At 56.6% G+C, this 57,671-nt stretch carries 52 protein-coding genes and 3 pseudogenes (1 of these 55 running past the window's edge); 30 read left to right on the top strand and 25 right to left on the bottom strand.

Annotated elements, in window-relative coordinates:
* Positions 1-544, bottom strand: the 5' portion of a protein-coding gene (locus RV1423_RS24565; RefSeq protein ID WP_034302713.1) for an AraC family transcriptional regulator. 395 nt of this gene lie to the left of the window's left edge; only the first 544 of its 939 coding nucleotides appear in the window; it begins with the start codon at positions 542-544; the stop codon falls past the left edge of the window.
* 96 nt (positions 545-640) lie between these two features.
* Here RV1423_RS24565 and RV1423_RS24560 point away from each other — a divergent pair, with 96 nt between their 5' ends.
* Positions 641-1,390 carry an SDR family oxidoreductase gene (locus RV1423_RS24560; protein ID WP_034302710.1) on the top strand — a complete coding sequence of 250 codons (750 nt, stop codon included), beginning with the start codon at positions 641-643 and terminating at the stop codon, positions 1,388-1,390.
* Between the two features lie 128 nt (positions 1,391-1,518).
* On the opposite strand, the gene RV1423_RS24555 is transcribed toward RV1423_RS24560, so the two are convergent.
* Positions 1,519-1,887, bottom strand: coding sequence for a helix-turn-helix domain-containing protein (locus tag RV1423_RS24555; RefSeq protein WP_034302707.1), 369 nt, complete (start codon positions 1,885-1,887; stop codon positions 1,519-1,521).
* A 101-nt stretch (positions 1,888-1,988) separates the two neighbouring features.
* Between RV1423_RS24555 and RV1423_RS24550 the strand changes: the two genes are divergently transcribed.
* Entirely contained in the window at positions 1,989-2,708 is a 720-nt protein-coding gene (locus RV1423_RS24550; RefSeq protein WP_051516931.1) for an NmrA/HSCARG family protein, read from the top strand.
* Positions 2,709-2,752: 44 nt separating this feature from the next.
* Here the strand turns inward: RV1423_RS24550 and RV1423_RS24545 are convergent, their stop codons facing one another.
* From RV1423_RS24545 to RV1423_RS24535, 3 genes are all read right to left on the bottom strand, one after another.
* Positions 2,753-3,796 (bottom strand): IS481 family transposase, encoded by a 1,044-nt coding sequence (locus RV1423_RS24545; RefSeq protein ID WP_034302706.1) that lies wholly within the window; start codon positions 3,794-3,796, stop codon positions 2,753-2,755.
* Between the two features lie 485 nt (positions 3,797-4,281).
* Positions 4,282-5,040 carry a nucleotidyltransferase family protein gene (locus RV1423_RS24540; protein WP_231502500.1) on the bottom strand — a complete coding sequence of 253 codons (759 nt, stop codon included), beginning with the start codon at positions 5,038-5,040 and terminating at the stop codon, positions 4,282-4,284.
* Between the two features lie 120 nt (positions 5,041-5,160).
* Positions 5,161-5,961, bottom strand: coding sequence for a helix-turn-helix transcriptional regulator (locus tag RV1423_RS24535; RefSeq protein WP_034302760.1), 801 nt, complete (start codon positions 5,959-5,961; stop codon positions 5,161-5,163).
* Between the two features lie 111 nt (positions 5,962-6,072).
* Here RV1423_RS24535 and RV1423_RS24530 point away from each other — a divergent pair, with 111 nt between their 5' ends.
* The gene (locus tag RV1423_RS24530; RefSeq protein WP_034302758.1) at positions 6,073-6,897 is read left to right on the top strand and encodes a sulfite exporter TauE/SafE family protein; all 825 of its coding nucleotides are present in this window, start codon (positions 6,073-6,075) and stop codon (positions 6,895-6,897) included.
* 325 nt (positions 6,898-7,222) lie between these two features.
* On the opposite strand, the pseudogene RV1423_RS30985 reads toward RV1423_RS24530, so the two are convergent.
* The 5 genes and pseudogenes from RV1423_RS30985 to RV1423_RS24510 form a co-directional block, all read right to left on the bottom strand.
* Positions 7,223-7,834: pseudogene (locus RV1423_RS30985) on the bottom strand (MBL fold metallo-hydrolase); the annotation flags it as partial.
* A pseudogene (locus RV1423_RS30980) lies at positions 7,835-8,310 on the bottom strand (transposase); the annotation flags it as partial.
* A gap of 128 nt (positions 8,311-8,438) precedes the next feature.
* The gene (locus tag RV1423_RS24520; RefSeq protein ID WP_034302701.1) at positions 8,439-9,140 is read right to left on the bottom strand and encodes a class I SAM-dependent methyltransferase; all 702 of its coding nucleotides are present in this window, start codon (positions 9,138-9,140) and stop codon (positions 8,439-8,441) included.
* Complete coding sequence (locus RV1423_RS24515; protein ID WP_034302698.1) at positions 9,140-9,586, bottom strand: Rrf2 family transcriptional regulator; 447 nt, start codon at positions 9,584-9,586, stop codon at positions 9,140-9,142. The genes RV1423_RS24520 and RV1423_RS24515 overlap by 1 nt, the downstream gene beginning before the upstream one ends.
* A gap of 231 nt (positions 9,587-9,817) precedes the next feature.
* Positions 9,818-10,777, bottom strand: coding sequence for a LysR family transcriptional regulator (locus RV1423_RS24510; protein WP_231502499.1), 960 nt, complete (start codon positions 10,775-10,777; stop codon positions 9,818-9,820).
* Between the two features lie 449 nt (positions 10,778-11,226).
* Between RV1423_RS24510 and RV1423_RS24505 the strand changes: the two genes are divergently transcribed.
* From RV1423_RS24505 to RV1423_RS24465, 9 genes are all read left to right on the top strand, one after another.
* Positions 11,227-12,393: an ABC transporter substrate-binding protein gene (locus tag RV1423_RS24505; RefSeq protein ID WP_051516929.1), complete on the top strand. Its 1,167-nt coding sequence runs from the start codon at positions 11,227-11,229 to the stop codon at positions 12,391-12,393.
* Positions 12,394-12,504: 111 nt separating this feature from the next.
* Entirely contained in the window at positions 12,505-13,425 is a 921-nt protein-coding gene (locus RV1423_RS24500) for a branched-chain amino acid ABC transporter permease (protein WP_034302691.1), read from the top strand.
* Complete coding sequence (locus RV1423_RS24495) at positions 13,422-15,260, top strand: ATP-binding cassette domain-containing protein (RefSeq protein WP_051516928.1); 1,839 nt, start codon at positions 13,422-13,424, stop codon at positions 15,258-15,260. Before RV1423_RS24500 ends, RV1423_RS24495 begins: the two co-directional genes overlap by 4 nt.
* Positions 15,253-15,963 (top strand): ABC transporter ATP-binding protein, encoded by a 711-nt coding sequence (locus tag RV1423_RS24490; RefSeq protein WP_034302688.1) that lies wholly within the window; start codon positions 15,253-15,255, stop codon positions 15,961-15,963. Before RV1423_RS24495 ends, RV1423_RS24490 begins: the two co-directional genes overlap by 8 nt.
* 144 nt (positions 15,964-16,107) lie before the next feature.
* Entirely contained in the window at positions 16,108-17,109 is a 1,002-nt protein-coding gene (locus tag RV1423_RS24485; RefSeq protein ID WP_034302686.1) for an NAD(P)-dependent oxidoreductase, read from the top strand.
* Entirely contained in the window at positions 17,106-18,143 is a 1,038-nt protein-coding gene (locus RV1423_RS24480; protein ID WP_034302684.1) for a hydroxyacid dehydrogenase, read from the top strand. Before RV1423_RS24485 ends, RV1423_RS24480 begins: the two co-directional genes overlap by 4 nt.
* 10 nt (positions 18,144-18,153) lie before the next feature.
* Positions 18,154-21,201, top strand: a complete 3,048-nt coding sequence (locus RV1423_RS24475; protein ID WP_034302682.1) for an FAD-binding and (Fe-S)-binding domain-containing protein — start codon at positions 18,154-18,156, stop codon at positions 21,199-21,201.
* 17 nt (positions 21,202-21,218) lie between these two features.
* Complete coding sequence (locus tag RV1423_RS24470) at positions 21,219-22,001, top strand: fumarylacetoacetate hydrolase family protein (protein ID WP_034302680.1); 783 nt, start codon at positions 21,219-21,221, stop codon at positions 21,999-22,001.
* 133 nt (positions 22,002-22,134) lie between these two features.
* Positions 22,135-23,028 (top strand): SMP-30/gluconolactonase/LRE family protein, encoded by an 894-nt coding sequence (locus RV1423_RS24465; RefSeq protein WP_034302678.1) that lies wholly within the window; start codon positions 22,135-22,137, stop codon positions 23,026-23,028.
* A gap of 132 nt (positions 23,029-23,160) precedes the next feature.
* Here the strand turns inward: RV1423_RS24465 and RV1423_RS24460 are convergent, their stop codons facing one another.
* Positions 23,161-24,051, bottom strand: a complete 891-nt coding sequence (locus RV1423_RS24460; RefSeq protein WP_034302675.1) for a LysR family transcriptional regulator — start codon at positions 24,049-24,051, stop codon at positions 23,161-23,163.
* A 152-nt stretch (positions 24,052-24,203) separates the two neighbouring features.
* On the opposite strand from RV1423_RS24460, the gene RV1423_RS24455 reads away from it, so the two are divergent.
* Both RV1423_RS24455 and RV1423_RS24450 read left to right on the top strand, forming a co-directional pair.
* A complete protein-coding gene (locus tag RV1423_RS24455) occupies positions 24,204-24,833 on the top strand; it encodes an FMN-dependent NADH-azoreductase (protein ID WP_034302747.1) in 630 nt (209 codons plus the stop codon).
* Positions 24,834-24,848: 15 nt separating this feature from the next.
* Positions 24,849-25,442: an NADPH-dependent F420 reductase gene (locus tag RV1423_RS24450; protein WP_034302672.1), complete on the top strand. Its 594-nt coding sequence runs from the start codon at positions 24,849-24,851 to the stop codon at positions 25,440-25,442.
* Between the two features lie 102 nt (positions 25,443-25,544).
* Here RV1423_RS24450 and RV1423_RS24445 read toward each other — a convergent pair whose 3' ends face one another.
* Positions 25,545-25,997, bottom strand: coding sequence for a helix-turn-helix domain-containing protein (locus RV1423_RS24445; RefSeq protein WP_034302668.1), 453 nt, complete (start codon positions 25,995-25,997; stop codon positions 25,545-25,547).
* 134 nt (positions 25,998-26,131) lie between these two features.
* Here RV1423_RS24445 and RV1423_RS24440 point away from each other — a divergent pair, with 134 nt between their 5' ends.
* The 4 genes from RV1423_RS24440 to RV1423_RS24425 all read left to right on the top strand — a co-directional run bounded on the left by RV1423_RS24440 (position 26,132) and on the right by RV1423_RS24425 (position 28,878).
* The gene (locus RV1423_RS24440; protein ID WP_034302665.1) at positions 26,132-26,767 is read left to right on the top strand and encodes an NADPH-dependent F420 reductase; all 636 of its coding nucleotides are present in this window, start codon (positions 26,132-26,134) and stop codon (positions 26,765-26,767) included.
* A 48-nt stretch (positions 26,768-26,815) separates the two neighbouring features.
* The gene (locus RV1423_RS24435; RefSeq protein ID WP_034302662.1) at positions 26,816-27,754 is read left to right on the top strand and encodes an SDR family oxidoreductase; all 939 of its coding nucleotides are present in this window, start codon (positions 26,816-26,818) and stop codon (positions 27,752-27,754) included.
* Between the two features lie 72 nt (positions 27,755-27,826).
* Entirely contained in the window at positions 27,827-28,468 is a 642-nt protein-coding gene (locus RV1423_RS24430; protein WP_231502498.1) for an NADPH-dependent F420 reductase, read from the top strand.
* Positions 28,465-28,878: a nuclear transport factor 2 family protein gene (locus RV1423_RS24425; RefSeq protein WP_034302659.1), complete on the top strand. Its 414-nt coding sequence runs from the start codon at positions 28,465-28,467 to the stop codon at positions 28,876-28,878. Before RV1423_RS24430 ends, RV1423_RS24425 begins: the two co-directional genes overlap by 4 nt.
* Positions 28,879-29,021: 143 nt before the next feature.
* Here the strand turns inward: RV1423_RS24425 and RV1423_RS24420 are convergent, their stop codons facing one another.
* Positions 29,022-29,678 carry a DsbA family oxidoreductase gene (locus RV1423_RS24420; protein ID WP_034302655.1) on the bottom strand — a complete coding sequence of 219 codons (657 nt, stop codon included), beginning with the start codon at positions 29,676-29,678 and terminating at the stop codon, positions 29,022-29,024.
* Between the two features lie 143 nt (positions 29,679-29,821).
* Positions 29,822-30,037 carry a hypothetical protein gene (locus RV1423_RS24415; protein WP_155835263.1) on the bottom strand — a complete coding sequence of 72 codons (216 nt, stop codon included), beginning with the start codon at positions 30,035-30,037 and terminating at the stop codon, positions 29,822-29,824.
* Between the two features lie 54 nt (positions 30,038-30,091).
* Between RV1423_RS24415 and RV1423_RS24410 the strand changes: the two genes are divergently transcribed.
* Positions 30,092-30,331 carry a hypothetical protein gene (locus RV1423_RS24410; RefSeq protein WP_081768990.1) on the top strand — a complete coding sequence of 80 codons (240 nt, stop codon included), beginning with the start codon at positions 30,092-30,094 and terminating at the stop codon, positions 30,329-30,331.
* 300 nt (positions 30,332-30,631) lie between these two features.
* Here the strand turns inward: RV1423_RS24410 and RV1423_RS29370 are convergent, their stop codons facing one another.
* The gene (locus RV1423_RS29370) at positions 30,632-31,003 is read right to left on the bottom strand and encodes a hypothetical protein (protein ID WP_081768989.1); all 372 of its coding nucleotides are present in this window, start codon (positions 31,001-31,003) and stop codon (positions 30,632-30,634) included.
* Between the two features lie 556 nt (positions 31,004-31,559).
* Here RV1423_RS29370 and RV1423_RS29365 point away from each other — a divergent pair.
* The gene (locus RV1423_RS29365) at positions 31,560-32,216 is read left to right on the top strand and encodes a TIGR02466 family protein (protein ID WP_197034998.1); all 657 of its coding nucleotides are present in this window, start codon (positions 31,560-31,562) and stop codon (positions 32,214-32,216) included.
* Between the two features lie 50 nt (positions 32,217-32,266).
* Here RV1423_RS29365 and RV1423_RS30115 read toward each other — a convergent pair.
* From RV1423_RS30115 to RV1423_RS24380, 6 genes and pseudogenes are all read right to left on the bottom strand, one after another.
* Positions 32,267-32,552: pseudogene (locus tag RV1423_RS30115) on the bottom strand (IS30 family transposase); the annotation flags it as partial.
* 143 nt (positions 32,553-32,695) lie between these two features.
* The gene (locus tag RV1423_RS24405) at positions 32,696-33,439 is read right to left on the bottom strand and encodes an SDR family NAD(P)-dependent oxidoreductase (protein WP_034302652.1); all 744 of its coding nucleotides are present in this window, start codon (positions 33,437-33,439) and stop codon (positions 32,696-32,698) included.
* Positions 33,440-33,533: 94 nt separating this feature from the next.
* Positions 33,534-33,875 (bottom strand): hypothetical protein, encoded by a 342-nt coding sequence (locus RV1423_RS30110; protein ID WP_155835262.1) that lies wholly within the window; start codon positions 33,873-33,875, stop codon positions 33,534-33,536.
* Positions 33,876-34,001: 126 nt separating this feature from the next.
* Positions 34,002-36,926, bottom strand: a complete 2,925-nt coding sequence (locus tag RV1423_RS28735; protein ID WP_197034997.1) for a filamentous hemagglutinin N-terminal domain-containing protein — start codon at positions 36,924-36,926, stop codon at positions 34,002-34,004.
* A gap of 22 nt (positions 36,927-36,948) precedes the next feature.
* On the bottom strand, positions 36,949-38,646 hold the full coding sequence (locus tag RV1423_RS24390) for a ShlB/FhaC/HecB family hemolysin secretion/activation protein (protein WP_081768987.1): 1,698 nt from the start codon (positions 38,644-38,646) through the stop codon (positions 36,949-36,951).
* Between the two features lie 1,354 nt (positions 38,647-40,000).
* Positions 40,001-40,180, bottom strand: coding sequence for a hypothetical protein (locus tag RV1423_RS24380; RefSeq protein WP_034302643.1), 180 nt, complete (start codon positions 40,178-40,180; stop codon positions 40,001-40,003).
* A 76-nt stretch (positions 40,181-40,256) separates the two neighbouring features.
* Here RV1423_RS24380 and gcvA point away from each other — a divergent pair, with 76 nt between their 5' ends.
* From gcvA to RV1423_RS24365, 3 genes are all read left to right on the top strand, one after another.
* The gene (gene gcvA, locus RV1423_RS24375; protein ID WP_034302639.1) at positions 40,257-41,159 is read left to right on the top strand and encodes a transcriptional regulator GcvA; all 903 of its coding nucleotides are present in this window, start codon (positions 40,257-40,259) and stop codon (positions 41,157-41,159) included.
* Between the two features lie 87 nt (positions 41,160-41,246).
* Entirely contained in the window at positions 41,247-42,074 is an 828-nt protein-coding gene (locus tag RV1423_RS24370) for a DMT family transporter (RefSeq protein ID WP_034302636.1), read from the top strand.
* 63 nt (positions 42,075-42,137) lie between these two features.
* Positions 42,138-42,899 (top strand): SDR family oxidoreductase, encoded by a 762-nt coding sequence (locus RV1423_RS24365; RefSeq protein ID WP_034302633.1) that lies wholly within the window; start codon positions 42,138-42,140, stop codon positions 42,897-42,899.
* Positions 42,900-42,943: 44 nt separating this feature from the next.
* Here RV1423_RS24365 and RV1423_RS24360 read toward each other — a convergent pair whose 3' ends face one another.
* A complete protein-coding gene (locus tag RV1423_RS24360) occupies positions 42,944-43,837 on the bottom strand; it encodes a LysR substrate-binding domain-containing protein (RefSeq protein ID WP_034302630.1) in 894 nt (297 codons plus the stop codon).
* Between the two features lie 166 nt (positions 43,838-44,003).
* On the opposite strand from RV1423_RS24360, the gene RV1423_RS24355 reads away from it, so the two are divergent.
* The 3 genes from RV1423_RS24355 to RV1423_RS24345 are packed head-to-tail and all read left to right on the top strand — an operon-like array spanning position 44,004 to position 45,750.
* Entirely contained in the window at positions 44,004-44,549 is a 546-nt protein-coding gene (locus RV1423_RS24355; protein WP_034302628.1) for a hypothetical protein, read from the top strand.
* A 7-nt stretch (positions 44,550-44,556) separates the two neighbouring features.
* Positions 44,557-44,883, top strand: a complete 327-nt coding sequence (locus RV1423_RS24350; protein WP_034302626.1) for a hypothetical protein — start codon at positions 44,557-44,559, stop codon at positions 44,881-44,883.
* Between the two features lie 21 nt (positions 44,884-44,904).
* On the top strand, positions 44,905-45,750 hold the full coding sequence (locus RV1423_RS24345) for an MBL fold metallo-hydrolase (protein ID WP_034302624.1): 846 nt from the start codon (positions 44,905-44,907) through the stop codon (positions 45,748-45,750).
* Between the two features lie 236 nt (positions 45,751-45,986).
* Here the strand turns inward: RV1423_RS24345 and RV1423_RS24340 are convergent, their stop codons facing one another.
* Both RV1423_RS24340 and RV1423_RS24335 read right to left on the bottom strand, forming a co-directional pair.
* Positions 45,987-48,668, bottom strand: coding sequence for an autotransporter outer membrane beta-barrel domain-containing protein (locus RV1423_RS24340; protein WP_231502497.1), 2,682 nt, complete (start codon positions 48,666-48,668; stop codon positions 45,987-45,989).
* A gap of 725 nt (positions 48,669-49,393) precedes the next feature.
* Positions 49,394-51,580, bottom strand: coding sequence for an autotransporter domain-containing protein (locus RV1423_RS24335; protein WP_034302622.1), 2,187 nt, complete (start codon positions 51,578-51,580; stop codon positions 49,394-49,396).
* Positions 51,581-52,049: 469 nt separating this feature from the next.
* Between RV1423_RS24335 and RV1423_RS24330 the strand changes: the two genes are divergently transcribed.
* The 4 genes from RV1423_RS24330 to cysC are packed head-to-tail and all read left to right on the top strand — an operon-like array spanning position 52,050 to position 56,818.
* A complete protein-coding gene (locus RV1423_RS24330) occupies positions 52,050-54,158 on the top strand; it encodes a tetratricopeptide repeat-containing sulfotransferase family protein (RefSeq protein ID WP_034302620.1) in 2,109 nt (702 codons plus the stop codon).
* Positions 54,155-55,333: a glycosyl transferase family 8 gene (locus RV1423_RS24325; RefSeq protein ID WP_034302619.1), complete on the top strand. Its 1,179-nt coding sequence runs from the start codon at positions 54,155-54,157 to the stop codon at positions 55,331-55,333. The genes RV1423_RS24330 and RV1423_RS24325 overlap by 4 nt, the downstream gene beginning before the upstream one ends.
* Positions 55,330-56,163, top strand: coding sequence for an alpha/beta hydrolase (locus RV1423_RS24320; RefSeq protein ID WP_034302617.1), 834 nt, complete (start codon positions 55,330-55,332; stop codon positions 56,161-56,163). Before RV1423_RS24325 ends, RV1423_RS24320 begins: the two co-directional genes overlap by 4 nt.
* A 49-nt stretch (positions 56,164-56,212) precedes the next feature.
* Positions 56,213-56,818 (top strand): adenylyl-sulfate kinase, encoded by a 606-nt coding sequence (gene cysC / locus RV1423_RS24315; protein ID WP_034302732.1) that lies wholly within the window; start codon positions 56,213-56,215, stop codon positions 56,816-56,818.
* A gap of 188 nt (positions 56,819-57,006) precedes the next feature.
* Here cysC and RV1423_RS24310 read toward each other — a convergent pair.
* Positions 57,007-57,671 (bottom strand): transposase (locus RV1423_RS24310; protein ID WP_034302615.1); only part of this gene is annotated, 665 nt, incomplete at its 5' end.

The following is a 57,671-nucleotide window of genomic DNA, read 5'->3' as shown; positions in this document are numbered from 1 at the left end:
TGTTGGACGAACGCAATGCCTCAATCAGCAGAACTTCCAGCAGGCGTTCGAGCACCACTTCCCGGGCAGGCCGCTGCGAACGCGCTTCATCGATGACTAGCTGAACCAGCGCTGACAAGCGGAGATCGCCGCGAATGTGTACGAGCTTCGGCAGCAGTGTTAACAGCAAAGTGGAGTCCGGTGAAGTCAACTGACAAAAGCCCACCAGCGATCGCACATCCGCATCGGCTGATACCGAGCCATGGCGATGTTCGCCGTTTTCCAGCAGCGCGGGTTCGGACTGCCATTCATTTTCGAAAGGGACTTCGAAGCTGGTCGCCGAAAATGTTGACATGGAGGGGATCAGCAAGAAATCACCGGCTTCGGCGACCAACTGCGACTCATCGACCGTATAGCGGATTTTCCCTTCCAGCACGACGCAGCAGCACAACGGCGTTTCTTCGAATCTGCCGCGCACACCCCAGCGTCCTGCGCCGGTCACAATTTTCGAATACGACATCTTCGGCTGGAGAAGAGTGACAACGGATGTCAAGGGGTCAACCATGCCGGACTCTCGCAAACAAATTTAGGACTTTTGATTGTAGATGGTTTTGCCCATGCCAGCTATTGTTCTGCTTCCCCTGACGATAAAAGGACTCACATGAAAACCGTTTTAATTACTGGCTGTTCTTCCGGATTCGGTCTCGAAATCGCGAAATATTTCTTGAGCCACAATTGGAAAGTCATCGCCACCATGCGTACGCCGAGTGACGATGTTTTGCCGAAATCCGAACATTTGCGCATCTTGAAGCTGGACGTAACTGATGCAGAAAGCATCCGTCGTACGGTCGAAGAAGCCGGGACGGTCGACGTCCTGGTAAACAACGCTGGCGTCGGTATGCTGGGGCCGTTCGAAAGCACGTCGATGGATGCCGTACGCGATGTGTTTGAAACGAATACGTTCGGCACAATGGCCATGACGCAGGCATTTTTACCCCAGTTCCGGGCACGCAGAACAGGCACTGTCGTCAATGTGGCTTCGTCCGTGACACTCAAAGCCTTGCCGCTGCTTCCCGTCTATACGGCCAGCAAAGCAGCGATTGTCGCATTCACCCAATCCCTGGCGCTGGAGCTAAAGGAATTCAACATACGGGTGGGCGTGGTGCTACCTGGAATGGCGCCGGAAACCGCATTCGCCAGCAATTCATCTGCGAGAATTGCGCAAGCATTCCCTGAGGACTACTCGGCCACGATGAATGCTGTGATGTCGGGATTTCAAAATTACGTTGGTTTAGTGACGCATTCGATAGATGTTGCGGAAGCAGTCTGGCAGGTTGTGCAAAACGGTTCAACTGCATTCTGCGTTCCGGCCGGCGCGGATGCAGTCGAATGGTTTAACGAAGTTCGTTAGAGCTATGTGCCGGACGTTGATATGCGATACGTGCGCGTGTGCGTATCGCACACCGCGAGGTCCGCTCATGGCGCCGATAATGGACATCCCGTCAATATTGCTGCAGGAAGGAGTTTCCTTGATCATTTTTAATTATCTATCTGCTGCTTATTCGCATAAACAGCCTGATGCGACCGTATCTCCTCTCGATGATCATCTGCCCATTTGAGAATGGCGCGCAGGTGCGGCTCAAGAGACCGCCCCAAGGGGGCGATTTCATATAGAACTGCGACAGGAGCCGTACTCACAACACTGCGAGTAATGAAGCCGTTTGCCTCGAGGCGCCGTAGGCATTGCGTAAGCGCTTTCTGGGTGATGCCATCATTTGCCCTGCGCAGTGCGTTAAAGCGCAAGGGGCCGCTGCAGAGGCATCCCAGCACCAACAGCGACCATTTGGTGGTGATCTCTTCCAATATGAGACGGTTCAGTTCTAGAGTTTCCGGAGAAGCAGCAGTCATGGTGAGGGATCCTTTGGGCTACCTGGTAGCCTCCAGGTGCGTAATTGCGTTCCGGTATAAATTGTATACCATCATCGATTCTATTCATTATGGGGAATCGAATGAGCAAAGACGAGCAGTCAATGATCAGTAGAGCCGCACAAGATGCTAGCGCCAAAGGAACGGTGCTGGTGTTTGGGACCACCGGGCAGCAAGGCGGTGCCGTGGCGAGAGCGCTTAATAGTCGCGGATGGCCTGTGAGGGCTTTTGTGCGCAATCTAAATGGAGAGAAAGCGAAAGCGCTCGCTGCTAGCGGCATCGAGTTGGTTAAGGGCGATTTCTCCGACCTCTATTCAATGAAGCGAGCGATGGCAGGTGTCTACGGTGTGTTCAGCATACAACCGAGTTCAGGCCAAGGCTCTGTATATGGCGTGACGGATGACGATGAAGTGGGCTACGGCATAGCTATTGCTGATCTCGCAGTTCAAGCAGGTGTGCAGCACTTTATCTACACGTCGGCAAATGCCTCGGGAGACGGGAAGACCGGCATGGGGCACTTCGACAGTAAGTCGGAGATTGAAGCCTACATCAGGCGCAGCGGCCTGAAAGTGAGCATTGTCCGGCCAGCTGCGTTCATGGAGCTTCTCATGCTGCCAGGGATGGGATTAGATACAGGCATTTTTACGTTTTTCTTACGCCCGGGCCAGAGTGCGCAGGTGATTGCTGTTGACGATATAGGAAAGATAGTTGCCGCCATCTTCTCGGCGCCAGAGCAGTTCGTCGGAAAGACCCTCGAAATCGCCGGTGACAGCCTAACTTCATCTGTAGTAGTCGCGATCTGATCTGACAGTCACCCGGTTTGACGTATGCAGTTGTCAGGTCAAATTCAGTTGTTCAGTGTGGTGATTTTATCTCGCCAGGCCTCCTTTCCGTCAATTAGCGTTTGCATCGGTGTCCGGCCGCAACACATTTTTCCTTGATGTGTGCGGTCGTTGTTGTAATACGCCAGCCAATCATCCAGATCGCGTTGCAGCTCTTCAAGTGAGTGGTAAATCTTGCGCCGGAAGGTGACCTGATAAAACTCCTGCAGAATGGTTTTATGAAAGCGCTCACAGATTCCATTGGTCTGCGGATGCCGGACCTTTGTCTTGGTGTGCTCAATGTCATTGAGGGCCAAATAGAGCTGGTAATCATGTGCTTCCGGCCGGCCGCAATACTCGGTGCCGCGGTCGGTCAGGACACGGATCAGACCCATTTCTTGTTCAGCCAGGAACGGCAATACCCGGTCGTTCAGTAGATCGGCGGCGGTAATCGGTGTCTTCGTCGTATAGAGTTTGGCCGCTGCCCACTTCGAGTAAGTATCGACGAAGGTCTGCTGATAAATCCGGCCTACGCCCTTGATGGTGCCGACATAGAAGGTGTCCTGGCTGCCGAGATAACCTGGATGGGCCGTCTCGATTTCGCCGTGCGCCACATCGTCTTCCTGCTTCTTCTCGAGCGCAACGACTTGCGCTTCGGTCAACACTTCGCCAGTTTCGGCAACGTGCCGCTCCAGCGCCGAGAGACGCTTCTTGAATGACTCCAGGTTGCGTCGGATCCATACCGACCGTACCCCCGATGGAGAAACGAAGATGCCGCGCTTACGCAGTTCGTTGGAGACACGGACCTGACCGAAAGCCGGCTGTTCCAGGGCGAATTCGGCCACAGCCACTTCCGTGGCCTCTTCAACGCGATTTCTGAGATTGGGCTTGCAACGATTGGCATCGATCAGGGCATCGACGCCACCGGCTTCCAATGCCGTTTGATAGCGATAAAACGTATCGCGGGAAAATCCCATTACCTTGCAGGCACGAGACACATTTCCAAGTTCTGCAGCAAGATTGAGCAGCCCAACCTTGTGCTTGATCACATTCTGAGGAACACTACGCATGGGGTTACTCCTTGGCGCTTACGCGCTGGTTTAATAAAGATTCGCACCTCTATCAAACCGGGTAACCCCACCATTTGGCAAGGCCTTACTGTCCGATCAAGTCGGAACTACTACACTTCATCTGACCTTGAGAATAGCCTCAGCCGGGCTGCAGGTCACCCGATCACCTACCACCGCTTTCCCGACAGCCTTCTCGCTGAGAACAAGTTCTTGGGAAGACTCGCTGATCTATTCGATGACGGCCGACTGAGCGGGCACGCTGACATCGCCGCTCTGCGCCGTGAATTCGGACATCTCATGAGCTTCGATGAATGGCTTGGCGGGCCCGGACGCTCAAAGCTAGCATCGGCATTATCTGCCACCGACGGGCAAGTTGCTTTGCGCCAACTCCCTATCACCAATGACGGCAAAATGATCTGCTGCACGTAGGCGAATCTGCCGTGAGGTTTGGCCGTTCTTGGTCGGTTGCGGACTCGATTCTGGTCCTACAAATGAATTTGAAGATGAGGCCATTCTTCGATCCACCTCTTCGACCGAATCCGATCTTCGAAGATGATTTTCTTATCGATAAGAAATCGTGCTGTCGGACGAATGATTGCCTGATAGAGATCATCAAGGCCATAAGGTGCAGCAATCTCAATGATATGTCCATCAACCACTCTAATGCCCACTGCAGTCGCCGTCTCTGGCCAAAATCGCATGGCATCGGTAGCGGAGCTGTAAGGGGCATCGTCATTGCCAATATGCATTCGACCTTGATTCTTGACGGACCATTGAACTGAATCATCGGCCTTCGACAGCAGACTTTCCAACTCATGATCAATTGCTTTGTCTATACGTAAAGGATCAAACCATATGACATCTATATCACCATGATGCATACGGGATGATCGGCCATGAATAGAATCCCAAACCGCATTTCTTATGAATCCCGCTCCCACCCAACAATCAGGCAGATCTAGTACTGCGACCAATCGCAACAAACGTAGCCTAATGGCGTCATTCAAGATCAGGTTCTGAAGTTCACGTTGATATTTCATATCGTAGATGACAGCTCCTGGCCGAGACTGTGTGAAAACGTTGGAATTTTTAACCGGTTGAAAAATCGACCTCTCAAATCGGTCGCTATTCAATTTTTTCGATATCGAAAAGGATCTCCCTGCCCACGATTTTTTTGCAGATTTGCGTTTTACACAGCCTCGCCGGTTGCGGACGTCAGCTTCCGCCCCAAAGCCGCCAATCATCAAATTTTCCCGATGGTCCCCAATGCCGCGGTACCCGTTCTACAAAAATTCAAATTGCTCGCCCGGCACCCGCCATTGGCGCCAGTAGCGCAACGGTCAACAGTGTGGACACGAATTCAATCAATGAGGTGTCCGGGCTCGACTGGGAGCGGTCATCTGTGACCTGACGAACTCCGAGGGTGGACATGCCAGCCTCTTGCGGAACATGGTGGAAAACGCTCCTGGGCTTTCGTAGCCAAGTTCCAGCGCCACAGCGGTCACTGGCTTTCCCATAGCCAGCAGGGCCAAGGCTGAAATAAGGCATGCCTGCTGTCTCCATTCGCCGAAGGCCATGCCCGTCTCTGCGCGAAAGAATCGGCTGAAGGTCCTCTCGCTCTGGTGCAGCTTCTTGGCCCACTCGCTGGGTGGTGTATGGACAAAGGGGCGATGAAGAAACGCAATACACAGTGAAGCAAGCTGAGCGTCCCGCGGCAGCGGGGCAAAAAATGGCAGTACGCTGGCACGGGCAATTTCATGCAGCGCGAGGCTCATCAGCAAGCCATCGCGGCCGTCTAGGTCGTAGAGCGCAGGAGTGTCCACCGCTTCAAGCAGGAGCTGCCGCAACATTGGCGATACCATCAGCACTTCGCACTGAGCACCAGATCGGGGAGCGGCTGCAGGTTCGATGTACAGGCTGCAAGTGCTCACGCCTACCATGCGTACTCGATGCGGCTCTCCTGCGGGTATCCAAACGCCACTGTGCGGCGGAACGACCCATGCACCATCGTCCGTTTCCACTTCCATCAGGCCAGTTTTCCCATAGAGAAATTGAGCGCGACGGTGGCTATGCGTTTCTAACAGTGTGCCTTGCGCGTATTCCGTTTCGATAGCAAGGACGTCGCGAGGGAGCGCGTCAACGGCGTCGAGAGGCAAGTTTAGCAAAGCAGCACCCAAGAAATATTGGCCGAAGAACGAGTATTGTTGGCTAATCGTCGAAAGCAAGCCAAAAACGCAAAGAATAACATAAAGCATTCTTTGCAAATTGAGGCTTTTATGGAGTTTTACTTGTCGCTGGCAGCCTGCGGATGCATCGCAGGGGTAACCACAGTTCTATTTGGCTTCGGCGGTGGGTTCGTCGTCGTTCCGCTTCTCTATCAGTCCATCTCGCATCTGAGCGAGCCCGGTACGTTGGCTGCACAGTCCGCAATGCACGTTGCAGTGGCCACCTCCACCTGCGTCATGATTTTCGGCTCACTGGTTGCCACTCGAAGGCATCACCGAGCAGGGTCGTTGGACTGGTCTCACATACGCCCAATGCTACCTTTCATAGCATGCGGTGCGATGCTCGGAGCCCTGACGGCAACTGCGCTTCAAGGTGTTTGGTTGCGCTGGGCATTTGCGGCCTTTCTGGCGTTCACCATACTGGACTGCTTGTTGCGCCCTGGATTTCTTAACCAAACTGGGAGCGGTCAATACCGTCTGACATTGGGTGCGACAGCTTTGGCAGGTCTCATCGTGGGCTGGGTGGCCGCACTGTTGGGCGTGGGCGGAAGCGTAATGACAGTGCCACTGCTGCGGCGTCAAGGTATCAGCATGACCGGTGCCACTGCGATGGCTAACCCTCTATCATTGCCCGTGGCATTGGCAGGTTCGGCAACCTATGTCGGCATGGCGTTGGCAGGCATGCCTTCTCAGGGAGACTGGCACGTCGGATATGTGGACCTGCGTGCATGGGCAGTGCTCGTGCTCGGCTCCTGGGCGGGCATACACCTTGCTTCCCCCTGGATTGGCCGCATCCCCGACAGGGTTCATGCGACAGTGTACCTGGGATTGCTGACCGTCGTACTTGCTGCCATGGTCTGGCCAACTTCTTTCTAGTCCCCTGGACCTTTGCTGAGGACTCAGCGCATCAAATCAGTAGTGTCTTAATTCAGCATCCGGATTCCTATGCACTCAGTATCCGCCATGGAAGGTTGCCGAATGCCATGCCTGCTTCCAAACGGCGTCGAACTGGACCACCAGGTGGCGAACCGTGTTGCACACCCGCTTACAGCGGACGTTCAGATGTGTTGGCGATCGACGTTCATGCGTCTGTTTCACCTTGCAGTAAGCACGAAGCGACCGACGTTGCTGTTATCACAGCACCATTGAGTTCGCAGTTACTACAGCGTGATATCAAACATGATTGCTTCTGTCCATGGCCTCATGCTTCTGTCTCATAAAGTAGACCGTAGCTCCCACCCATTCGCTTTATTCGCGCAAAGCCCAGCTCTCCCAAATGCATGCCGGCGATCAAAAGTCCTTCCGAACTGACCAGGTCCAGAAGCCGTGAGCGTGTGGCGGCTGCCAGAGAAGGGTCTTGATCGAATGCGATCGATACGTCAGGCCGTTTAATCTGGATATGAGGAAAATGAACAATATCCCCCCAAACCAGCAGGCCCTGATCATGGGATTCGAGAAGATATCCAGAGTGCCCATCTGTGTGTCCCGGTAGCGGCATCGCGCTGATACCGGGAAGTACCTCCCCTGCATCGAAAGTACGAAGCTGGTCGCGATAGCCGTCGAACACTTGACGTGCTATCAGAAAGTTACCGCGAGCACGCTCGCTGGCACGACTTAGATTGCCGTCATCCCGCCAAAATTCGACCTCTCTCTGATGAACAACAAGCTCCGCATTTGGAAAAGCAATTTGTCCGGCCCTGTTCACCAACCCTCCGACATGATCAGGATGGGCGTGTGTGAGCAGGATGGTATCGATCTCTGACGGTTCGATGCCCGCAAGCGATAAATTGGTTCTCAGGTAGCCACCCCATTTAAACAGTGTTCGATAGATGGTTTCGTGCGACACATGCAATTCCCTATCGTCTGGATAACTATGCTTAAGCCATCCTGCTATTTGCTGGGGGAGCATTGCTGACGCAGTTTGACCGCGACGAGTCTAGCTGGCCGGTGGTCCTCCAGTAGCTTACAAGGTTTGGCGCGATGGGCGGCCCGGTCCGCTTGAGACGCGCGGTAATTCCCAGCACCGCCGTTGCGGCTTAACTCCCTGCTGATCGTCAATGGCGATCGCTCCAGGTTCCTTGCAATGGCGCGTATGGATTGGCCGGCAACCATCGAACGGGAAATCTCTTCTGGTTCTGCCAAAGACAGCGCCGTATTGGCGCGTGTTCTTTGTGGTGGTCTGATGCCACCACTTACTGCCAGGATATTCGATACAGAGGAGTAATTGCGATCAAATAGCTGTGCAATTTGCTGGAGGGACTCCCCCTTCCTCCAGCGATCCCACATCATGGCCTTCTGGCTATCAGTATAGATGATCCTTGTTCAGCGCCCCATTGCAACACTCCTGCTATTCGCACAGCTTTAGTATGTTGCACTCACCGGTTGAACCCGCCGCCGAGACCCGACATTGAGATGTTTCAAGGAACGTTAACCTTGGTACGCCATGCATGAATAAGCCCGCACTGATAAAAAAGTGTCGGCTGTTCAAATCCACCTGAAGCAATTATTTCCCCGACTTTTTCTTGCGGCAAGATTGCAACGTCTCGCGCATATGCAGTACGCATCTGATTGAGCTTTTCAGGCCCAACATCGGCATTACTCATCATTCTCATCCATATTTCCAATAAATTCAGATAGCTGTATGAATCTACGTCAGAAGAGAGGTCCGAACTGATTAAATATCCGTCGGGGCGAAGTCTCTGTTTGATACTTTGAAAAAATCCAACTCGTTTATCTTGCTCAAGTATGAACTGAGAAACTAGGAGAGATGTAGCGGCATGGAATGCTTCACCCTTTGGAAGCGAATCCAAATAACCTTCGTGAAAAGTACAACGTGATGTAATACCTTGTTTTTCGGCTTTGTGACGAAAAACTTCAAGCATCGGCCCCGACGGCTCAACCGCAGTGAAATGCCACCCTGGGAATTTTTCAGCAAGAGAAATTATTTCAGCACCAGTTCCAGCGCCGATACTGAGGATTCTCGCATTGTTAGGTAAATCGGAAAGTACTGCGCTTAGGAGCAGGTACAACCCATCCCGCAAAGGGGCCAACTTTTCCCATTGGTTGTCATAAGATGCGGCTTGCTGATTGAATATTGCTAGAAGTTTTTTGTTGTCCATTAATCGTCCATCTTCTTTTTTGCTTTCCTAAAGCGCTTGTGAAAATCAGCGCTCAACATAGCCAATGTCACTTCTCCTAGCCGAGAGATAAGTAACGCCTCTGCTTCTTCAAATGTTTTATTGAGTGCTGCATTGACCGCTTGCTCCACAAGGCAATCCGGCGTCTCGCTTCTACTCTCCATCGCGAGTAAGGAAGGGCTTCCAAGCGCAATATAGATGTCGCGCAATGTAACTGTTGATAAGTCGCAAACGAGCGTCCAGCCGCCACCATGTCCCTTTTCTGATTGAACATATCCCTGTTCCCTCAAACCGGCCATGATTCTCCGAACTACAACTGGATTAGTATCCATAGCCTTAGCAAGCAGTTCTGAAGTCATGGGGCTTTGGTGCTCTGCAAGGTGCAGCAGAATGTGAAGTACTCCTGATAATCGGCTATCTCTTCTCATGTAACTTAATATATTACATGAAAGATAAATATGTCAATTACTCGTCCATTTAGTCTTAGGACATTCCTATGAATTGATACCTTATGAAATACAGGCGAGGAATTTGAATGTCCGCTATTTACGATTGTGGACATCATCGTAAATGAGTGCCGTCTGGATTTATTGCCTCTTCGTCTCGCCGGGTGGGGCAGCGCTGGGCATGTCAATCCCGACGCTGCAGGACTCCCATCATCATTTTTTAGATGTGCTTCGTTTTACGAAAGATCGGCTGCCGCCCTGCGAAATACGCGCTGTCGTCAAAGGCGGCATATGATGTCGCTCCGCAAATTGCGTGGCAACAACCTTCAGTGCATCCATGAATATCTCTGCTGCAGGCGACGGTTCACGGTCCTCGCGATACAGTACGCCTATCGTGCGTTGTGCGGAGTCGTCGATCAGCGGTCGCGTCAGCAGATCGTCGATGCGCAATGCCGGCAATGCCAACAGAGGCAGCACGGCGATGCCCAGACCCTGGCGCACCATCTCGACTGCGGTGGTCATGTGCGTCACGTCATAGCGCGACGCGGTACGTGCTGGCGCATCCTGTACCGCGCGGTCGTATTGCGTGCGCGGCGTCGATCCCTGCGAAGTCAGAATCAGATCATGCGGCGCCAGGTCACGCCACGTCATGCGCTCCGGAATGGCGACTTGATAACTCTGGGAATATACCGCCACGAAGCGGTCGTTTAACAATGGCCGGAAAGCAAGACCGGTGACCGGGTTCAGCAAGGTGCCGAGGCATAGCTCAACTTCGTTGGTACGCAGCATCGACAAAAGATGATCGTGATGAGCTTCAACGACGCGGATCTGCAGCGCCGGATGAGTGCGTTGCAATTCACGCAGAGTGCTGGGGATGAGCGTGATGGCCGTCGATGGCAACGACCCTAGCACGATAGCGCCACGCTTGACCGTGGCGAGGTCGCGCATGTGGTTATAGGCTTCTTCGAGATCCAGCACGGGTCTCTGGATACGCACCAGAAATTCCCTGCCGGCTGAGGTGAGATTGACGTTGCGCGTGGAGCGGTCAAACAGCTTCACACCCAACTCGCTTTCCAATTCCTGTATCAGCGCGGTGAATGAGGGCTGCGAAACGCACAGGCGATCGGCTGCTCGCACGAAGGTGCCGGCTTCCTCGGCGAGTAGGAAAGCCATCAATTGCCGAAATTTAATATTATTAGCCATTAGCTAATAATATTCATGTAAATTTGATTTGTCGAGTGGCTTCTCATCGTCGATACTAGAACTCAATTCATCAATAGACGTGAGATGCGTCCGTTCTGAGAAGAACCAACAGGGAGCGGACCGCTTTGGCGGATTGCCGTGTTACGAAACTAGGTCAAGACGCCCAGTAGTCATCCAGTTTCGCACCTTGCACTCCATTCCAGGCATGACTCGTTCGCACTCAAGCCTATTGATCAAAAGAGTTCTAGCACATGACTGCTTGGGCAACCCTTGGGAACAAAGGGAAGAAACGATGGCAAACGCCATCTTGCGCCACCGGCGCAATGGATGAACCAACCATCCGGGACATTGCCGCGAGGTGACGGCCGGAACATCAGGAGACAAAATTGAATCGAATCAAATGTTGGGCGACGAGCCTTATGGGTGCCGTCGTGTTCACAGCGGTAGCGGCGCATGCACAGAAAATCAAGATCGGTTTCAACGGCGACTTATCGGCATCGCCTTCGGCGCTGGTCGGTCAATCGTCGGTGGCGGCGATGCAGGTGGCTATCGACGAAGTCAACGCCGCTGGTGGCGTGCTGGGGCGCAAGCTGACGCTGGTGGTGCGCGACGACTTGTCGCAGCCGGCCAAGTCGATTCAAAACATGGTCGAACTGATCGACAATGAAAAAGTGGCCATCGTGCTTGGCCCGACCAACTCCGGCAATGCGCTGGCATGGCGCAGTATTCCGAACCAGAAAAAAGTACCGGTGATCGTGCCGATGGCCAACGCCACCGACATCACCAAGCCGCTGAGTCCGGGCGCCGACAACTATATCTTCCGTGTATCGCTGGTGGATGGCGACAGCATCGTCGGCCTCATGGCTTACGCCAGCAAGAATCCGAAATCGAAGAAGATCGCCTACCTGGCCGAAACTACCGGCTACGGCCAGGCGGGACTGAAAGACATCCAGGAGATCGGCAAGCTGCATAAGATTGAACCGGTGATGATCGAGAAGTTTGGCGTCAACGATACCGACATGACTTCGCAGTTGAACAAGCTCAAGAGCGCCGGCGTCGATACCGTGGTGGTGTGGGCCCAAGCCACGCCACTGGGCCTCCTGATGCGCAGCATGGAAAAAATCGATTATTTCCCGGTGGTGCTGTCGGGCTTCGCCACCGACCAGCCGCCGTTCCTGCAAGCCGCCGGTCCCAAGCTGATCGAGTTACCGATTTTCATGCGCACCATTCCCGGTGGGCCCATGAGCAAGCCGATGCAAAAGCTGTATGACCAGATCTCCAGCAAGACCACGCTCGGTGCGCCACTGATCGCTCAGGCCGCGCACAGCTACGACAGCGTCAAACTGTTTGTGCTGGCGGTACAACAGGCCGGCAGTACTGACGGTCAGAAGGTCAAGGCGGCATTGGAAAACCTGCAGCAGCCCTATGCCGGGCTGATGAAGAACTACGTCAAGCCGTTCTCCAAGACCCAGCATGAAGCCCTGACCGCACCCGACTACCATTGGATCAAGTGGCAGAACGGCAAAGCGATTGAGTTCAATAACGACGTGATCAAGTCGCTCACGCCGGCCGACTTCAAGCGTTAATTCAAGCGTCAGTCAATACACCTTGGCGTGCTTGCGCACCGAGGGACTTACAGCAAGTTTTATTCACATCGTCTCCCGCCCGGCGGGAGACATCAGATAAAGAGGACCCCAATGTCGACTGCGCTATTTCAGGCGCTGGTGAGCGGCCTTGCCGTGGGCGGCGTGTATGCACTGATCGCCCTGGGTTTTAGCATCACCTACACCACCACGCGCACCCTGAATTTTGCCCAAGGCGAAATGGTGACCGCCGGTATTTTTACCTGGATCGGCGGCTTGCTGTGGTTGCTGGGCCGGCCACTGTCTGTGACCGCCACGTTCGCTGATGCGCCTCTGTGGCTGGTGGTCGTCGCTGCCCTTGGTGCGACGCTGCTCATGGGCGTGTTGGGTGCGCTGCTGTATCTGCTGGCAATCCGTCCGTTTGCGGGCAAGGCCAGCATGTCGTGGGTGGTGTCAACGATCGGTTTCGGCATCATCCTGCAAAGCGCCGGACTGACGGTGTGGGGCGCGGGTACCTTCGTGGTGCCGTCGCCGTTCGGTGACAAGCTGATCCGCATCATGGGCACCGGTGTGCGACCGCAGGAGCTGCTGGTGTTCGTGGTGTCGCTCGCGGTCATGATCGCCATCGACTGGACCATCCGCCGCACCACGCTGGGCAAGGTGATGCGCGCCGTGGCGCAAAACAAGCAGGTCGCCAGCCTGATGGGCATCAACGTCGCCCATGTGATGATGGGCGCTTTCTTCCTGAGTTCGGCGCTGGCGGGCCTGAGCGGCATCCTGATCGCACCGATTGCCACGGCGTCCATGTTCATGGGCTTTTCGTTCGGCCTGAAAGGATTTTGCGCGGCAATGATCGGTGGCCTTAGCAATGCGCGTGGTTGTGCGGCGGGCGGTTTCATGCTGGGTCTGCTGGAAGCCTATGTCAATCTATGGCAGGCGCAGTGGCGTGAAATAGTGGTATTCGGCCTGGTGATCGTTGTGCTGGCGTGTCGTCCCAGCGGTCTGTTCGGCAAAACGCTGGTGGAGAAGACATGAGAAATTCCACTGCAATTTTTCTGTCCATCGCATTCGCTGCAGTCATCGGCGCGGCTGCCTGGGCCTTCGGCAATGCCTATCACTTGCGCATCGTTTTCATGATGTGCATCTACTACCTGTGTGCTTCGGGCACCAACGTGCTGGTCGGCTACGCAGGCCAGAAGTCGCTGGGCCAGGCCGGTCTGTTTGCGGTGGGTGCTTACACGGCAGCGCTGGCTTCCACACTGCTATTGCTTGATCCATGGCTGGCCTTGCTGGCGGCGGTGGTAGTGTCGGCGGTGTTTGGCGTCGTGCTTGCCTTGCCTTCGCTGCGCGCCAAAGGGCCTTATCTGGCGATGGTCACGCTGGCCTTCGGCATCGTGGTTGAAAAAATCGTCACCGAGTGGAGCGATTTGTTCGGCGGCGCACAAGGCATCTACGGCATCCAGGGGCCGAGCATTCAGGGCGTGCCGTTCTCCGACATCCAGTGGGTCTGGTTGGGACTGGCGATGTGTCTGGCGGTGCACCTGCTGTTGCGTGGTTTCCTGAAAGGCAAATTCGGCCGCACTTTCCTGGCCGTGCAGGCCGACGAAATCGCCGCCGGTTCGTCGGGCATCAACGTCTATTCCTTCAAGGTGCTGGCCTTCGTCATTTCGGCGGTGACCTGCGGTATTGCCGGCGCACTGGTGGCTCAGCAAAACCAGTACATCAATTCTGACTTCGTCGGCTTTCCGCTGTCCATCTTCATTCTGCTGCTGGTCTTGTTCGGCGGCGCCGGTATGCTGTACGGCCCCCTGATCGGCGCGGTCCTGCTGGTGCTGATCGACGCCTTCCTGTCGCGCTGGCCGAACCTGCAGCATCTGGTCTATGGAGCGTTGCTTCTGTTTGCCCTGTACGTATTGCCCAAGGGGCTGGCTGGACTGGGCGGCAAGTTGTTTTCCCATGCCGGGCGTGGTGTGCCGCCGTCGCCTTGCGAGTCGGCGACCTCGGCTGCATGGAGCGGCTTGTTTGGCGAGGCGGTCACCGGCGATGACATGGAACTGTTGAGCGTGCACCAGTTGTGCAAATCCTACGGTGGCGTCAAGCCCGCGCAGAACATCGACCTGAGCATCCGTGCCGGCCACATCCACGCACTGATCGGTCCCAACGGCGCCGGCAAGAGCACCATGATCAACATGATCTCCGCCGTGGTGCAGGCCGATTCCGGAAACATCCGCTTCCTGGGCAAGGAAGTTGGCAAAGCCGCGCCCCATGATGTTTGTGGTCTGGGCATTTCGCGCACCTTCCAGAACCTGCGCCTGTTCGCCGATTTGCCGGTGCTCGACAACGTGCTCATCGGTCGTCACAGCAAGATAAAAAGCGGTTTCTGGTCTTCGCTGCTGAACCTGCCGTCGGCGCAGCGCGAAGAGCGCCGGGCACGCGTCGAAGCCTTGCTGATACTGGCCTGGCTTGGTTTGTCGGAATACGCGCAACATCCCGCCGGTGGTCTCGCTTACGGTCTGCAGCGACGCGTGGAACTGGCGCGCAGCCTGGCCAGCCATCCGCGCCTGCTATTGCTGGATGAACCTGCCGCTGGCCTGAACCCTTTGGAAACCGCCGAACTTGGCCGACTGCTGGTGCGCATTCGCGAAGCGGGCATCACGATACTGATGGTGGAGCATCACATGGACCTGGTCATGAACATTTCCAATCACGTCACGGTGCTGGACTACGGCATCAAGATCGCCGAAGGCACGCCGCAGGAAATTCAAAATAACCCGGTGGTCATTGCCGCTTATCTGGGTGCCGAGAGCGATCCAGACTGCGAGGCGGCAATTGACGAGGCCTGCGCGCCGCAGGAGGCCGGTCATGCTTGAGTTGAACAACATATCGGTCAAATACGGCGCCATTGAGGCCGTGCGCGATGCCAGCATTTCGGTCAAGACGGGAGAAGTGGTGGCGATCCTCGGCGCCAACGGTGCCGGCAAAAGTACGCTGCTCAATTGCATCGCCGGCCTGATCCATCCTGCCGACGGCAGTATCAGCCTGGCCGGACAAGACATCACTACCATCCCTGCCCACGTTCGACCTGCATTGGGCTCGGTGCTGGTGCCGGAAGGACGCGGTGTGTTTGCGGACCAGAACGTGCAGGACAACCTGGTGCTGGGTGCTTACTACAAGAAATATTCGAAGGCGAAGCTGCAGGAAAAAATCGACAGTTGCTTTGCGATGTTTCCGCGTCTGGCAGCCCGACGGCATCAGATTTCAGGAACCTTGTCGGGCGGTGAACAACAGATGCTGGCGATTGCCCGCGCCCTGATGGGAGAGCCGCGCATGTTGCTGCTTGACGAACCGTCGCTGGGACTGGCACCGATCATCATCCAGGATATTTTCCGTTCCTTGCACAGCTTGCGCGAGGCCGGCTTGACCATTCTGCTGGTGGAGCAAATGGCCAACCAGGCCTTGCAGCTTGCCGACCGCGCCTACGTGCTGGAAACCGGGCGCATCACCCTGTCCGGTACCGGCCCCGAGTTGCAACGCGATCCCCAGGTACGCGCCGCGTACTTGGGCGTGCATTGAAAGGGCGCTGCATGGCGCGAACCTGCATGAACGACTAAGTCACTGACGCCGCTACGGCGGCAACTTCAACACGTCATTTTTTCAGGGACCAGCCTTTGGCCGGCCCCAAGGACCAGCTTCAATTTTTTTTCAGGACGGGACATCATGGACCTTATCAACAAGAAGTTTTTGATCACCGGCGGCTTCGGCCTGCTCGGTTCACATATCGCCGAACAACTGCTGACGGCCGGCGCCCGTCAGGTTGTCTTGTTCGACAATGGCTCGGTGGGTTCGCGCGAGACGGTGCGTCATCTGCTGGACGATCCGCGCATCGTCGTGATCGGCGGCGACATCCTGCGCCAGAACGAACTCTATGACGCGCTGGAAGATGTCAGCGGCGTGTTCCACACTGCCTATTTCATTACCCTGCCGCTGTCCAAGAACCTGTGGACCGGGATGGATGTGAATATCCGCGGCATCATGAATTTGCTGGAAGCATGCCGCATCCGCGGTGTCCAAAAAATCATCTACTCCTCGTCCATCTCGACTTACGGCAACACCAGCGTCGGGGTGATCACTGAAGACTGCCCTTTCTCCAGCCATGGCGTGCATCCGGCACCTGCCTTGTACGGCTCGGGCAAGGTCATGTCTGAACATCTGTGCGCATTTTTCAAACAACGCTACGGACTCGACTACGTGGCAGTGCGCGTGTCCAGCGTGTATGGCGAACGCCAGCACGGTCGTGGCATCAACGTGTTGCCGATCATGCAGGCCTACGACCGCATCAACCAGGGACTACCACCTCTGGTCAATGCCGAAGCCGATGAAGTGCATGACTACGTCTACGCCGGCGACGTCGCCGCCGCCCAGTTGCTGGCGATGCAAAGTGGCGTCAGCGGCGAGGCCATCAACGTCGCGGCGGGCGAATCCACCACTTATGAAACCCTGATCCGAACGGTGCTGGAAGTCTGCGGATCTGACCTGGAACCTGAGTTCAGACAGGAAGCCGGTCGCATCAAATCGGCCGGCGTCACTGCCAACCGTTTCAGCATCGACAAGGCCGCCGCGCTGCTGAACTGGCGTCCCACGGTGACGCTCAAGCAAGGCATCCAACGTCTGATCGAGTGGGAAGTCAAAGCCGCCAGCGCGGGAGGAAACAAAGTATGAGTCAGCCCATTTTCCGCGTCGGCTATATCGCCCCGCCGATGTATCCGAGTTTTGTCGAAACCTTGCAGGACGTTTCCGGCATCGAGCTGATCACACTCACTCTCGATGACGCGCCGGAAAAAATCGACGCGGCACTGGCGAGCTGCCACGGCTACTACGTCAGGGCCGCGCGCGACGAGTTGCCGCTGCGCTGGCAGCTCAACGCCGACCTGTTGGCGCGCATGCCGCTGCTGCTGGTGGCGGCCAGCTACGGCGCCGGTTACGATCCCATCGATGTGCCTGCGTGCACTGCGGCCGGCGTTGCGGTGACCAACCAGGCCGGCGGCAATGCGCAGGCCGTGGCCGAGCATGCCATCGGCATGATGATGACGCTGCTCAAACGCATTCCGGAAGGGCATGTTGCCGTGACCGTGGGGCGCATCGGCCGCCGCGAAGACTTGATGGGGCGCGAGCTGGCCGGCAAGACCGTCGGCATCGTCGGTCTGGGCCACGTGGGTGCACGCACGGCAGCGCTGTTGAGGGTATTTGGCGGCAAGGTGCTGGCTTATGATCCTTATCTTGATGAGCAGGCGTGCAAGCAACGCGGCGCCGAGAAGGTGGAGATGGACGAACTGCTGCACGAGAGCGACGTCATCACGCTGCATTGTCCCTTGAGCACGGACACGCGCAACCTGTTCGATGCAGAAAAATTCGCAGCGATGCGCGCGGGCGCCATCTTCATTAACACCGCGCGCGGCAGTACCTATGACGAAGTTGCGCTGGAACAGGCCTTGCAAAGTGGTCACCTGGCGGGCGCTGGCCTGGATGTATGGGAGCAAGAGCCGCCGTCGCCCGAGCATCCGCTGCTGCGTCACGCCAATGTGTTGGCAAGCCCGCACACTGCCGGCGTAACACATGAAAGTCGTGACCGCGTGGCGCGTTACGCGGCGCAGACCTTTCTCGAAACTGCTGCCGGAAAACTGCCTGAACGGCTGGTCAATCCAGTGGTGCAGACGCGCTTTGAAGAACGCCGCCAACTCATCCTGAAGGCGTGAAGGGACGTACATGATTCCGCGTCTCCACGACAACGCCGCACCGGCGACGCTGTATCTGTCCTTCCTGGCGGAGCTAGCCGCGCTCGGCTTCGAGGGCGAATGTTCGCATGGCGCGGCCGACCGCGTGGTGCTGGCCACAGACAATTCCATCTATCAGGTGACGCCGCAGGCGGTGGTGTTTCCCGCGCACCATGCTGATGTGGTGCGCGTCATGCGCCTGCTGGCGTTGGCGCGCTTTCGCGACATCAAACTTAGTCCGCGTGGCGGCGGCACGGGCACCAACGGGCAATCGCTGACCGACGGCCTGGTGGTCGATTTGTCGCGGCACATGAACCGCATCCTCGAGATTGACGTCGAACGGCGGCTGGTCAGGGTACAGACCGGCGTGGTCAAGGACCAGCTCGACCGCGCGCTGGCGCGACACGGCCTGTTCTTTCCACCGGAGTTGTCGACCTCCAACCGCGCCACCATCGGCGGCATGATCAGCACCGACGCCAGCGGCCAGGGTTCTTGCCTGTACGGGAAAACGCGCGACTACGTGGTGCAGTTGCACACCGTGCTGGCCGATGGCACGCCATGGCGTTCGCAGCCGCTGGAAGAGACGCAACTGGAAGAGATAAAACGCCGGACTGATCGCGTGGGCAGCGTGCATCGCCTGCTCGACGATATCTGTTCCAGCCAGAAGGAACTGATTGCCAAGATTTTCCCGCGTCTGAATCGTTGCCTGACCGGTTACGACCTGGCGCACATTCGTGACAGCGCCGGACGCTTCGATCTCAACTCCATCCTGTGTGGTTCCGAGGGCACGCTCGGCCTCATCACGGAAGCGACGCTGAAGGTGCTTCCCTTGCCCGCCTGCTCAGCTCTGGTCACGGTACAGTACGACAGTTTTGATGCGGCGTTGCGCGATGCCCAAGCGCTCATGGCTTACGGCCCCGCCTCGATAGAAACCATAGACGCCACGGTCTTGCAACTGGCGCGCAACGACATCGGCTGGGAAGACTTGAAAGACATGTTTCCGGCGTCGAGCACCGGTGTCAGCGCGGGCGTGAACCTGATCGAGTTTGTCGGCGATGAGGCAGCGGTGCTCCGCGCACAGGTACAAAACGTGATGCGCGACATCACTACTACCTCGCAGGATCGCAGCGCGACGGCTGTGGCCTGGGAGCCTCAACAGATCGAGCGCGTCTGGGCCATGCGCAAGCGCGCCGTGGGCTTGTTGGGAAATCTGGCCGGTGAACAGCGGCCGATCCCTTTCGTGGAAGATACGGCGGTGCCGCCCGAACACCTGGCCGACTACATCGCTGAATTTCGCGCCGTGCTCGACCGTAGCGGCGTGCGCTATGGCATGTTTGGCCACGTCGACGCCGGCGTGCTGCACGTGCGTCCGGCGCTGGACATGAAAGACCCCGTCCATGTGGCTATGGTACGCGAAGTTACCGATGCAGTGGTGGCATTGACGCGTAAATATCACGGCCTGTTGTGGGGCGAGCATGGCAAGGGTATGCGCTCCGAATTCTCGCCGCAGTTCTTCGGTGCCTTGTATCCCTCGCTGCAAAGCATCAAGCTTTCCTTCGATCCGTACAACCAGATCAATCCCGGCAAGCTGGCGGCGCCGGCCGGTGAGGCATTGATGACCATCGACGGTACGCCGATGCGCGGCCAGCGCGACCGCCTGATTCCACCGATCGTGCGCGCAGACTATGAGAAGGCAATGCATTGCAACGGCAACGGCGCCTGCTATAACTTCGATGTTGACGACGCCATGTGCCCCTCCTGGAAATCGACCCGGGAGCGTCGTCATTCTCCCAAGGGACGCGCCACGCTGTTGCGCGAATGGTTGCGGCAACTGGCCGGCTCCGGTGCGCAACCGTTGGAGGAAAGGGAGTTGCTGCAGCGACAGTCGCCCTGGCAAGCGTTGCTTGCATGGCCGTCGCGCCTGGTCAACACGTTGCGGCGGAGCCCCGATTTTTCGCACGAGGTGAAGGAGGCCATGAACGGCTGCCTGTCGTGCAAATCTTGTGCCGGTCAATGTCCCGTCAAGGTGGACATTCCCAAACTGCGGGCAAAGTTTTTGTTGCTCTACTACGGCCGCTATTTACGGCCCCTGCGCGACCACGTAGTGGCACTCCTCGAAGAACTGCTGCCGTCAATGGCGCGCTTTCCGCGCCTGATCAATGCACTGATGCACCAGGGGCCTGGGCCTGCGCTGTTGCGTCGGATTGGCTTGGTTGCCACGCCTCGCCTGGCCGAGCTGGGTCTCGGTGCGGAGCTGTCGCGTCGCGGTATTCCCATCGTCAGCCTCGAACGCCTGGAAGCGCTGACCTCCAGCGAGCGCCACCATACCGTCATCGTGGTGCAGGATGCCTTTACCAGTCACTATGAAACGATCCTGCCCGACCTGCTCGACCTGCTGAGAGTATGTGGTGTCGCGCCGATGGTTGCACCGTTCCGGCCGAACGGCAAGGCCCTGCATGTGCACGGCATGTTGGGACGATATGCCCGCACGGCGAAGAAAAATGCCGCTATGCTCAATGCGTTCGCCGCCACTGGCGTAGCCCTGGTCGGCCTCGATCCGGCCATGACGCTGAGTTATCGGCAAGAGTACGCTGAGTTGCTCGGCAGCGACGGCGCACCGCCGGTGCTGTTGGTGCAAGAGTGGCTGGCGCGCCATCTTGAGGGCATCCCGCGGGCCACCAAGAATGCACCGCGTCGCAGTCACTATCTGCCGCACTGTACCGAACGCACCACCGCACCGGCCGCCATGCGCGACTGGCAAACGGTGTTTGCCCACTGCGGGTTAGAGCTGGTGACGCTGGCCAGCGGTTGCTGCGGCATGGCCGGCACCTGGGGGCATGAAGCAGAACATCGCGCACAATCGGAGCACATTTACAGCCTGAGTTGGGCGCATCACGTCATGAATGCGCAGAGGGAAGATATTACCCTGCTGGCCGACGGATTTTCCTGTCGCTGCCAGGCGGCGAAGATAGACAGGGTCGCGCTCTTGCATCCCGTGCAGTGGTTGTTGGCGTGCCTGACGCCGCCATGCGGAGAATAATTTTTTGGAGAAACATCATGAAATGGATACACTTCACAGCTCCCGGCGCTACCACCGCCTACGGCATACTCGATGGACAACACATTGTTGAAGTCGAGGGCGGGCCCTTCGGCCCACACAAGCTCACCGAGTGCCGTCACCGCCTCGACGAGGTCAAAATCGAGGTACCGTTTATCCCGCGCACTTTTTATGCAGCAGGCCTGAACTATGTGCGCCACGTCAAGGAATACGCCGAGCAACAAGGCAAGTTGCCCGAACTGCCGGGCCAGGCCGACATCGGTTACCGCGCCGTCAACGCCCTGATCGCGCACGATGAAGCAGTGGTCATTCCATACGGCGCAACGCAGGTGCAATACGAGGGTGAGCTGGCGGTGGTCATCGGCTGCAAGGCGCGCCGCCTGACTTATGAAAATGCCTTATCCTGCGTGCTCGGTTACACCATCGGAAACGACGTCAGCGAACGGAACTGGCAAAAGACAGATCGCACGTTCTGGCGGGCCAAGAATTCGGACACGTTCAAGCCGATGGGGCCGTGGATAGAAACCGATTTCGATATTGATCAGGCGAACACCACCGTGCGCGTGAACGGTGAGATTTCTTCCCATTTTCGTACCAACGAAATGTTGTTTGATATCAGGACGTTCATTTCCACGATGACCCGCAACATCACGTTGTATCCCGGTGACGTAATCTGGATGGGAACCGATGGCAAGTCACCTAATCTGCGTGCCGGTGATGTAGTAGAGGTAGAGATCGACGGCCTTGGTTGCCTTCGCAATCATTTTGTCGATGCAATGTAGCAAAAACGTTGAATGGCGCTGAAATCGGAAGCCGGGACAAAAAATAACGGCTGAAAAGACCGCAATGCGGGAGCTCCGGCGCCACATTTACTTTTTAGCAATATCTTGTAGTAACAATCGGCAAAGGAACGACATGGCGCGTATAGATGGTTTTAGCGTGGACAAGACTACGCTGCAATTTGTAGGAACAGGATTAAGCCGGCCGGAGTGCATCATCGCAGAGCCCGACGGTACGCTCTGGATTTCGGATAATCGCGGAGCGCTCACCCATGTCGAAGCGGGTACCGGAAAGCAGCGCCTGATTGGGCCGGCTGAGGGCATTCCGAATGGTGTGGCGATGGAGCCGGACGGCACGTTCCTGGTTGCCGATATCGGCGCCGGATGCCTTTATCGCATCGACCGCGACGGCAACAAAACGATGTTATATGACAAGATCGACGGCAAGCGCATAGGCGCAGTCAACTTTGTTTACATCGACGGCAAAGACCGTCTGTGGATAGCCGTCTCCACCATCACAGAGCCGCGACTGCTTGCAGTTGATACCGCGATTCCTGATGGTTATATTTTGCTGATCGACGAAAATGGCCCGCGCCGTGTCGCGGAAGGGCTGTATTTTACAAACGAGATCCGCATCGACGGCGAAGGAAAGTATCTGTATGTCGCCGAGACTACGGCTGGCGGTGTTACCCGCTTTACCATCGAAGACGACGGTTCGTTAAGCGATAAACAGCCATTCGGTCCGCGGCCTCTGTTCAAGGGAGCCAAGGTCGACGGTATTGCTTTCGATGCAGACGGCAATCTCTGGGTCACCGAAATCACGCGCAACCAGATCGTGGTGTTGAAACCCGACGGCACGGCGCTCACCGTCTTTGAGGATCCTGAAGGCAAGGTGATTGACTTTCCGACCAGCGTTACTTTCGGCGGCCCGGATTTGCGGACGGTATATGTCGGCTCGCTCCGGATGGACAAACTGGCCGTATTCACTTCGCCCGTCCCTGGCGTGCCGATGCGACACTGGACAGTGTGACGAGGAGCGGCAGCTATCAGTCAGACTTTGTTGACTGCATCCGCATAGGGCTTGCGTGGTCCGGTAGGGTCCTCTCAGTGTGTCATTAAAGAAGTGCCTGCGCCTTCGACTGTGCAGCCGAGTGAGCTGATGCTAGACCGAGCCTGACAAGTACTCAATCATCCATTGCCCGGCCGGACCTAGCTGCCGATCCGCGCGATATGCACCGCCCATTGCAAGCTTGGCAATTCGTACATCAAACTCAACAGGCCGAAGAATCTTCAACCGTCCTCGTGCAATATCATCCTCAACAAGATGCGCCGGCATGCTTCCCCATCCGAGTCCGGCTAACAGCATCGAATGTTTCGCCCCCAGATCCGCAAGCCGCCAGGTCTGACTGGATAACACGCTGTAATCACGCCCAGATGTCATCGACGAGAGGTCTGTCAATACCAACTGAACATATTGCTGCAAAATATGTGATTCGATGGGTCCGTCAAATACTGCCAATGGATGGTGCGGCGCTACAACCGGGAGCAAGTCGACAGTGAGCATGTGAAAACGCTTCAAGACGGTCATGTCGGTAAATTGTGATTGCAGCAATCCGATCATCCCGGTGCCATCAAGCAATAATTCAACGGCAGCGCCTAATGGCTGTACATAAACGCGTGGTGGAACGCTCGGGAATCTCTCTCTGAATGCCGTTAACGCTTTGACGACTGGCGGCATTGGAAACATGGAATCCAGGACAATCGTCAGTTCGGCTTCAAGCCCGCTGGCAAGGCTACGCGCGGAGTCGCGGAATGAATTGGCTTCATCTGCAATACGGCGAGCCCGCACCAGCAGGGCCTTGCCTTCCTCAGTCAAGGTTGGACGATATGCCGTTCGATCAAACAGCAGCAGATCTATCTGGGACTCCAGATTCTGAATTCCATAAGTTACCGCAGAGCGGGCGCGATGAAGCCTCTTTGCGGCCTGCGTGAAACTGCCTTCGTCGACTATTGCGAGGAATATCTGGATCTGGTCAAGAGTCAGTGCATACATGTTCTAAATTATAGGCGGAGTTGAACTACATTTAGATAGTTTTTTCGTCGCTGATTGTCCGTTAAAGTTCGCATTGAACATCGCTGTCATGGCACTGAACCTGCCAATGCATCGAGCGATCACCATTTAACGCTATGACAAGGACTTCCCTAATGACAAACGTATTGATGCTCCTCTCCAGTCCGCGACGCGACGCGTCGCTGTCGACCAAAGTTGCAACGGCACTCTCGAATCGGCTTGCGTCCGAGTTGAGCGCCACTATCACGGTTCGCGATCTCGCAGTCGACTCGTTGCCGCATATCGATCCAGCATACGCAATCGGCCGCTTTGTACCCGTCGCAGAGAGAACGCCTGCTCAAATTGAAGCAGTCGGCTTGGCCGAGACGCTGGTTGCAGAATTGAAGGCTGCCGATATTGTTGTGATCGCCACGAGCATGATCAATTTCGGGCCATCCTCAACCCTCAAAACCTGGATTGACTATATCGTGTGGCCAGGCGTCACCATGATCCCTTCGCACGAAGGCATACGCGGCCTGATCACTGGCAAAAAGGTTTTCATTGTCGCTGCCAGCGGAGGAATCTATTCGAGCGGGCCGATGGCGGCAAACGATATGCTGGTGCCATATCTCAAGCAAATTCTGGGTTTTATCGGTTTGTCCGACTTCGAGACAATCCGCGTCGAGGCCCAGAGCCTCAGTCCGGAGGACGCTCTGAAGAGCGTTGACGCCGCGTTGACGCAAGTCGCCACTCTGAAACTCTCCGCCAAGTCAACCGGCCACTGATAGAGGAACGCCCGAATGACCTACGCTATCATCGGCTCCGGCAATGTAGGATCGGCCATGGCAGGGCAATTCGCACGCGCCCGGATCCCGGTGTCGATCGCTAACACACGAGGACCGGACTCTTTACAGGATCTGGTCAAGAAATTCGGGGACATGGTCTCGGCCAAAACGTTGGAAGAGGCACTTGCCGCCGACGTTGTGTTTCTTGCAGTTCCTTTCACGGTCGTTGAAACGCTTGCTGCGGCGCTTCCGAATTGGGCTGGCAAGATCATTGTCGATCAAACGAATGCCCACGGAGTGCCTCCTGAAGTGTCGGCAGGACGCCTGTCTACAGAGATTGTTGCCGGCTTGCTGCCTGGCGCCTCCATTGTCAAGGCCTTCAACCAGCTCCCTGCGGCGGTACTGGCAAGGGATCCGTCCCAAGACGGTGGCAAACGTGTCGTGTTCTTGGCAAGTAACGAAGATGCGGCCGCCGAGTCGATCAAATCATTGGCCGTCCAACTCGGGTTCTCTCCAATTTTCGTAGGACGCCTCGACGAAGGGGGCCGCCTGTTGCACATCCCCGGGCCTTTAGTGCTGCATAACCTTGTCGAGCATCCGTGCAAGTAGGCTTTTGCACAAATCCGTAAAACTGAAACAAGAAAGCCCGGATAGAGGGTTTTCTTATTTTTTCCACGTCAGCTTCAGGTGCCGGCACGCTTGCCGTCTTGCTCACCCGTTGGCATCGGGGAATATACATCCGCCATTGCGAACCAGCGCCTTCACCTCTTCACTCACTTGCATGGGATGCTTCCTGATTCGCGCAATGAATTTCTTTTGGTTCCGCACGTACGATTTCGCATCGTACTGCGCGCTCCACAGGACGATGTTCAGCATGATGGGAATAAGGTCCAGACCCTTCTCGGTCAGCGTGTAGAAGTCCTTGCGCCCGTCATCGGGGTTGGGCGCCCGCGACAAAATTCCTTGCTCCTCAAGAAACGCCAGGCGAGCAGCAAGAACATTGGTCGCGATTCCCTCTTCCGATTTCAAGAACGCGCCATACGTCTTTTTGCCCGCAAAAACGATGTCGCGAATGATCAACAGCGACCATCGGTCGCCGAAGATCTCCACGCCGTAGTTCACCGCGCAATGGGACCGAAGGTCTTCTTTACTCGTCGTTTTCATGACCGGATTTTAACATCACTTGCGTATCGCAAGTAAATTTCGGCTTTTCACTTGCTTTTTACAAGTAAACTGAATAGCATGGTCTGCATGTTGAGCGCGGTCGCCGGATCGTGCCGTTCATGCTAAGGAAATAGATGAGCACAATCAGTATCATCGGAGCGGGTGGCATGGCCGCGGCAATCGCTGGCCTTGCCGCCAAGGCCGGACACGGCGTCGAGGTGATGAGCCGCGACGCGGCCAAGGCGCGGGTACTCGCCGAGCAGATCGGCGCCGGTGCGACGACAGGCACATTCGGCACCGCCCCGGCCGGGGATATTGTCGTCCTGGCGGTGCCATACGCCGCCGTTCTGGACGTGGTAAAGCAATACGGTGACAAGCTGGCAGGCAAGCTCCTGGTCGATATCACCAACCCCGTCGCCGCCGACCTCGCGAGTTTTGTGACACCTGGCGACAGCTTCGGCGCGCAGGAGATCGCCAGGGTCGCCCCTGCCGACGCGGTCATCGTCAAGGCATTCAACACCCTGTACTCCCACGTCCTGGCTGCCGGTTCATTTCAGGGTAGCCCGTTGGACGTGTTCATTGCGGGCAACGACGCGCAGGCAAAGGCACGCGTCGCGATGTTCATTGAGAGCCTCGGGCTACGCCCGTTGGATATCGGGCTGCTGCCCATGGCGCAGACGCTGGAGCACGTCTGCCTGCTGTCGCTGGGCCTGCTCGCCCACTCCATCAAGCACACCAACTTCTCAATCGGGGTCAGCCTTCCCGGCTGAGCTCACTCGTAACACCACTTTCTCATATCACTCACAAGGAACAGCACTATGCGCGTTTTCGTTACTGGAGGAACCGGCCATATCGGTTCGTACATCATCCCCGAATTGATCGCAGCCGGACATGAAGTTACCGGCCTTGCCCGCTCGGACAAGGCGGCAGATGCGGTGGCCGCACTTGGCGCCAAGGTACGGCGCGGGGATATTTCCGACCTCGAAGGGCTCAAGGCCGCGGCGGCGGATGCCGACGGCGTCATTCACGTCGCGCACAGGCAAGACTTGCTTCCCTCCGGCGGGATCGACGCCGTGGCCGCTGCGGAACTCCAGATCATGCTCGCGTACGGCGAGGCGCTGGCCGGAAGCGGCAAGCCGCTGGTCGTGTCGGGCAGTATCGGCGCGCCCGGGTGGGAGAAACTGGATCGACCAGCCACCGAGGAAGACCCGTCACTTCCCGGCGGCGATGCGTACAAGGGGACCCTGCGGGTTCGTAACGCCGTAGAGCTCGCCGTCATCGGCCTCGCAGAGCGGGGCGTGCGGTCGTCGATCGTGCGGATTCCTACTATCGCGCACAGCACGACCGACGTCGGCTTCCTTCCGTTGTTGATCGGGCTGGCGAAGGAAAAAGGGGTCATCGGTTATCCGGGAGAAGGCGCGAACCTGTGGCCGGCCGTGCACGCCCGTGACCTCTCCACCTTATTCCGCCTGGCGCTTGAGAAGGGGCAGGCTGGCAAATATTGGCACGGGGTCGAAAGTGAGGGCATCCCGTTCCGCGCCATCGCCGAGGCCATTGGCAGCCGCCTGGGCGTGCCGGCCGTGAGCATACCCGCGGATGTGCTGATGCTGCCGGGCTATTTTGGCTTCCTGGCAAACCTGGTCACGCTCGATCTCCCCGCGTCGAACCTCATCACCCGGCAGACCCTGGGCTGGGAACCCACTCAGCCCGGCCTGTTCGCCGATATGGACAACGGCCACTATTTCCCTGCCGCCTGACCCGCGCCGTATTACCGGGGCGATGCCCCGGTAATACGTGACGAGCAACCTGCCAACTGACGAGGAAACAATATGAGCACTCCCATCAGCACCATCAGCATCATCGGCGCCGGCGGCATGGCCACGGCAATCGCCGGCCGTACCGTCACGGCTGGGCACACAGTCGAGGTGATCGTCCGCAACGAGTCCAGGGCACAGGCGTTTGCCGACAAGCTTGGCGCTGGCGCGACCATCGGGACGTACGGCGCCGCACCAAAGGGCGACATCGTCATCCTCGCCGTACCATACGGCAGTGCGGCGTCGGTGGTGGCCGATTTCGGGGCGGCGCTGGGCGGCAAGGTAATCATCGACATCACCAACCCGGTCGCCCCCGATCTCTCGGGCCTGGTGACCCCCAGCGGCAGTTCCGGTGCGCAGGAGACTGCCAGAGGCCTTCCCGCCGGTGCGCATATCGTGAAAGCGTTCAACACCCTCTTCGGCCCCGTCCTTGCCAAGGGTGGACGACTCGACGCGTTCATTGCAGCCGACGATGCAAAGGCCAAGGTCCGCGTCGCAACTTTCCTGGAGAGTCTCGGCCTGCGGCCCTTGGATATCGGTGCCCTGCACATGGCCCAGACGCTCGAATCACTTGGCCTCATGATGATCGGCTTGGCAAAAAACGGCGCTGACACGTTCGATATTGCCATGCACGTCGATATCGGATTGGCGCGATGAGCACGCAAGGGAACGTGCAGATCGTGAAGGGACTATTTGCAGCAACGGGCTGCGGCGATCTGCAAGGTGTGCTGGCGTTGACGGCCGACGACGTCGAATGGGTCATTCCGGGCGAGTGGCCGCTGGCCGGCACGCACCGCGGGCATGCGGGGTTGGCTGATTTTTTTCAGAAGGCCGCTGACATGGTGGAAACTTCCATTTCTACGCCCCTCGAATTTATCGCGCAGGCCGACCGCGTCCTGATCGTAGGTTTGAGCACGGGGAAAATCAAAGCCACGAACAAGGCGTTCGAGGAGCATTTTGTCTTCGCCATGACGGTGCGAGATGGCAAGGTGACGCACATCCGAGAGTATATCGACACGCTGGCACTAGCACGGGCGGCCGGAACGGAGAGTACAAACGCTGCCTAACCCAGGGTCGTCAGACTCATCGGTTCGTCACCATTCCGGCGCAAAAATGGATGGGATTGCTCCAGTAACCTCTGTGTATTTTGGGCCGGAAGCGCAACCGGCTAATGGCGCAGCCAAAAAATCGCGAACAGATCCTGCGACAGTCACTCCCGCCCGTCGTTCGCCAGGATCGCCCGAAGCTGTTCTTCAAATACTTCCGGCGGCTGGCCGCCAGAGATCAGGTAGCGATCATTCACGATGACTGCCGGCACGCTGCTGATGCCGCGCTGGGCCCACAGCGTTTCTTCTTCCTTCACTTCCTGGGAGAACCGATCCGATCCCAGTACTTCGCTTGCTTCTACGCCATCCAGGCCGGCTTGTATGGCAAGTTCCGCCAGCACATTCCTGTCCGCGATGTTTTTCCCATCGGTGAAATAGGCCTTGAGCAGCACCAGCTTGAGCTCCGCTTGCCTATTTTTTTCTTTCGCCCAGGCAAGCAGACGATGCGCGTCGAAGGTGTTGTAGACGCGGCTGTCGTCATCGCGGTTCATGGTGAAACCGACAGAAGCCGCTCTGGTCCGGATCTGCTCCCGGTTGGCGCGCGCCTGGTCGGCGCTGATGCCGTATTTTTCGGTGATGTGCTCCAGTTGCGCCTGTCCGGCAGTGGGCATGCCGGGGTTGAGCTCGAACGGGTGGACGGTGAAGTCGACGTGCGTCTCCGGGTCGAGGCGTTCGAGCGCGGTATTGAGACCTGCCAGCCCGATCGCACACCAGGGGCATACAACGTCGGAGACGAAATCAATTTTCAAAGCATTATTCATGGCAATACCTCATGGCATGGCACCTGTCATCAGGTGGCGTTAATGGATGAAGATATTGTAATCCGGATGCATGGGTGTCATCCGGGGTCGGCGCAGGGTCTCCGCAACTGGCCGATAGAAGGCATCGAAATGGCGGATCGCCCTTACCGAGCGTGAAGGTCAATGGTTGCCGTGAGCTGCGCCATCAAGCAAGGCTTGAGAAGCAAAGCGGCGAACGCCTCTGGCGCTGCCCATGAGTCTGTCATCAACGTAGCACCAATAAGGACAATGGAAATGTGGGTCATTGCGGGGAGTGCTTTGACTGCTTTGGCAAATTCCAGCTCGTCCATAACGGACATGCGAAGGTCAGTTAAAATCACGTCTACTGCTCCTCACGATAAATAGTGTCAAGTAATAGCCTGGAAATACTCAAAATGATGGATTGGATCCCTGTAGTCTTCGTTACATTCAAGGTTCTCGTGCTCGGCACGGGCATGTTCTTCGCCATCAAGTGGCATTACGATCAAGGGAAGAAGGAGACGGAAAAGGAGAGGCGCGCGGTGCTACGCGCGGGCGGCAAGGTGGCCGCAGTCTTCGTGCTATCGCTCCTGGGCCTGGGGCTCGTCACCTTCGCCCTTAGCAGGACGCTCGGTTTGGACTTGACGTTCCCATGATGGCAAAGAATAGGCAGCCGATACCCAGTGATGCGGCAGCAATTCACCGATGCGGCTATTGGGCAGCATCGGCAGGCGGGTCAGAGCTCGCTTCGGCACATAGCATCGGCATCGCTGCGTGACTATTAATCGGCAAGCCATCAGGCATTACATTGATGTGCTTCGTAGCCGTTGCTCTGGGCATTTGCAAATTGCCGCTGGATTTGAGTTAGCGTCATATCTTCGGAGCGGGTCTCCAAATATTGAGTTGAAGGTCCGCTAGGCATCGCACATTGTATGGCAATAAGAATGGTGTTTTTCTCACCTAATGTCTGTTACTGGCCGCCACTTGCCACCGGATATGTTCTTAATTAATTTGTCGTCCAACCAAACATCCTCATAGTCTGGCGCAAGAAAAACTCGCCATCCCGGTGGCAATGCCAGGTACGGGATAATCTTGGCGCAATAACCAGCCACATGGGAAACATGAAGTGGTTGACAAAAGTTCGCATCGTCAGAATTCTCGCCACCGTGAATGTACCAACCACAATCACCGTTATTCGGCTGAAGCCGAACCGCGTGAAGTGGCAACCTGTCCAATGTCCCTAAGGCAATACCCACCTTCTCGTTTATTTCTGGTGGCATGTACAGTGCTGCAAATCGCTGACAAGTTTTCTGTTGGTCGCTGGGCATGGTTTATGACTCAATTTGTGTTTAGCCTCAGGGGCAGCTTCTGGCCGATTGCGGGCACTGAGGTCAGGACTCATTCGTCGGGAAAACACCCTAATTTCTCATAGTACGTAAGTCGGCGAATCCATTCTTTTGCATGTTCGTGAGCGCAATCAAACATCACACCCGCGTTGGCATTGCCGCCCGAACCAAACAAACTGTCCTCTAAATCACACTCGGAACGGGCCAGTTGCTCTCACGCTTTTTGAGTGACCTAACCCGAAGTAACTAGTCTAGCTAAGGCCAGGGGCGTGTATATACGTTTCGATAAGGCGTAGCCAATCATTTTGCGGCAGGCGCCCAGCACTGTCGATCTCCACCATACACCTACATGCTTAAACTGGATGAAACGCTAGTTTGATCCTATTGGTGGTGTCGGGTCCATCTCAGTAAATCTACATGGCCGAGCGCAAATTGAGTAAAAAACTGTAAAGAAAGGATGACTATGTCAGCTTGCTGAAAGGTGATGTTGTAACCTCTCATCGACACAAAAAAGAGAGTATCCACGAGTTAAGGTACGATGAACATTCCATTACACATTGATCCAAACCACATTGAGATCCATCGCCTGTTTGCAACGCCTCTTGCGACTATAGAGGTTCCGGGGGTGTCTGGATTCAATGAGGCACTATCCGATTACATCCTTGTGCGACAGAAGAATGAAACTTCAGAACAGCACAGCAATGTCGGTGGTTGGCAGTCCTCTCCTGACCTGGGTGATTGGGATAGTCCCGCAGTAAAATCGCTTATTGATTTCAGCCGATCGTTTGTGGATAAGCTCACTGCGCTCAACTCCGTTCATGGACTGACAGAAGTCACTCATACTTGGAAAATTGAAGGGTGGGCGAACGTCAATTTTCCTGGTTGCACAAATGCGCTCCATGCTCATCCTGGCGCATTTTGGTCCGTTGTTTACTGGGTAGATGATGGACATGATTCTTTAGGGAAAGACAATGGAGGGCAACTAGAGTTTTATGATCCAAGAGGAATACTTCCGGCCATGTATTCTCCAGCCCTTCGCTTCCGTATAGAGGGATGCCTGAATGCAGGGTATACACAGGCAATTACTCCTATCACCGGCCATTTAGTAGCTTTTCCATCTTGGCTGCTGCACTCAGTTAGCACATATCTTGGCACCCGTCCTCGCATTTCTATAGCCTTGAATTTCTCGGTCTAGCGGTGACTCTGCTACTACGATTTGCGTAATGACGTCTGCCCCCCTACGCTGTTGATTTGCGCGTGGATTTGACCCAGGTTCCTTGCAATGGCGCGTATGGATTGGCCGGCAACTATCGAGAGGGGATATCTTCTCGTTCTGCCAGGGACAGCGCATTGCTAGCGCGCCTGCGTTGCGCTGATCTGATGCCACCGCTTACCGACAGGATATTCGAAACAGACGAGTGATTGCGATCAAATAGCTGTGCTATCTGGTGGAGAGATTCGCTTTTCCTCCAGCGATCCCACATTAATGCCTTCTGGCTTTCGGGTAGATGATCCTTTTTCGGCGTTCCATTGCAACAATCCTGTTATTCGCATAGCCTTAGTATGTTGCATTCACCGGTTGAACCCGCCGCCGAATTGAGCCATTCATAAGTGATCCAATTCACCTCGTTTCTGACGATCAACACAACCGTGAGTCGGCGCAGCACAAGTATATTACGTGAGATTCAATCCACCATCCGAGAGCAGAATTTCTCCAGTAATATAGTCTGAAGCGACTAGGAATGCGACAACCTGAGCAATGTCCTCTGGACTAGCGGCGCGGCGCATCGGCGCCCGCTCCTTCCAAAGTTGCTGTGCCTGCGTCCAAGTCGCCGTAAGGGGCGTATCTACCAGGCCAGGAGCAACAGCATTGACCCGAATGTCCGGTGCTAGCGAAAGCGCGAGCAAGCGTGTCATATGGTTTAACGCGGCCTTCGTTGCTGCATAAGGAATGGAAGCCCCCTTTGGCCGAACGCCGGCGTGCGAACTGACGTTTACGATGCAACCAGGTCGTCCGCGCGTAGCAGCATGACGGAGCGCAGACTCCGCTTCGGCTGCCAGACGAAACGGTGCAATGACATTGACTTCATGCAGCTCCTGCCAGATAGCGGGTGTGGCCGCAGCAAGATCCTCGTGTGGAATTACGCGACTGATTCCGGCGTTATTGACTAGAACGTCAAGTCGGCCCCACGCCGCGACAGCTTCACGGACGAGCTTCACCCTGTCCGCGTCGGCGGACAGATCGGCCTGCACATAAGTTGCAGAGCCAAGCTCACGAGCGAAAGCATGTCCCGCTTCGGTCGAACTGCGCGAATGCAAGACGATTGAGAACCCTTCCATTGAGAGTCTGCGAGCGATGGCGGCACCAATACCCGAAGTGGAGCCGGTGATAAGCGCAACAGGAGGAGAATTTTTCATAGGAGTGATATCAGGAGTAACAGTGTCTCATCATTGAGAGGATGCTCTAACTGCGGCCTCTAAGCAAATGGTAGCTTCTACCCGGTTTCGGCCCCTAAAGGCCAGTGTGGATTTCCGATTGCAGCAGGAAGCGCAGAATACCCATTTGCACCTGCAAAAGCCATTCTTTTTGCCGATATCCGACAAAGCCCTGGTACGTAACAGGGTCAAACGTCAGTTCGCGACCAATGGAAAATGGTGGTGTAGGCAGCAAATGTGGATTCCCCATACTGGCCAGCATTTCCAGGCTTAAAGGCGTAACTCCTTCAAGCTCGTCGGGCCATCCATCGGTAATCACGACATCAATCTTATCCGGTAGCACATCCGTAGATTTTTCCCATAAAGAAATATCGGCAAATCTGCGCCAATGATTTGACGAGACGTCATGGAAGCGCAAGCCATTCTTTGCACTCTCTGCCCAACGCGTAGCCGCTTATTACAAAGTAACGTCCAACTTGCGAAATCCTCTCACATTGGCTGGACTAGTTACTTCGGACCAGGTCACTGGCTGGATTTCTATTGCTCATACGCCGCTATTGATGATGGTCAGTATGCTGTTGACTGCATCATCCTTGCCTGCCATATCGTTGTTGCCACCGTTGCGCGGCAGCTCGGCTTGCGAGGAGGCAGCAGCGGCTGGCGGATCTTGATGAACAATGTTCAGGCTGCGTTGTGTCGTGAATGTCGGCGCAAACAGTGGGCGATCAGCGCTCTTCGTCGCCGCCAGATACCAGGCCATGGCTTGCGTGTTATCACTGATGTTGGCCAGCGTGATGCCGGCCGGATTGCTCAATACATTGATGTTGGCCAGCGTGACGCCGGTTGGATTGCTCAATACATAGTTGCCGCGGTCAGCACCGGCGAGGCTGAACGCCAGATTGACAGTCTTGCCAGTGCCGATGGATGCGCTGTCGAAATTGCCGCTCTGACTCAGGGAGACCGCGTCGCCCGCCAGCAAGCCGTTGAGCACGCCGCCGCTGATAGTCGCGCCGGTGTTGCCATCATAAGTCTTGTTCTGCGCGATGGCCCCGCCGACCGTCAGAGTCGCCGGCGTCACCGTCACGCTGCCGGCATTGGAGACAAGTCGGTAGCCCAGGTTGGACGCCAGGTTGCCGGTGTAGTCCAGGGCATAGCTGCCCACATTGAGATGGCCTGATGCCGAAGTATTGCCAGCCGCGACGCCGAACGAGGCCGTGCCGGAGATGCCGGCGGCGAGCAGCGTGTCACCGTCGATCAGGCCACCGGTACCGATGGTATAGCCCGAAGGCAGGGCATTGCCGTAGACGATGGAGCCGCCGGTGGGCGTGACTTGCAAAGTCGGTGCAATGCTATAGAAAAACCAGTTGCCGCTGCCGGCATAGTCTGGCGTGGTGCCGTCATAGCTCACGTTGTAATGCTTGCTATAGAGGCCGGCGCCGTTGCGATTGCTGGTAACGGGATCAGCCGTATAGACCAGGTAGCGGCCACCGATCGACATGTTGGCTACGGTGCTGGCGAAGCTGCTGCTGGCCACCATGATAGTGTCGCCGCTACGATTGAGTGTCGTGTTGAGATCAATGTTGCTGCCTATCAGGGTTAGGACGGAGTTTCCGTCTATCGCACCCAAGCTACCTGTTGACAGCGTCAGGGCGCTACCCGCCCCTGCTCCGCCAATGGACACGCCGAATCCGGCGCTGTAAGGTTCAATGATGACCTTCGGTGCCAAAACGAGGGCGCCGGCTCCTCCACTAATGGTCAGGCCATCGGCCAGAAAATGGACGCTGTTGCCGGCACTGACCTGGGCTGATATGTAGAGAGACGGAGCCTTTAGAGTGACGTTGGCGGGGGCATAAATGGTGTTGTAGACGTTGATGGCGTTGCCGGCTTCGGCGGTCAGCGATTTACCTGCGGCGGCGATGGCCACCGGATCATAGAAGTTGATGCTGTTGGTCGCCTGCAGGCTGACATTGGTGGAGGCATTGCTCAAGGTGGCACCTAGTATTGTCGACTGACCGCCGTTGGGCAGGTCACCAAAACTGATAACCGGTGCGGAGAATCCACAATTATTCGAGCAGTTGATCACGTCGAGATCGGTCGGATCGAGCAGCAATGTACCCATTTTTCCGAAGGCTGCGCGGGTGTCGACCTGGGCGCTGAAACTGAGCGTCTGCTTGCCGGATACTTCGACGAAGCCGCCGTCGCCGCCAGTAGCGCCGCCCTTCGCATTGATCTTGCCTTGCGCCACGGTAGTGCCGTCGGACCAGACGATGACGCGCCCGCCATTGCCCTGGCCGGTAGCATTGGCGTCGATCTGCGTATTGGCCGATACCAGGGTCTGGCTGGCGTTGCGTACAGCGGCATTGCTCCCCTGGAAGTCGCCGCCGATCAGGACCGTGCCGCCGCCGTCACGTCCGCTGGCGTCGACCTGTGCCGTGCCAAACAGGCCGACGCGCTCGCCCAGCAGGCTGACCTGGCCGCCTTGGCCGGTCGCATTCGACACATCGACACGGCCTTGCAGCACGGTGTCGCCGTTGCCGGCATCGGCCGATACCCGGCCACCCTGTGCGCTGATACTGCCATTCAATTGCAATTGCCCATTGTCGCTGACCAGCATGACCCGGCCATCGCGGGTATCGACCGCGTTGGCCTGGATCATGCCGTCGTTATTGACCACCGCCTGGATCAGACTGTCGGCCGTCTTGGCATTCATCACTACCGTACCGCCATCGGCTTGGATCAGTTGCTTGTTCTGCACCATCGCCTGCAGACTGCCTTGGTTGATCTTGACGCTTAACAAGCCGTCACCCGCGAAGTCGAGCGTCATGTCGCTGCCCGCAGCCAGTGTCACGTTGCCGAGCCTTGCAGCCAGGGTGCCCCGATTGCTGACCTGGCTACCCAACAGGGCGATGTAGCCACCGTCTCCAGTGGTGATGTTGCCTTGGTTGACGATGCCGGCAGTGCTGTTGACGGTATTGGTGAAACGATAGTTGCCGGCAGTGAAGTCGGCGTCGCTGAGACTCAAGGTGCTGGCCAGCAGACCTCCGACATTGACGCTGGCGCCGGCGCCGAACAGCACGCCATTGGGGTTGAGCAGGAATACCTGGCCATTGGCGTTGAGTTTGCCGTAGATTTCGGTGGCGCCGCTGCCGATGATGCGATTCAAGGCAATGGCATCGCGCCCGGACTGGATGAAATTGACCGTTTCATTGCTGGCGATATTGAAGCTGCTCCAATTAATGGCAAGCTTGCTGCTACCTTGAGTAATGCTGGTGACATTACCGCTGCTGCTGATGGTGCCGCTGCCGCTGGTCACCACGCCACCCGCCGGGGCTGCCCAGGCGCCCGACGCAGTCGCCATGGTCAGCAGGCTGCCGGCAAGTATTGCCCGTACGTGATGCGTTGGATTGAGCCGGTCTTGAGGCTTATCTTCTGGACAGGTAAGGCGGACGGGGCAGTGGAAATGGTGCATGGGATTTCCTATTGCTGGTTCTTTAGAAACGCTTGGCCAACTGCAGCCAGGCGCGAGGCAGCTTATCCTTGTCGGAGTTCGGCGCTTCATCGGTGCGCCAGGCGACACTGGCCTGCAGGCTCAAGCCTTGCGGCCCGGTCCAACGCATGCCTGTACCAAGGCCCGAGAGCGAGCGGCGATTGTCGCCATCACCAACCGCTGGTTTGTGATTAAGACGGCCTTGGGCTGTGTCGTAAAACAGTAGCGCCTGCCATTGCGGTGTGACGTCAAAACGTAGTTCCAGGTTAAGCAGCCAGGCGTCGTCGGCGGGCGCTTCACCTTGTGGATAGGCTCGTACGCCATAGGCGCCGCCCAGCGACATCTTTTCCGTGGAAGTGAGGTTGTCGGCGGCGTACTGCGCGCTCAATTGTGCCGACAGACTCCATCGTTGGCTCAAGCGCTGTAGCCGACCGAGTTGGATGTTGCTCTTGAGGAAATGGCCTTGCGTGTTATGACCCAGGGTATCCAGAGCAGCACTTGCGGCGTCGAGCTTGAGCTTGCCCGCCGTGACGCTCAGGTTGCCCTGGCTGATACCGCCGCCCATCACATCGTCGCTGCGATAACCAGACAGGCCCACGGTCAGATTGTTTAGTGTCTTGCTGGTGGTGGTGGCGGTCAGATCGATGTTATCGTCGAGCTCTTTGTGATCGACATTAATCTGCAGATTAAGATTGGCTTGGCGGCTGCGCAGCAGCGGATGGAGCAGATAGAGGCTGGCGATGCGAGCCGTGCCATGGGCATCGAGATTGCTGAATTCCTCACCGAGCCGATAGCGCATCTGGGCATAGGCAGCTCCGATCTGGGTGCCTTGGCGATTGATCGGAAGTTGATAGCTCAAGCGCCCATAGACCAGGCCGCTACCGGAACTCAAGGCATTTAATTGCAGTGCATCGCCCCAACCCAGGGGATTGTTCAATGTCACGTTGCCATTGATGCGCGCCTGGCCGGTATAACGATTGCCCAGATTGTCCACACTGACGCTGGCGTCATAGGGTTTGCCGTTCTTCACCTGGATATCCAGATCGGTGCTGCCCAGCGAGGCACCCGGCGACAAGGTTGAGCGAACGGCCAGGCCAGGGATGTCGCTCAGCAGCAGCAGGCTGCGTTCCACTGTGTCGCTGCGCAAGGCCTGGTCGGGCGTTATCCCTGCCACCTGTTCTCGTATCCGGTCGTCACTGAAGCTGGACTGGTTGTCCAGCGAGAGCTTGCCCAACCGTCCTTCCAGTACCTGGATGTCGACCACACCATTCTTGATTTCCTGCGTCGGCAGATAGGCCCGAGCTAATAGGTAGCCCGCCTTTCGATAATGCTGAGTGATTCGCATGGCAGCTTGCTCCAGTTCGGCCAAGCTGTGTTCGCCACCGATCAGGTCGGCCAGGAGGTCTTGCAACTGGGCTTCAGAAAATGCCTGGGCGCCGGTGATACGAACGGCCTCGACATAGACTTTGATATCGGCCGGAAGCTTCAACGGTGCGCGCAGTGCGGGCTCCGGAAGTGCCTCCGCATTGCTTTTTGGCAACTGTGCGGGAGGCTGGATATTGTCCAGCAGGCGGCCGGCATCGGGCAGGGTTTGCGCTGATGCTGGTGCGGCTGAAACAGACAAGGATGCGATCAACAAACCGGCCGGCAGGAACGCTGCGCCAGGACGGGCGAGGCATCGGCATTTGTTAGGAGTAGTCATTTCAGGACATTGACAGTATCGTCATGCTACTAGTCGGCGCGATCAGACTTGAGCCTCGCAGCAATATTTCTTATATGCAAACCGCCAGTGTATCAACGCGAGCAACGCTTGTGAATACTGTAAATGCAGTAGATGTGCTGTCTATTTTCTATGATGAATATTGACCGATTGCAGTCGTTATATTCATTCAAGTAAAAGCGAGGGAGGAAAGAGAGTACCGTCCTCAAATGGCCCAAGCCGACTTCGCGCGAAGCTTGTTAATCTGTCAATTTGAATCAATGGAAGCGCCCCGGAATATGTAGAAAGAACGAGGGTGTTGTCCCCATCGCATCTAAATACCTCCACACCTACGTGGTTGGCCTCATTAATTAATTCGATTCCCAACCCATCACGAATAACGTCTGATGCGATTTGTAAGCGAAACTCCATATTTTCTCATTTGACTAAATTTGCGGAGCTACTTGTTTTGATTGCAAACGTCTCGGCAAGACCATACGGCTGCTTCTGGCCGAAAGCAGCCCTTTGTTCCGGGGTCATTCAAAGTCAAGGAGCGATCGCTTCGAGATCCTAGACGACGATTTTCTGGGGGCTCGGATCGTGGCCGCTAATCGGCTTTCGTTGGGCGTCATGGCTGCGTGATTATTTCCGACATATCTTGACAGCAAACCACAGTGTAGGAAGCGCTGCGACCGAAAATAAGAGAATTGGCTGACGATATGCCCTGAGGAGAGTAAACCAAACGTTGCTCTCTAAATCTGTAGTGAAGGTTCTGTCGGCTCTGGCCTGGAGGTCATTTGCTTGAACAAACAAATCCATCGATACGACAGTAACTGGAGCAGCAAAGTAAAACATTGCGAGATACAGCACATAAAGTACGAGCAAACATAAAACAACAAATAGCCATGGCCTCGTTAACTGAGACCACGCAACTGAGCCAGCGATACCGACGAAAAGAGCTGGCATCCCCAGAAAAACACCAAGGTCTAGAAGTCCTAGAAGTAGTTTAAACATTTACGAGAGCCTGAGATGACATCCAACGTGTGAGATGACCAGCGCTGAAAGCGTCGGTGTCGATTGCAATGTTAAAGCCAGCTGGAAAAGCAGAAAACTCAAACTTTGGTTTAACCGTTTCAAATTTCATATTAGGTAATATTAGAAATTAAAGACCGCTATTGGCCGAGAGCCAACAGGCGCTTCCAGCTAGCGCGATTTGCTCAGCCAAATAATATGTCCTGCAAACGCGAATAGCCCACCGAGCATATATAGCCACTTTGACCAACTACTACCTTCAAGAATGAAGCCTAAAGCTCCCAAAATTATCGCGAAGGCGGCGCACATCCACCATATTAATTTTTTATTCATCTTGTTTGTTGTTGTCCGTCAAAGCCTTATCAAGAATTTCTTTCAATGACGGCTTCTGGCCGATAACGGACGTCTGGTTTTTCGCAGGGTAAGCAAATGTGTGTTTCATCCCACCATGTTTCTCATGACACTCGCGAGCCAGAAAAAGACGCTTGGCATTTGGATCGATCATCACTGATGATCCTGGATTGTTATTATGAGCGTTTATTCATAAGACGCATCTGATCCTGCATCCCCGGAGATAACCCATGAGAGACCTGCCTCCCACTGCCACGTTACGCGCCTTCGAAGTCGCTACCAGGCATGCCACTTTCACTTCCGCAGCGGAAGAACTGCACGTCACCCAGAGCGCGGTCAGTCATCAGCTCAGACATCTTGAGGAACTCTGGGGAGTGCAACTGTTCCAGCGCGGCAAGTCGCTGACGCTCACACCCGCAGGGACGGTGCTGGCTCCGGTGGTGCGCGAATTCTTCATGAAGCTTGAGGCGACACTGGCCGACTTGCGCGAGCAAAAGGGGCGAGTACGGCTCAAGGTCAGTACGACCTATTCCTTTGCACTGAAATGGCTGTTGCCGAGGCTTCCGGAGTTGGCCAGACAGCATCCGGAAATCCTTGTCACGCTGGAGACCACTGACGCCGCGATCAACTTCACGCCGGCCGAACCCGATGTGGCGATCCGTTTCGGCACCGGGAATTACCCCAGCCTGCATTCCGAGTTCCTGTTCCGGGAACAGATCTTCCCGGTGGCCAACCCACCATTACTGGAACGCCTTGGCATGCCGCGCAAGCCGGCCGACCTGCTGCACTATCCGTTGCTGACGCGCGCCGGCGCGGACATGGTGCCGAAATGGGACCTGTGGTTCCAGCAGGCCGGCGTAGCCGTGTCCGCCTTCAGGGAGAGCGTGCGCTTCGCCGACACCAACATGACCATCGAAGCAGCACTACTGGGGCAGGGCGTGGCGCTAGCGCGTAGCGGGCACGTAGAAAATGAGCTCGCTGACGGCAGCCTGGTCAAGTTGTTCAAGATTGCGCTGCCATCGCCGCTGGCCTACTACTTCGTCTGTCCGAAAGGAATTGAGGCCCAACCGCACGTTGCAATCTTCCGTGAGTGGGTCATGGCCGAATCCATCAAGGCCGGCGAGAGTTACTGAGCATTGGCGCCATCGCGTGAGTATTTACTCATGCCCCGATGAGGAGACTTCGCTTTAGTCCTGGCGCGAACATGCTTACCATGGCGCATGCCTTTTCATATTGTTCTGCTCATTCTCTTCGCAGCGTCACTGCATGCCGTCTGGAACGCCCTGCTGCGCGCAGGTGAAGACCGCCTGTGGTCGATGACGGTGATGTGTCTGGCGGTCGCCATTGCCAGCGTCATAGCAGCCTTGTTGCTTGCACCGCCAGCCAGTGCCAGTTGGAGCTATGCCGCGTACTCGGCTGTGCTGCACGTCGGCTATAACCTGTTTCTGGTGCGCAGTTACCGCGTCGGCGACCTCGGCCAAACCTATCCGATCGCGCGTGGTTGCTCCCCCATCCTGGTGAGCATCGGGGCGACTCTATTCGCCGGCGAGAAGTTGGAGGCAGTCACCATGCTGGGGATTGCGCTGGTGTCGGGCGGGATCATTTCCCTCGCGTTCAAAGGACGCAAACTCCAGGTTCCCAGCCTGCCGTATGCCTTGGGCACCGGCTGCTTCATCGCCGCCTACAGTGTGGTGGACGGCATCGGAGTACGCCTTTCAGGGGCACCGATGGCCTATACCGCGTGGATGTCTGCGCTGTGGGGAGTCCTGATGCCGGCAGTATATGTAGGCCTGCGCGGGACTCGCAACCTGTTTTCGGTCCGTCCTGGTTTCGGTACTGCCTTCGCCGGCGGCCTGGTGTCGCTGCTGGCCTATGGCATTGTCATCTACGCCATGTCTGGTGCGCCCATTGGGGTTGTATCGGCACTGCGTGAAACCAGCGTGCTGTTCGCGGCGCTGATTGGCTACCTGTTCCTGGGCGAATCCCTGAGCACTCCGCGGCTGCTGGCTTGCGCGGCGATCACCGCCGGCACAATCATGATCGGTTAACCATTTGGCCGCTCGGATCCGGTTGGCGCATACGGTTTTATTTCACTAAGCGGAGGTCCTACAATGAATGCCGATACACAAGCGCCGGTCATCCTGATCACTGGCGGCAGTCGCGGTGTGGGTGCAGCAAGCGCGCGGCTGGCTGCCATCCGGGGCTACGACGTGGCGCTGAGCTACGTCTCCAACGAGACGGCGGCCCAGGCGGTCGTCGCCGATGTGCGCAAGCTCGGGCGGCGTGCCATGGCCAGGCAGGCCGACAGCGCCGACCCGGTGCAGGTGGCACGGCTGTTCGATGCGATCGACGACGAATTCGGCCGTATCGACGTACTGGTCAACAACGCTGCCATTCTCGAGCGACAGTCGCGGCTGGAAGATCTGGGCTTTGCGCGGATGCAGCGTGTCTTCGCAGTCAACGCGATTGGCCCCATCCTGTGCGCGCAGCAAGCGGTCAGGCGTATGGCCTACCGCCACAAGGGGCGAGGCGGCGTGGTGATCAACATCTCGTCAGCGTCCGCCCGGCTCGGCAGTCCGAACGAATACGTCGACTATGCGGCTTCCAAGGGCGCACTGGAGACCTTCACGACCGGATTCGCCAAAGAGGTAGCGCGCGAAGGGATACGCGTCAACTGCATCCGCCCCGGGCACATTTACACCGAGATGCACGCCAGCGGCGGCGAACCTGGCAGGGTAGATCGCGTCAAGGATTCCATCCCTATGGGGCGGGGCGGCCAGCCGGAAGAGGTTGCTCGCGCCGTCCTGTGGTTGGCGAGCGAGGAGGCTTCCTTCATCACTGGCACTTTCCTCGATGTTACCGGTGGCAAGTGATGGGTTAATCGAGAGCAATTCTTCGCATAGCGATAAAGCCGGGCTTATGGCGTTAAGCCACGGGCTTCGTGAAGAACCCATTTCGAGAATATCTGAAGTGGCCCCTCACTCAACTCTATTGGTTCAGGAAGAACGAGGCAGAAGTTCTTGGCAGTCGTTTTGCTGTCCGGCCAAGGCGCGACCAAACGGCCTTGTTCAAGCTCTGCACCGATGTAAAGACGCGGCACCAACGCAACCCCCAAGCCAGCCAGCGCCGCCTCTATCAGCATGGAATGAAGATCATAACGTGCGCCAACCGCCGAATTGGTCAGTACGATGCCGACCTCTTCAGCATAAAGCTGCCACGCATCCGGATTTTGTCGCCTGTGAAGACGAGGCAGCTTATCCAGCGAGATGTCCGCATCGGCGCCGGCGAGGAGCGCTGGATTGCAGACGGGCACAAGTACCTCCTCCAGCAGGTGATGCAGATGCATGCCCGTCCACGCTGGATGATCAAAATGAATTGCCGCGTCGAAACCGCTACCCGTAAGAATGAAAGGTTCCATGCGCTCGGCAATATGCACGGTAATGTTCGGATACTGGTCCTGAAAGCGTTTCAGCCTCGGAATCAGCCAACGGGTAGCGAAGGTCGGAATGGCGGCGATGTCGATACTCCCACCGTCGATAGGCTGCCCCATCACATAGAGGCTGTCCCGTTCCAGCCGGTCCAGAATCTCGCGGACCTGTATGGCATATCGCGTACCGTTCGGCGCAAGCCGTACCCGGTTTCCAACGCGCTGAAACAGCGCAACACCCAAAAAAACTTCCAACCGGCTGATCTGACGGCTGACAGCGCCTTCGGTCAGCGACAACTCTTCGGCAGCACGGGCGAAGCTGCTGTGTCGCGCTGCGGCCTCAAAGGCTAGCAGCGCAGAATTACTCGGAACCTTACGTCGCATTGAATTCTCGCCAGATTGGGATGCGCTTGATTAAGCATGAGGAAATGTCACTGAATGCTGATTTTATATCGATATATGTGCAGAAAATATTAGATTAGCATTACCTTGCTGCAATAATAACTGATTGGTCGCAGCAATATACTCGCCCGTTGCAAATGATAATCTGATGATTTACACCGTCGAATGCAGCTTTGCCGATCCCAAAAGCGAAGCGGAATGGAACGACTTCTATAGTCTCGAAAAATTATTCGCACTGATCTCAGTCACCGGCTTTCACACTTCTGAGCGCTTCAAGGCGTTAAGCGATGGTTGCCCGTTCTATCTGGCCATCCACACCATCGACGGCCTCGATATCTTGACGGGAGAGGAATACCGCCAAAAAGGTGGCGGCAACTTCGCCAGGTGGCAGCAATACATCACCGACTGGCATCGAAACCTGTACAGCGATGTCGGCTTGGCGCCCGCCGCGGGTGCAGACGAACTTCTCGTTCTTTGTGCGAACGGTCCGGAGCCTCTGACGCAGATAGGTCTTATACCGCTGGCCATGCACTCGCTTGCACTTGAAAAATTCACCCAACGCCGTTGGCTAGCAAAAATGTCTCGACGAAATGCTCCGCTAACCAAGCACCTGCGCCAAGGCATTTATATCTATTCCCCGCTGACTGAACAACTGACTAGTTTCGGCAGCACTCCGACTGAACCGACGAAATAGGTTGAGCATGCCCAATGTTACTTTCCATATCGCTACAAAGAAAATGCCATCCGATGAGAAGCTTGCAGAACTTTCGCGCGATTGCATCGAACTCTGCACGCGAGTCCTTCAAGCTGCGCTCAAAAACGTACACGTCATCTATGTTGAAGTTCGGCATGGCCACGGACATCCGGTCTTTGCCGAGGTTCAGTACCGACTTGAGACGTTTCGCACGCCACAGGTAATGAACGAATTTACGGAAGCGTTAGACAACGCCATTGTGCGCTGCACCGGCCTCACCGCGCGCATCCGTTGCTTTGCTTATGCCACGGCCAACATCCATGCTAGAAATTGAGCGCTCCTCTACAGGATAAATATGTCCACCTCTACCTTTCCAAGCCAGCGAGTCGGCGATTTTACGATCACCGCGATCAGTGACGGCTACCTGTCCGCCAGCCTGGACTTCCTGTCTAATATCGACCCATCAGAGGCCTCCAGAATGCAAAGTGATGCAGGGCAGAAGGAAGCTTCCGCCGTGCATATCAACTGCTACGTGGTGCGCGGAGCAGGCCGCACCATTCTCATCGATAGCGGGGCTGGAGGCATCAAGCAATGGGGCGGCCACCTGAAAACCAATTTATCGCTTGCTGGCATCGAACCGTCAGAGATCGATACCATCCTGCTCACACACGCCCATCCCGACCATGTCGGAGGGCTGGTGGACAAGGCCGGACAAATTGCTTTTCCGAATGCGGAGCTTGTTGCTCATCAGAGAGAGGTCGAATTTTGGCAGGATGACGGCAATCTAAGTCGCGCCAGCGAGCGTGCTCGCGGTAACTTTCTGATAGCACGACAAGTGTTTGAAGGCTACCGCGACCAGCTCCGTACTTTCGATGCGGGGGAGGTTCTTGCCGGTATCAGCGCGATGCCGCTACCGGGACACACAGATGGGCACTCTGGATATCTTCTCGAATCCCATGATCAGGGCCTGCTGGTTTGGGGGGATATTGTTCATTTTCCTCATATCCAGATTAAACGGCCTGACGTATCGATCGCATTCGATCAAGACCCTTCTCTGGCAGCCGCCACACGCTCACGGCTTCTGGACCTGGTCAGTTCGGAAGGACTTTTGATCGCCGGCATGCATTTGGGAGAGTTGGGCTTTGCGCGAATAAAGCGAATGGGCGGGAGCTACGGTCTACTCTATGAGACCGTAGCATGAGGCCGTGGACAGAAGCAATCATGTTTGACATCACACGGGGCCTTGCACTGTAGTAACTGCGAATGCAATGGCGCGGTGATAACAGCAACGTCGGTCGCTTCGTGCTTGCCACGAGGTGAAACAAACGCATGAACGTCCGACCGACAATGCATATGAAGGCCGATTGCGGCCATCTGGAAAGCAGCGCCAAAGCGCTTCATTTTTCTCGGAAAGGCGGCAGCATTCCTTCAACCTGTCTAGAACCGCATTTTAAAACCAGCCGTGGCGGACACACTATAGCTGCTCTTAAGATCGCTGTCGGCGGCCACTTCTCCGTAGATGGAGCAGCGTTCGTCCCAGGCGTAGTCTCCGCCCACTCCCACGCCGGCCCAGGTGCGCCCCTGACGCGTGTCAAACGGCGTCCCTGACACAGTTACCCGGGTACCGTCGAGAAATTCACGTTTAAGATTGATCAGACTATACAAGTTGAGCCGGCGCGCCTGTCCGGTAGCGTCCAGCGAGTTGGTTTGGTAGTCGAACGCAAGGCCGAGCCGTCCTTGCAAACTCTCACCCTTGTCACTGTCGACTTGCGCAGCAAACCGATCCTTGAAACCGAAACTGCTCGATACATAGCTCAACTGCGCCTGCGGAATGATGGAGAATCCCGCTCTGACCGGCAACGCCACGCCGCCTTCGACGCTCATTGCATGGCTGCGGGCGACCTGGCCACGGACGAGAGTGCCGGCGAGTCTGGAACTCAGATCGCTGCTGAACCAAGTCGCTTGGGCCTGAGCATCCACATAGGCACCTTGCTGCCCGTACCATGTCAGGGTTGTCCCCACGCCATAGGCCTTGGTGTCGATGTTGCCGTCGCCATAGATCGACGCCACCTGCGTGTCTGCCGTACCGTAGCGGGCGGTCAATCCGCCAACCACGCGCGTGCTGTCTTTCTCGCCGGATAAGACGCGATCCACTCCGAACTGAGCTTGCCATCTGTCGATATCCTGACGGATGGCGCTCGTAGACACCGACGGTCTTAGGTGGCTTGTCTTGCCTTCCACACGTGCCCATACACCATCACGGGCGCGGTCCGCTGCATCGTAGTACCGATTGCCGACCCGTTGGCGCAAGGTGGGAACGTTGCTCAACGCGAGCAACGTATTGGCGTAAGCTTCATAGACAGGGACGCCCGGTTGATAGAGCGGGCCGTCACCTCCGCCAGAAATCCCGGCCGCCAGCAGCGACGAGCGCAGATACCAATCACCGTCGGCCAAGTCTTTCTGGAGAACGTAACCATATGCGCCGGCTATCAAGGCGGACTGGCCGCCTATGATGTAGTTTCCATTGGCCAGATTGAATTGTCCGTTTGATGCACCGTTCACTTGCACAACCTGAATGCCTTGCTGCGTTTGTGCGCCGAGGCCACCGACATTCACTATAGTGACCGGCGTAACGCCCGCAGTGGTCCCCGTGACCACAAGACGATCAGTAGGGGAGCTGTCGTTTCCAAGTTGGGTTTTAATTTCGAGGCCGCCGCCCAGGGGGATGTAGTTTCCGGCGATGGTCAGCGTCCCAAAGCTGCCGGCGTGACCAGGAGCGATCATGCCTAGATTGGTTGTTGTCCCGACTTGACCTGTGCCTGTCAGTCGGCCGGCCGATGACACGTTGGTGGTGCCACCGAGCACCCCGTCAACTTGCAATGTTCCCGCCTGAACGACGGTGTTGCCAGTGAAGGTCGCACTGTTTCCCGTCAGCGTCAGCGTCCCAAGGCCCAATTTGTTAAAGCTGGAGGTCCCGGTGAATACGGTACTGATATTGATGCCAAATGTATTGGTATCGAACCAGGCACCTTCGGTCCCCACGGTCAGTGCTCCGAAACCGTTCAGGAAATTGGTTTCATTTCGTGTCGCACGCAGAATGCCACCGTTAAGATTGAGAATTGCGACAACGCCACTTCCCTTGATCACCGAACCGGTCTCGAGTACGCCACGTCCGCTGGCATCTCCTAGCAGATTCAGCGTTCCGCTGGACGAGCCCGCCCTGGAGACCAAGACATTGGTACCGACATGTATCAGGCCGCCTTTGTCGATGTTCACTGTTCCCGTACCCGCGTCGCCAACGGAAAGGAAGTCGCGGATCGTCCAAGTTGAGACATCGCCGGTTCCGCTTGAAATGTTCACCGTACCCGTACTGCCAGCAAGATAGCCGACATAGCCGGCAGCATTGCCCCCTCCAGGCAGGCTGGTGGTTACCACGCCGCCGTCTAAAATGTTCAACGTACCGATATTCGAGAAACCTACATAGATATTGTTTCCGGCAGCCCAGGTAGAGGCCCTGCCGCTGACATCGCGCCCTGAGACAGTAACCGTACCGACACCTGGCCCAGAGCCGCCATCATTGCCAATAAGGCCTTGGTCACTGCGCACCAGGCCACCGCCGTTGATGAGCACGATACCCGTGCCGGAACTACCGACTAAAATCGGAGAGGAACTGGTCCAGGTCGAAGGATTTCCAAGGGCATCGCCACCGGAAACAGTAACCGTGCCAGTACCACCGTCATTCCCGACAATGCCGTACATATTGCTCACTGTACCCCCACCTGTGAGCGTCAGCGTACCGCCGGCACCGTCACCGACAATGAGATCGCCACCAACTACCCAGACCGGTGTCGAAGCGGGACCCGGAGTCAAAACGCCGGTGCTGGCCACCGATTGCGCACTCGCAGGCCGCATATCATAAGTCGCGCAGACAATGCCGAAAATCGCAGTCGGTAGAAACAAGAAACGGCGAAATCGAACAAGACGACGTTTGTATTTCGAGGTCTGATTTTCACGAGTGAGAACACATCGCGTCTCCTGCGGCAGCAGGTCAATGCATTCATTGATACGGTTGACGACATTTGAGTTGCATGCCGCATCATTATTTTTGTTGTCATCCATGCCTCAAGTCTCCAATTGAGTCGCACAATGGCTTGCATTAAACCTGCAGTCCGGCCGTCTAATCTGAGGAGCAGAATCTCAGGCGCGGGGCGTATATAGCTCTTCACACTCTGTTTTTGATGCCAGGCCGGACGGGCTCGACAGAGTGAAATTTTTCATTTCAGTCGTTGATTGATGAGTCTCGCTAGCGATGCTTCAAATGTTGAGTTCTTGTGTACTAGCCGGATCCTGAGTCACTGACGAATGATATGTGGCGACAGCGGAGCTTGGTCCCGAGGTGCTGGCGATCAACATGACTCCTCATCTAGCTAATATTTTATTTTCTCTGGACCGCTTGAAGCTACGACAACCATTCTTCAGCACCGAAGAAGTTCGTTCATTCAAGGGACACCATTCAAATACATTGTCAGTTTATCGTCAGAAACAAACGCGACTTTAGGGACGAGTAGAAGAAAATGAACCCGTCAAGATGCTGCGAAGTATTTTGGTATTTCTGTGGGAAGGAAGTGAAGAAGCCGCGCGGATTAATATTCCGACGAAGCTTAAGATTTTGAATGGCGGCTTCTGCGATTGCGGACGTCGCGACATGCTAGATTTAAATCACTATCATTAAAAAAGAAAGCCGCGTTTGAACTGACCCCAAAGAGTTGGACAAAAGTCCAACCTTTGGGGTCAGTTCAGTTATGCGGCTTTCCTTTTTGCTGATTGTGAAATCAACTCAACGATCAGAACTGATATCGCAAACGCACGTCAGCAGTTTGTGCGGTATAGCCACGTGCCGCTTCAAGTGTATAACGCGCCGCGAGAGTCAGATTCTGGCTGCGCGCCAGCGTTGCGCCCAGCACCAGCACGCCTGTGTTGGTGTTTGCTGCCGCACCTTGCGTGGTGAAGCTGGTAGCACCGCTGGTGTCGGCGGCGAAGTTTGCGACCGATTGCACGCTGGTGTCGCGATACTCATGCCGCCAGCTCAGTTGCGCCGACGGTGTGATCTCGCCAAACGAAGTCTTGAAAGAGCGTTCCAGCTTCGCACCCAGATCGCTCTTCAGCGAGGATGTGCTGCCGGAGTTGACCCGCAAGGCGGCAACGCTGCCGGTTTCGGTATAGGCATCCTGCGTCATGCGGCTGTAGGTCAGGCCGGCAATCGGCGTGAGCGTTGTCATGGCGTCGAGTTTGATGGGATAGCCTGCCTGCACCGACGCAACATATTGCGTGCCGTCGAACTGGCCGGCAGCGTTGCCGCTGAAGCCGGTATAGCTGACGTTGCGCAGCGTGTTGTACTTTTGCCGGACGATGCCCCCCGACAGATTCAGATACCAGCTCTCAGCCGTATAGCCGCCGTAGCCGGTCAATCCGTACCCTTTGATGTGCGCCGAGCTGCCGGTGTTGTCGCCGCCGCTGTTGACCGACGTGTCGGCATAGCTGAACACGCCACCGACACGCCATTGATCATTGAGTGCCGTATCGGCGCCGATCAGCAAACCACTGTAGCCAGCGCGATAGCCGCTACCGGCTGCACGATTTCCCTGGTTCGCCTGTCCGCCGAAAGCCTGACCCCACAGCGCAATATCGCTGGCGCGTTCGCCGGTCGAGACGCCACTACCAGAGGCTTGCGCTGTCCGTAAAGTGTCGACGTGCGATGACGTGACGTTGAGTACTGCTTGTGTTGTCACCTGCGCAGACTGGATGGCCGAAGCAGTATTGGCGGCCGGGCTTAATTGTGCACCGGCGCGATTGGCCTCGGCAGTGGAGCCGAGCGCCACCGCCGCGTTATACATATTGAGCACGTTGGCATCGGTGCCGTTGTAGCGGAACAAACCATTGAGCGAGGAAACGGCATCGTTGCTCGTGGCGCGGAGGATCGGACTAGTGGATCCTGATGATCTGGCGCCCAAGGTCAGGATCAGATCTGTCAGAGCGGCGTTGCCACTGTCTACAACGCTGGCGCCTGTCACGACACCGTCGTAGCCGGTCGCAGAATAGTTCAGTGCGCCGGCATTGTAGTTGGCAGTGGCGGCCTGCACCACCACAAACTTTTGCCCTTGCGCAAAACTATACGTGGTGATCGGTTTGAGCACCACACTGGAACCGGCATCGAATGTGGCGTTACCCGTCGCCACCAGGCGACCATAACCACTGTCGGTACCGACCACACCGCTAGCTATAGCGCCGTTGGCAACGCCGATCAATAGGTTGGCCCCAGCCGCTTGCACATAGTTGCCTGTAATGGTGATCGTATTATTGACTTGCAGGGCGCCGGCAAGATTACTCACCGTATGCGTGCCGACATCGATATTGTCATTCAGGTACTGATTGCCGGACGCAAAGACGACATTGGATGAGGTATTGTGGATCGCACCAATGCCGCCGTTGAATCCGGTCAAGGTTCCGAAGGTGGCGCCACTACCACCATTGATGGTGAGCGCCTGCGTCGAAGAATTATTGATATCGCTGGCGATGGTCCCGGTATTGGTCAAGCTGCCAATCGAACTGCCGGCCACAAATGCCAAGGCTGACGACCCGCTGCTGACGCTTCTGATCAATCCCGAATTGGTCAATGCGGTGATGGTGCCGCCATTGTAAATACCGCCGACGATGGTGCCGCTGTTGGTCAATGATCCGATCGTGCCATTGGCATTATAAATGCCGGTTGATGCCCCCGCGATATAACCGCTGTTGACAAGGGACGACATCGTTCCGCTATTATCGATGCCGTGACTGACCGTGCCGTTAATGGTGCCTGTGTTGGTCAACGTACCGATCGTGCCAGTGTTGCTGATACCGGCCCCGACTCCAGAGATATACCCACTATTAATGAACGATGTCATCGTCCCGGTATTGTCGACACCGTGATTGACCGCGCTGATAATGGCCCCGGCGTTGTTGAGCGTCCCGACTGTACCTGTGGCGGTCAAGATAGTCTGATTGGAATTGCTAACCAGCGTCCCCGCGTTGGTTAGAATAAAGTTGCCACCGTTCCATAGAACCGTCGCTGACGTTGAACCAACGACTGTCGTGTTACTGCTAAACGTGTAAGTGGCAGTCGCATAACTAGGGAGGGGCATTGACAAAGCCCACATTGAGATCGCGCCGCTTACTGCGAGGCTCACTCTGTTAAACCGCGGTTTTTTCATGATTTTTCTTCCTTTTCACGCCACTTTTACGGCAGCGCCCCTCTTAAAGTTGCGATTTAGAAAATATTCGACTAAATTCTCTCAGAATTTTGTTCTTTTGCGTGATTTTTGCCAGTTTCATCCGCCCGCGAGGATGCGTGATAATCCAGTAGGTTCTAGATAAGATTTGAAAGGAATTTTCCTGGCGAGGAGATTTTTACGAAAAATCAATCCGGTTCCTCGTTTACGATTTTGTTGCCGTGGAGTATTTTTGAAGAACAATAATTACCCTGTCGCTCAGCAGCTCACCATTCCGGATGCGCTGAATCAGGCCTACACGCATTGGAATGCGGGGCAGGCGCAGCAAGCTGAACAATTGTGCCTGCGCGTCTTGCAAGTCTTGCCGCAGCAACCGGATGCTTTCCATTTGCTGGGACTGATGGCGCATGCCTACGGCAAACCCGACCTGGCCATCGATTACTTGCGCAAGGCTTGCCTGTTTCCGGCTGTGCCCGCAACGTATCGCAGTAACCTTGCTGAAATGTGCCGCCAAAAAGGCTTGCTGACGGAAGCTGAGCAAGTGGCGCGGCGTGCAGTCGAACAAGAGCCGCAACTGATCGCCGCCTGGAATAATCTGGGCATCATTCTTCAGGAGAGCGGCAAATTTGAAGCCAGTCTGGAATGTCTGCAACGCGTCGTATCGCTGCAACCGGATAACCCCGAGGCGTTTAACAATCTCGCCAACACTTATAAGCGCCTGGATCAACTCGACCAGGCGCAGGAGTGTTACCGGCGTGCGTTGGCACTGCGCCCAGACTATGCTGAAGTGCATAGCAATCTGGCCTTTCTATTAAACGACCTCGGCCGTTTCGACGAGGCTGTTGCTTCCGCCGAACAGGCGATCGACATCAATCCGCAATTGGTGGATGCCTATTTCAATCTGGCGCAGATCGAGATGTCGCGCATGCGCTATGCCGATGCGCAACGCTGGATCGATGCACTTCTGGCGTTCGCGCCGCAGCATGCCGGTGGGTTGACTGCGCGCGCGCAGTTGCTGGTCAACGGTGAGCACTACCACGACGCCTTGGCTTGCGTGCGTCAGGCGCTGACTATTGCGCCCGACAGCGCCAATGCACACAACGTGCTGGGCAAGGTGCTGCAGGCGCTGGGGCTGCACGATGAGGCCGCGCTGGCTTTTGATCGTGCCGCGACGCTGCCGGGTACGGTGGCGGAACAAGCATTGGCGGCACGTGCAGTCTTATTGATGGAAACCGGCAACAAGGAGGAAGCGATCGCCGCCTTTGATCGTACGCTGGAGCGGTTTCCCGGGTCGGTGCGCGTGATGGCGGCGCGCTCAGACAGCAAGACATATCGTACGGACGATCCGGATATCGCCGCTATGGAAGCCGCGCTCGTACGCGCGGTCAAGCCGGCAGTCAGCGATCAGATGAGCCTGCATTTCGCACTGGGTAAAGCCTATCTCGATACGGGAAATTCGGAGCGGGCCTTTTTTCATCTGGACAAAGGCAATGCCCTCAAGCGAGCCAGCTTCAGCTATGACGCAGCCCGGACCGGTGAATGGATGCAAAAAATCGCCGCTGCCTTTACGCCGGCGCTGATGCAAAAATTCAAGGACGCCGGCGCCGCATCGGAGCGCCCGGTTTTCATCATCGGCATGCCGCGTTCAGGTACGACGCTGGTAGAACAGATCCTCGCATCGCATCCTGCTATTCATGGCGCGGGAGAATTGAGCGCTTTGCGCCATGCCGTGGAGCTGGCCGGGATTTTTCCGGATGACATCGCGCGCTGGAACAAGGAGGATTTTGCGCGCATCGGCCGTGATTACTTGTCACGTATCGATGGCCTGGCACCGAATGCTCTGCGCCTGGTCGACAAGATGCCGGCCAATTTTTTGTATGCCGGATTGATTCCGCTGGTTCTCTCCGGCGCGCGCATCATCCATTGCCGTCGTAACCCGGTGGACACCTGCCTGTCCTGTTACAGCAAACACTTTGCCGGCGAGCAGCTATTTGCCTATCGCCTCGATGAGCTTGGCGCATTTCATCTCGAGTATCAGGCCCTGATGGAAAGTCTGCGCAAGGTATCGCCAGCAGATCGTTTCCTTGAAGTCGATTATGAAAGCGTGGTGGACAATCTGGAAGGCGAAGCACGTCGCATGATTTCCTTTGTCGGCATGCCGTGGGACGACGCCTGCCTGAGTTTCCACAAGACCCGCCGTATTGTGCGTACCGCCAGCGTGAGCCAGGTGCGACAGCCGATTTATTCCACCTCGAAGGGGCGCTGGCGTCGGCATGCCGCTTATCTCGGGCCTTTGCTCAATGCGCTTGGTATCGAACAACCGGCTGAAGACGCGCCATGACTGCGCCATCAGCATCACAGATCGACTACGCGGCGATTCAACAGCAGGCGAACGCCTTGCTCAGCGAGGAACGCTTTTCCGACGCTGAATCATTGTTGCGCGCGGCGCTGGCTTCCGGAGCGGGGCCGATTCCGTTATGGAGGCAATTGGTCTTCGCGATTCGTCCGCAAGGAAGGATCGATGAATCCCGGCAGATTCTGGAGATGATCGTGCGCGCTACTCCAGGCGACATGGGGGCACGTTTCGATCTGGCGGAAATTCTGCTGCAGCAGGGAGAGTTCGCGCGCGGCTGGCGTGAATACCGGTTCCGTTACAAGATGGAACACACGACCATGATCGGCCGGCATGTGCAGCGTCCGCGTTGGGAAGGGCAGTCGATCCAAGGCAAGACTCTGCTGATCCATGACGAGCAAGGATACGGCGATACCTTCCAGTTCCTGCGCACGGTGGCCTGGGCGCGCGAGCGCAGCGGCGCGCGCGTGATTCTGGAAGTCAATGCAGACAGCTACGCGCTGGCCAAACGTTGCGCTGGTTATCACGACATCATCCCCTTGGGAACGATTCCTCCGGCATTCGACTTCCATTGCGAACTGATGAGCCTGCCGCTGGCGCTGGGCCTGCAATTGAGTGATCTGCCGGGCAGCACCAATTATCTGAGCGCCGATCCGGCGCGCGTCGACAAATGGCGAGCGCGCCTGGCCTCGTTGCCGCGGCCGCTGGTCGGCCTGGTGTGGGCCGGGCGGCCTGCGCATACCAATGATTCGCGCCGGTCGATGGCGCTGTCCGATCTGGCGCCGCTGGCGCAGGAGGGCGTCACTTTCGTTGCGCTGCAAAAGGGCTCTGCCGCCGCGCAGAGCGCAACACCTCCGACTGGCATGCCGCTGGTGTCGCTGAGCGAAGAGATCCGCGATTTTGAAGATACCGCCGCCATCCTGACGCTGCTCGATGTGCTGATATCGGTCGATTCGTCGCCGGTGCATCTGGCCGGTGCGCTCGGCTGTCCGGCGTGGGTGATGCTACCGTTCGTGCCCGACTGGCGCTGGCTGCTTCAGCGCGACGACACGCCTTGGTATCCCTCGGTGCGTCTGTTCCGCCAGCAAACACGGGGAGAATGGGGGCCGGTACTGCAATCCGTTTCTGCTGAACTAGGCAAACTGCGCGACGGTGCGCCATGACACGTAACTCCGGCCTGGCGGCGTTGGCAACACTGTTGGCGGCATGCCTGATGACCGCTTGCGCCAATGATCCCAACGCACATGCCGACGCCATGGCGCAGCCGGTGGGCCTGCAACGAGATCAGGTGCAAGCCGGTGCATTTATGCTGACGACCTATTCCCGCATCACTCGCCCTGATCAGGCATTGACCGTGTATATCGAAGGCGACGGGCTAGCCTGGCGCAATCGGAATCAACCGTCCGACGACCCCACGCCACGTCGTGCTTTGGGCTTGAGTCTGGCTGTTGCCGACACCGCTCCCAATGTGGTCTATCTGGCGCGGCCTTGCCAATTCACACCGATGTCCGCCAATCCGCGTTGCGCGGTGACATACTGGACCGACAAACGCTATGCCGAAGAAGTCGTGGCGTCGATGAGCATCGCCGTGACGCACTATCTGCATCGCCTGCCGGGGCAACGCGTCAATCTGGTCGGTTATTCGGGCGGCGGCGCATTGGCCGTGCTGATCGCGGCTCGGCGAGATGATGTCGCCAGCTTGCGCACGGTGGCGGGCAATCTCGATCATGTCGCGGTGAATCGCCTGCATCAGGTCAGCCCGATGCCGGACTCGCTCAACGCCATCGACGTTGCGCGACGGGTCGCCGCGGTTCCTCAATTGCACGTCAGTGGCGGCGCAGACAAGGTTGTACCGACATCCGTCACACGCAGTTTTGTCGCCGCCGTCGGAGCCTGTGCGCAGTTGCGCGTGGTTGATGGCATGGACCATGAAAGCGACTGGGCTGGCAAGTGGCCCGAGATGCTCTCCATCAAATTACCTTGTTCCTGGTAGCCGGAGCAACCGGATCGACAACCAATGCCGGCACTTACGAAAGATGATTATGCCCCCAGAGATTCGTAACCTGACTGCAACCGCGCATGCCTTGTCTGCCTCTGATCGCAAGGCACACTACGGACATGCTGGAGGAGTGCTGTGGCTGACAGGCTTGTCCGCCTCCGGAAAATCAAGTCTAGCAATGGCGCTGGAACAGGCGCTCATGGAGCGGGGTTATTCCTGCTATGTGCTTGATGGCGACAATGTGCGCAGCGGCCTCAATGCCAATCTCGGTTTCAGCCCGCAAGACAGGAGCGAGAACATCCGCCGCGTGAGCGAAGTAGCTGCCTTGTTTGCCGATGCAGGACTGATCTGCATCACCGCCTTTATTTCTCCTTATCGTGCCGATCGTGAGCAGGCACGCTTGCGCTGCAAGCAGGCGTTTCATGAAATTCATGTCGCTGCCGATCTCGCGACCTGTGAAGCACGCGATCCAAAGGGCTTGTACAAGAAGGCGCGTGCAGGAGAAATTCGTGAGTTCACAGGTATCAGTGCACCCTACGAGCCACCTGAGCTGCCGGAGTGCGTCATCGATACAGCGTCGGAACCGTTGGCGGCGAGTCTGGAAAAACTTATCGCCTATGTGCTGGCTGTATTGCCGCGTAAGCCATAAACTACCCTGTTACTGAACGGCGGCTCCTGGCCGAGGCTGTGTAAAAACGCTGAATCCATCTAGACGGCCGATATCCAAGTCATTTTAGCGCGACATCGTTGTCGATATAGAGCCCTGCAACGCGACAGCGATTTTCCTTGTTCTAGGAAGTCGCCGCCACCAAACACATCTCCTGACGCTAAGAGCGCCTATGCGCTCATCACCTTCATCAATGCCCCTACGCCGAGTATATTGATCATCCGTTTCATGTTGTATGCCAGGACATGCAAGCTCATCTCGGTGCTCACCCGGGCCTTGGTTTTAGTCAGGAAGTGTGTCGCGCCCATCCATGCCTTGATGGTGCCGAATGGATGCTCAACCGTTTGGCGACGAATCCGCATCGCCTCGGGCGTCCTTTCCAGCCGCTCCTGCATGGCCTCCAGTACAGACTCATGCTCCCATCGTGTCACGCGCCGTTGTGGACTTGGCGTGCATGCGGATTTGAGCGAGCACTGCTGGCAATGCGAGCTCCAATAACGGTGCAAATTCAGCCCTTTCTCTTTGCTCGTAAAGCGCCATATCAAGCGCTCTCCGGCGGGACACTGATATTCGTTGGCGCGTGCGTCGTAAATGAAGTCTGCTTTGCCAAACCGACCTTCAGCAGAGGCATTGGAGGTCAGGTTCTTGGGCACGATCACATCGATGCCCGCTTGTGTGCACGCCAGGATTTCTTCGCCTTTGAAGTAACCACGATCAGCAACGACTGTCAGCGATGTAGCGCCAGTCGCGGCTTGCGCTTGCCGGCTCATTGAGTGCAGTTGATCCCGGTCGCTCCCGATGTTGGTCACCTCGTGCGCCACAATCAGATGATGCT

Origin of the sequence: Herbaspirillum sp. RV1423, assembly GCF_000577615.1 — a bacterium.
GTDB lineage: Bacteria > Pseudomonadota > Gammaproteobacteria > Burkholderiales > Burkholderiaceae_D > Herbaspirillum.
This window is presented reverse-complemented; position numbering and strand designations above follow the sequence as displayed.

Coding starts and splice junctions, on each gene's coding strand:
- RV1423_RS24560 (WP_034302710.1), top strand. CDS start 641: ATGAAAACCGTTTTAATTACTGGCTGTTCTTCCGGATTCGGTCTCGAA.
- RV1423_RS24555 (WP_034302707.1), bottom strand. CDS start 1,887: ATGACTGCTGCTTCTCCGGAAACTCTAGAACTGAACCGTCTCATATTG.
- RV1423_RS24550 (WP_051516931.1), top strand. CDS start 1,989: ATGAGCAAAGACGAGCAGTCAATGATCAGTAGAGCCGCACAAGATGCT.
- RV1423_RS24545 (WP_034302706.1), bottom strand. CDS start 3,796: ATGCGTAGTGTTCCTCAGAATGTGATCAAGCACAAGGTTGGGCTGCTC.
- RV1423_RS24540 (WP_231502500.1), bottom strand. CDS start 5,040: ATGATTGGCGGCTTTGGGGCGGAAGCTGACGTCCGCAACCGGCGAGGC.
- RV1423_RS24530 (WP_034302758.1), top strand. CDS start 6,073: ATGGAGTTTTACTTGTCGCTGGCAGCCTGCGGATGCATCGCAGGGGTA.
- RV1423_RS24520 (WP_034302701.1), bottom strand. CDS start 9,140: ATGGACAACAAAAAACTTCTAGCAATATTCAATCAGCAAGCCGCATCT.
- RV1423_RS24515 (WP_034302698.1), bottom strand. CDS start 9,586: ATGAGAAGAGATAGCCGATTATCAGGAGTACTTCACATTCTGCTGCAC.
- RV1423_RS24510 (WP_231502499.1), bottom strand. CDS start 10,777: ATGGCTTTCCTACTCGCCGAGGAAGCCGGCACCTTCGTGCGAGCAGCC.
- RV1423_RS24505 (WP_051516929.1), top strand. CDS start 11,227: ATGGGTGCCGTCGTGTTCACAGCGGTAGCGGCGCATGCACAGAAAATC.
- RV1423_RS24500 (WP_034302691.1), top strand. CDS start 12,505: ATGTCGACTGCGCTATTTCAGGCGCTGGTGAGCGGCCTTGCCGTGGGC.
- RV1423_RS24495 (WP_051516928.1), top strand. CDS start 13,422: ATGAGAAATTCCACTGCAATTTTTCTGTCCATCGCATTCGCTGCAGTC.
- RV1423_RS24490 (WP_034302688.1), top strand. CDS start 15,253: ATGCTTGAGTTGAACAACATATCGGTCAAATACGGCGCCATTGAGGCC.
- RV1423_RS24485 (WP_034302686.1), top strand. CDS start 16,108: ATGGACCTTATCAACAAGAAGTTTTTGATCACCGGCGGCTTCGGCCTG.
- RV1423_RS24480 (WP_034302684.1), top strand. CDS start 17,106: ATGAGTCAGCCCATTTTCCGCGTCGGCTATATCGCCCCGCCGATGTAT.
- RV1423_RS24475 (WP_034302682.1), top strand. CDS start 18,154: ATGATTCCGCGTCTCCACGACAACGCCGCACCGGCGACGCTGTATCTG.
- RV1423_RS24470 (WP_034302680.1), top strand. CDS start 21,219: ATGAAATGGATACACTTCACAGCTCCCGGCGCTACCACCGCCTACGGC.
- RV1423_RS24465 (WP_034302678.1), top strand. CDS start 22,135: ATGGCGCGTATAGATGGTTTTAGCGTGGACAAGACTACGCTGCAATTT.
- RV1423_RS24460 (WP_034302675.1), bottom strand. CDS start 24,051: ATGTATGCACTGACTCTTGACCAGATCCAGATATTCCTCGCAATAGTC.
- RV1423_RS24455 (WP_034302747.1), top strand. CDS start 24,204: ATGACAAACGTATTGATGCTCCTCTCCAGTCCGCGACGCGACGCGTCG.
- RV1423_RS24450 (WP_034302672.1), top strand. CDS start 24,849: ATGACCTACGCTATCATCGGCTCCGGCAATGTAGGATCGGCCATGGCA.
- RV1423_RS24445 (WP_034302668.1), bottom strand. CDS start 25,997: ATGAAAACGACGAGTAAAGAAGACCTTCGGTCCCATTGCGCGGTGAAC.
- RV1423_RS24440 (WP_034302665.1), top strand. CDS start 26,132: ATGAGCACAATCAGTATCATCGGAGCGGGTGGCATGGCCGCGGCAATC.
- RV1423_RS24435 (WP_034302662.1), top strand. CDS start 26,816: ATGCGCGTTTTCGTTACTGGAGGAACCGGCCATATCGGTTCGTACATC.
- RV1423_RS24430 (WP_231502498.1), top strand. CDS start 27,827: ATGAGCACTCCCATCAGCACCATCAGCATCATCGGCGCCGGCGGCATG.
- RV1423_RS24425 (WP_034302659.1), top strand. CDS start 28,465: ATGAGCACGCAAGGGAACGTGCAGATCGTGAAGGGACTATTTGCAGCA.
- RV1423_RS24420 (WP_034302655.1), bottom strand. CDS start 29,678: ATGAATAATGCTTTGAAAATTGATTTCGTCTCCGACGTTGTATGCCCC.
- RV1423_RS24410 (WP_081768990.1), top strand. CDS start 30,092: ATGATGGATTGGATCCCTGTAGTCTTCGTTACATTCAAGGTTCTCGTG.
- RV1423_RS29370 (WP_081768989.1), bottom strand. CDS start 31,003: ATGCCCAGCGACCAACAGAAAACTTGTCAGCGATTTGCAGCACTGTAC.
- RV1423_RS29365 (WP_197034998.1), top strand. CDS start 31,560: ATGAACATTCCATTACACATTGATCCAAACCACATTGAGATCCATCGC.
- RV1423_RS24405 (WP_034302652.1), bottom strand. CDS start 33,439: ATGAAAAATTCTCCTCCTGTTGCGCTTATCACCGGCTCCACTTCGGGT.
- RV1423_RS28735 (WP_197034997.1), bottom strand. CDS start 36,926: ATGCACCATTTCCACTGCCCCGTCCGCCTTACCTGTCCAGAAGATAAG.
- RV1423_RS24390 (WP_081768987.1), bottom strand. CDS start 38,646: ATGACTACTCCTAACAAATGCCGATGCCTCGCCCGTCCTGGCGCAGCG.
- RV1423_RS24380 (WP_034302643.1), bottom strand. CDS start 40,180: ATGATCGATCCAAATGCCAAGCGTCTTTTTCTGGCTCGCGAGTGTCAT.
- gcvA (WP_034302639.1), top strand. CDS start 40,257: ATGAGAGACCTGCCTCCCACTGCCACGTTACGCGCCTTCGAAGTCGCT.
- RV1423_RS24370 (WP_034302636.1), top strand. CDS start 41,247: ATGCCTTTTCATATTGTTCTGCTCATTCTCTTCGCAGCGTCACTGCAT.
- RV1423_RS24365 (WP_034302633.1), top strand. CDS start 42,138: ATGAATGCCGATACACAAGCGCCGGTCATCCTGATCACTGGCGGCAGT.
- RV1423_RS24360 (WP_034302630.1), bottom strand. CDS start 43,837: ATGCGACGTAAGGTTCCGAGTAATTCTGCGCTGCTAGCCTTTGAGGCC.
- RV1423_RS24355 (WP_034302628.1), top strand. CDS start 44,004: ATGATTTACACCGTCGAATGCAGCTTTGCCGATCCCAAAAGCGAAGCG.
- RV1423_RS24350 (WP_034302626.1), top strand. CDS start 44,557: ATGCCCAATGTTACTTTCCATATCGCTACAAAGAAAATGCCATCCGAT.
- RV1423_RS24345 (WP_034302624.1), top strand. CDS start 44,905: ATGTCCACCTCTACCTTTCCAAGCCAGCGAGTCGGCGATTTTACGATC.
- RV1423_RS24340 (WP_231502497.1), bottom strand. CDS start 48,668: ATGGATGACAACAAAAATAATGATGCGGCATGCAACTCAAATGTCGTC.
- RV1423_RS24325 (WP_034302619.1), top strand. CDS start 54,155: ATGACTGCGCCATCAGCATCACAGATCGACTACGCGGCGATTCAACAG.
- RV1423_RS24320 (WP_034302617.1), top strand. CDS start 55,330: ATGACACGTAACTCCGGCCTGGCGGCGTTGGCAACACTGTTGGCGGCA.
- cysC (WP_034302732.1), top strand. CDS start 56,213: ATGCCCCCAGAGATTCGTAACCTGACTGCAACCGCGCATGCCTTGTCT.